The 57,671-nt window shown below is 56.3% G+C and carries 45 protein-coding genes and 1 riboswitch (1 of these 46 running past the window's edge); of the genes, 20 read left to right on the top strand and 25 right to left on the bottom strand.

The window, feature by feature from the left end; translation table 11 throughout:
* Nucleotides 1–113 precede the first annotated feature (113 nt).
* Complete coding sequence (gene metG, locus FHC52_RS05170) at nucleotides 114–2,147, bottom strand: methionine--tRNA ligase (protein WP_220419944.1); 2,034 nt, start codon at nucleotides 2,145–2,147, stop codon at nucleotides 114–116.
* Nucleotides 2,148–2,284: 137 nt separating this feature from the next.
* On the opposite strand from metG, the gene apbC reads away from it, so the two are divergent.
* Entirely contained in the window at nucleotides 2,285–3,394 is a 1,110-nt protein-coding gene (apbC, locus tag FHC52_RS05175; RefSeq protein WP_008500889.1) for an iron-sulfur cluster carrier protein ApbC, read from the top strand.
* A gap of 95 nt (nucleotides 3,395–3,489) precedes the next feature.
* Here the strand turns inward: apbC and FHC52_RS05180 are convergent, their stop codons facing one another.
* On the bottom strand, nucleotides 3,490–3,975 hold the full coding sequence (locus FHC52_RS05180; protein WP_220419945.1) for a GNAT family N-acetyltransferase: 486 nt from the start codon (nucleotides 3,973–3,975) through the stop codon (nucleotides 3,490–3,492).
* Nucleotides 3,920–4,252, bottom strand: coding sequence for an RcnB family protein (locus tag FHC52_RS05185; protein ID WP_008500887.1), 333 nt, complete (start codon nucleotides 4,250–4,252; stop codon nucleotides 3,920–3,922). Before FHC52_RS05185 ends, FHC52_RS05180 begins: the two co-directional genes overlap by 56 nt.
* 488 nt (nucleotides 4,253–4,740) lie before the next feature.
* Between FHC52_RS05185 and FHC52_RS05190 the strand changes: the two genes are divergently transcribed.
* From FHC52_RS05190 to FHC52_RS05205, 4 genes are all read left to right on the top strand, one after another.
* Nucleotides 4,741–5,877: a polysaccharide export protein gene (locus tag FHC52_RS05190; protein WP_008500886.1), complete on the top strand. Its 1,137-nt coding sequence runs from the start codon at nucleotides 4,741–4,743 to the stop codon at nucleotides 5,875–5,877.
* Nucleotides 5,878–5,879: 2 nt separating this feature from the next.
* Nucleotides 5,880–6,311 carry a protein-tyrosine-phosphatase gene (locus FHC52_RS05195; protein WP_021241484.1) on the top strand — a complete coding sequence of 144 codons (432 nt, stop codon included), beginning with the start codon at nucleotides 5,880–5,882 and terminating at the stop codon, nucleotides 6,309–6,311.
* Between the two features lie 17 nt (nucleotides 6,312–6,328).
* A complete protein-coding gene (locus FHC52_RS05200) occupies nucleotides 6,329–8,509 on the top strand; it encodes a polysaccharide biosynthesis tyrosine autokinase (protein WP_220419946.1) in 2,181 nt (726 codons plus the stop codon).
* Between the two features lie 76 nt (nucleotides 8,510–8,585).
* Complete coding sequence (locus FHC52_RS05205; RefSeq protein WP_087449642.1) at nucleotides 8,586–9,101, top strand: protein disulfide oxidoreductase; 516 nt, start codon at nucleotides 8,586–8,588, stop codon at nucleotides 9,099–9,101.
* 36 nt (nucleotides 9,102–9,137) lie between these two features.
* Here the strand turns inward: FHC52_RS05205 and FHC52_RS05210 are convergent, their stop codons facing one another.
* The 3 genes from FHC52_RS05210 to FHC52_RS05220 all read right to left on the bottom strand — a co-directional run bounded on the left by FHC52_RS05210 (nucleotide 9,138) and on the right by FHC52_RS05220 (nucleotide 13,340).
* Nucleotides 9,138–10,604: an aspartate aminotransferase family protein gene (locus tag FHC52_RS05210; protein ID WP_220419947.1), complete on the bottom strand. Its 1,467-nt coding sequence runs from the start codon at nucleotides 10,602–10,604 to the stop codon at nucleotides 9,138–9,140.
* An 18-nt stretch (nucleotides 10,605–10,622) separates the two neighbouring features.
* Nucleotides 10,623–11,999 (bottom strand): diaminobutyrate--2-oxoglutarate transaminase, encoded by a 1,377-nt coding sequence (locus FHC52_RS05215; RefSeq protein WP_014884533.1) that lies wholly within the window; start codon nucleotides 11,997–11,999, stop codon nucleotides 10,623–10,625.
* Between the two features lie 333 nt (nucleotides 12,000–12,332).
* Nucleotides 12,333–13,340, bottom strand: a complete 1,008-nt coding sequence (locus FHC52_RS05220; RefSeq protein ID WP_220419948.1) for a LacI family DNA-binding transcriptional regulator — start codon at nucleotides 13,338–13,340, stop codon at nucleotides 12,333–12,335.
* Nucleotides 13,341–13,578: 238 nt separating this feature from the next.
* On the opposite strand from FHC52_RS05220, the gene FHC52_RS05225 reads away from it, so the two are divergent.
* Nucleotides 13,579–14,820: an MFS transporter gene (locus FHC52_RS05225; RefSeq protein ID WP_220419949.1), complete on the top strand. Its 1,242-nt coding sequence runs from the start codon at nucleotides 13,579–13,581 to the stop codon at nucleotides 14,818–14,820.
* A 15-nt stretch (nucleotides 14,821–14,835) separates the two neighbouring features.
* Nucleotides 14,836–16,269: a glycoside hydrolase family 32 protein gene (locus FHC52_RS05230; RefSeq protein WP_220419950.1), complete on the top strand. Its 1,434-nt coding sequence runs from the start codon at nucleotides 14,836–14,838 to the stop codon at nucleotides 16,267–16,269.
* A gap of 84 nt (nucleotides 16,270–16,353) precedes the next feature.
* On the opposite strand, the gene FHC52_RS05235 is transcribed toward FHC52_RS05230, so the two are convergent.
* From FHC52_RS05235 to FHC52_RS05255, 5 genes are all read right to left on the bottom strand, one after another.
* Nucleotides 16,354–16,815, bottom strand: a complete 462-nt coding sequence (locus FHC52_RS05235; protein WP_126289256.1) for a hypothetical protein — start codon at nucleotides 16,813–16,815, stop codon at nucleotides 16,354–16,356.
* A 212-nt stretch (nucleotides 16,816–17,027) separates the two neighbouring features.
* Nucleotides 17,028–18,035, bottom strand: a complete 1,008-nt coding sequence (locus tag FHC52_RS05240; protein WP_126289254.1) for a YadA C-terminal domain-containing protein — start codon at nucleotides 18,033–18,035, stop codon at nucleotides 17,028–17,030.
* Nucleotides 18,036–18,623: 588 nt separating this feature from the next.
* The gene (locus FHC52_RS05245) at nucleotides 18,624–19,109 is read right to left on the bottom strand and encodes a type VI secretion system tube protein TssD (protein WP_126289252.1); all 486 of its coding nucleotides are present in this window, start codon (nucleotides 19,107–19,109) and stop codon (nucleotides 18,624–18,626) included.
* An 18-nt stretch (nucleotides 19,110–19,127) separates the two neighbouring features.
* Nucleotides 19,128–19,454, bottom strand: coding sequence for a DUF1493 family protein (locus FHC52_RS05250; RefSeq protein WP_126289250.1), 327 nt, complete (start codon nucleotides 19,452–19,454; stop codon nucleotides 19,128–19,130).
* Nucleotides 19,448–19,897: an STM2901 family protein gene (locus FHC52_RS05255; RefSeq protein WP_072061315.1), complete on the bottom strand. Its 450-nt coding sequence runs from the start codon at nucleotides 19,895–19,897 to the stop codon at nucleotides 19,448–19,450. The genes FHC52_RS05250 and FHC52_RS05255 overlap by 7 nt, the downstream gene beginning before the upstream one ends.
* 344 nt (nucleotides 19,898–20,241) lie before the next feature.
* Nucleotides 20,242–20,338: riboswitch (TPP riboswitch) on the top strand.
* Nucleotides 20,339–20,373: 35 nt separating this feature from the next.
* Between FHC52_RS05255 and thiM the strand changes: the two genes are divergently transcribed.
* From thiM to FHC52_RS05270, 3 genes are read left to right on the top strand one after another with little or no spacing between them, the layout of a single operon-like run.
* Nucleotides 20,374–21,144, top strand: coding sequence for a hydroxyethylthiazole kinase (gene thiM, locus FHC52_RS05260; protein ID WP_126289248.1), 771 nt, complete (start codon nucleotides 20,374–20,376; stop codon nucleotides 21,142–21,144).
* Entirely contained in the window at nucleotides 21,141–21,941 is an 801-nt protein-coding gene (gene thiD, locus FHC52_RS05265) for a bifunctional hydroxymethylpyrimidine kinase/phosphomethylpyrimidine kinase (RefSeq protein WP_128302147.1), read from the top strand. The genes thiM and thiD overlap by 4 nt, the downstream gene beginning before the upstream one ends.
* A gap of 42 nt (nucleotides 21,942–21,983) precedes the next feature.
* Nucleotides 21,984–22,730 carry a GntR family transcriptional regulator gene (locus FHC52_RS05270; RefSeq protein ID WP_008500873.1) on the top strand — a complete coding sequence of 249 codons (747 nt, stop codon included), beginning with the start codon at nucleotides 21,984–21,986 and terminating at the stop codon, nucleotides 22,728–22,730.
* Here the strand turns inward: FHC52_RS05270 and FHC52_RS05275 are convergent.
* The 3 genes from FHC52_RS05275 to FHC52_RS05285 are packed head-to-tail and all read right to left on the bottom strand — an operon-like array spanning nucleotide 22,704 to nucleotide 25,932.
* The gene (locus FHC52_RS05275) at nucleotides 22,704–23,657 is read right to left on the bottom strand and encodes a PfkB family carbohydrate kinase (protein ID WP_128302148.1); all 954 of its coding nucleotides are present in this window, start codon (nucleotides 23,655–23,657) and stop codon (nucleotides 22,704–22,706) included. The two genes, FHC52_RS05270 and FHC52_RS05275, sit on opposite strands and share 27 nt — an antisense overlap.
* Nucleotides 23,654–24,658: an ADP-ribosylglycohydrolase family protein gene (locus tag FHC52_RS05280; RefSeq protein WP_128302149.1), complete on the bottom strand. Its 1,005-nt coding sequence runs from the start codon at nucleotides 24,656–24,658 to the stop codon at nucleotides 23,654–23,656. The genes FHC52_RS05275 and FHC52_RS05280 overlap by 4 nt, the downstream gene beginning before the upstream one ends.
* The gene (locus FHC52_RS05285) at nucleotides 24,655–25,932 is read right to left on the bottom strand and encodes a nucleoside permease (RefSeq protein ID WP_032675182.1); all 1,278 of its coding nucleotides are present in this window, start codon (nucleotides 25,930–25,932) and stop codon (nucleotides 24,655–24,657) included. Before FHC52_RS05285 ends, FHC52_RS05280 begins: the two co-directional genes overlap by 4 nt.
* Before the next feature lie 250 nt (nucleotides 25,933–26,182).
* Between FHC52_RS05285 and fbaB the strand changes: the two genes are divergently transcribed.
* Entirely contained in the window at nucleotides 26,183–27,235 is a 1,053-nt protein-coding gene (gene fbaB, locus FHC52_RS05290) for a class I fructose-bisphosphate aldolase (RefSeq protein ID WP_032675181.1), read from the top strand.
* Between the two features lie 53 nt (nucleotides 27,236–27,288).
* Here fbaB and yegS read toward each other — a convergent pair whose 3' ends face one another.
* Nucleotides 27,289–28,188, bottom strand: a complete 900-nt coding sequence (yegS, locus tag FHC52_RS05295; RefSeq protein WP_021241471.1) for a lipid kinase YegS — start codon at nucleotides 28,186–28,188, stop codon at nucleotides 27,289–27,291.
* A gap of 141 nt (nucleotides 28,189–28,329) precedes the next feature.
* Between yegS and FHC52_RS05300 the strand changes: the two genes are divergently transcribed.
* Nucleotides 28,330–28,830 (top strand): DUF523 domain-containing protein, encoded by a 501-nt coding sequence (locus tag FHC52_RS05300; protein ID WP_126289238.1) that lies wholly within the window; start codon nucleotides 28,330–28,332, stop codon nucleotides 28,828–28,830.
* Between the two features lie 161 nt (nucleotides 28,831–28,991).
* Here FHC52_RS05300 and yegQ read toward each other — a convergent pair whose 3' ends face one another.
* From yegQ to yegD, 8 genes are all read right to left on the bottom strand, one after another.
* Nucleotides 28,992–30,353 (bottom strand): tRNA 5-hydroxyuridine modification protein YegQ, encoded by a 1,362-nt coding sequence (gene yegQ, locus FHC52_RS05305; protein WP_008500866.1) that lies wholly within the window; start codon nucleotides 30,351–30,353, stop codon nucleotides 28,992–28,994.
* Nucleotides 30,354–30,521: 168 nt separating this feature from the next.
* Nucleotides 30,522–31,244 (bottom strand): two-component system response regulator BaeR, encoded by a 723-nt coding sequence (baeR, locus tag FHC52_RS05310; RefSeq protein ID WP_119312170.1) that lies wholly within the window; start codon nucleotides 31,242–31,244, stop codon nucleotides 30,522–30,524.
* Nucleotides 31,241–32,644 (bottom strand): two-component system sensor histidine kinase BaeS, encoded by a 1,404-nt coding sequence (gene baeS / locus FHC52_RS05315; protein WP_021241469.1) that lies wholly within the window; start codon nucleotides 32,642–32,644, stop codon nucleotides 31,241–31,243. Before baeS ends, baeR begins: the two co-directional genes overlap by 4 nt.
* Nucleotides 32,641–34,056, bottom strand: coding sequence for an MFS transporter (locus FHC52_RS05320; RefSeq protein WP_070533812.1), 1,416 nt, complete (start codon nucleotides 34,054–34,056; stop codon nucleotides 32,641–32,643). The genes baeS and FHC52_RS05320 overlap by 4 nt, the downstream gene beginning before the upstream one ends.
* Nucleotides 34,057–37,134, bottom strand: a complete 3,078-nt coding sequence (mdtC, locus tag FHC52_RS05325; protein WP_126289233.1) for a multidrug efflux RND transporter permease subunit MdtC — start codon at nucleotides 37,132–37,134, stop codon at nucleotides 34,057–34,059.
* Nucleotides 37,135–40,257 (bottom strand): MdtB/MuxB family multidrug efflux RND transporter permease subunit, encoded by a 3,123-nt coding sequence (locus FHC52_RS05330; RefSeq protein WP_220419951.1) that lies wholly within the window; start codon nucleotides 40,255–40,257, stop codon nucleotides 37,135–37,137.
* Nucleotides 40,257–41,459, bottom strand: coding sequence for an MdtA/MuxA family multidrug efflux RND transporter periplasmic adaptor subunit (locus FHC52_RS05335; protein WP_220419952.1), 1,203 nt, complete (start codon nucleotides 41,457–41,459; stop codon nucleotides 40,257–40,259). The genes FHC52_RS05330 and FHC52_RS05335 overlap by 1 nt, the downstream gene beginning before the upstream one ends.
* Before the next feature lie 268 nt (nucleotides 41,460–41,727).
* The gene (yegD, locus tag FHC52_RS05340) at nucleotides 41,728–43,080 is read right to left on the bottom strand and encodes a molecular chaperone (protein WP_220419953.1); all 1,353 of its coding nucleotides are present in this window, start codon (nucleotides 43,078–43,080) and stop codon (nucleotides 41,728–41,730) included.
* Between the two features lie 130 nt (nucleotides 43,081–43,210).
* On the opposite strand from yegD, the gene alkA reads away from it, so the two are divergent.
* A complete protein-coding gene (gene alkA / locus FHC52_RS05345; RefSeq protein ID WP_039025011.1) occupies nucleotides 43,211–44,089 on the top strand; it encodes a DNA-3-methyladenine glycosylase 2 in 879 nt (292 codons plus the stop codon).
* On the opposite strand, the gene FHC52_RS05350 is transcribed toward alkA, so the two are convergent.
* Nucleotides 44,048–47,377: a diguanylate cyclase gene (locus tag FHC52_RS05350; RefSeq protein WP_008500856.1), complete on the bottom strand. Its 3,330-nt coding sequence runs from the start codon at nucleotides 47,375–47,377 to the stop codon at nucleotides 44,048–44,050. The two genes, alkA and FHC52_RS05350, sit on opposite strands and share 42 nt — an antisense overlap.
* A gap of 346 nt (nucleotides 47,378–47,723) precedes the next feature.
* Between FHC52_RS05350 and udk the strand changes: the two genes are divergently transcribed.
* The 3 genes from udk (at nucleotide 47,724) to asmA (ending at nucleotide 50,911) form a co-directional block, all read left to right on the top strand.
* Entirely contained in the window at nucleotides 47,724–48,365 is a 642-nt protein-coding gene (udk, locus tag FHC52_RS05355) for a uridine kinase (RefSeq protein ID WP_008500855.1), read from the top strand.
* Between the two features lie 91 nt (nucleotides 48,366–48,456).
* Nucleotides 48,457–49,038, top strand: a complete 582-nt coding sequence (dcd, locus tag FHC52_RS05360; RefSeq protein WP_008500854.1) for a dCTP deaminase — start codon at nucleotides 48,457–48,459, stop codon at nucleotides 49,036–49,038.
* A 22-nt stretch (nucleotides 49,039–49,060) separates the two neighbouring features.
* Nucleotides 49,061–50,911, top strand: a complete 1,851-nt coding sequence (asmA, locus tag FHC52_RS05365; protein WP_126289227.1) for an outer membrane assembly protein AsmA — start codon at nucleotides 49,061–49,063, stop codon at nucleotides 50,909–50,911.
* A gap of 91 nt (nucleotides 50,912–51,002) precedes the next feature.
* Here asmA and FHC52_RS05370 read toward each other — a convergent pair whose 3' ends face one another.
* Complete coding sequence (locus tag FHC52_RS05370; RefSeq protein ID WP_220419954.1) at nucleotides 51,003–52,586, bottom strand: TerC family protein; 1,584 nt, start codon at nucleotides 52,584–52,586, stop codon at nucleotides 51,003–51,005.
* 683 nt (nucleotides 52,587–53,269) lie between these two features.
* Here FHC52_RS05370 and FHC52_RS05375 point away from each other — a divergent pair.
* From FHC52_RS05375 to wcaA, 4 genes are all read left to right on the top strand, one after another.
* Entirely contained in the window at nucleotides 53,270–54,409 is a 1,140-nt protein-coding gene (locus FHC52_RS05375) for a polysaccharide export protein (protein ID WP_008499413.1), read from the top strand.
* A 6-nt stretch (nucleotides 54,410–54,415) separates the two neighbouring features.
* Nucleotides 54,416–54,859 (top strand): low molecular weight protein-tyrosine-phosphatase Wzb, encoded by a 444-nt coding sequence (gene wzb, locus FHC52_RS05380; RefSeq protein ID WP_220419955.1) that lies wholly within the window; start codon nucleotides 54,416–54,418, stop codon nucleotides 54,857–54,859.
* Nucleotides 54,860–54,861: 2 nt separating this feature from the next.
* Nucleotides 54,862–57,024, top strand: a complete 2,163-nt coding sequence (gene wzc, locus FHC52_RS05385; protein ID WP_220419956.1) for a tyrosine-protein kinase Wzc — start codon at nucleotides 54,862–54,864, stop codon at nucleotides 57,022–57,024.
* 65 nt (nucleotides 57,025–57,089) lie between these two features.
* A protein-coding gene (wcaA, locus tag FHC52_RS05390; protein WP_021241458.1) for a colanic acid biosynthesis glycosyltransferase WcaA crosses the window boundary here: on the top strand, nucleotides 57,090–57,671 show its 5' portion. The gene runs 261 nt beyond the window's last position; only the first 582 of its 843 coding nucleotides appear in the window; its start codon is at nucleotides 57,090–57,092; the stop codon falls past the right edge of the window.

Raw genomic sequence — 57,671 nt, forward strand, 5'->3', positions numbered from 1 at the left:
GAACAAACGCACGAACAGCAGATGGAATTGCTAGAGTAGAAACAGGAAGGAAACAATAGCCCCCCTTACAGGGGGCATTCTAGAAAGCCACCTTCTAAGAAGGTGGTCTTTTACTATTTCACCTGCTGGCCCGGCTTCGCGCCTTCGTCAGGGCTTAACAGGAAGATATCTTTCCCGCCAGGGCCTGCGGCCATCACCATCCCCTCAGAGATGCCGAAGCGCATTTTGCGCGGCGCCAGGTTCGCCACCATCACGGTCTGACGGCCGATCAGCACCTGCGGATCCGGATAGGCAGAGCGGATCCCGGAGAAGACGTTGCGCTTCTCGCCGCCCAGATCCAGCGTCAGGCGCAGCAGCTTGTCAGAGCCGTCCACGAACTCCGCGTTCTCGATCAGCGCCACGCGCAGGTCGACTTTGGCGAAATCGTCAAAGGTAATGGTTTCCTGAATCGGATCGTCCGCCAGCGGGCCGGTGACCGGTGCCGCAGCTGCCTTCACCTCTTCTTTAGAGGCTTCCACCAGCGCTTCAACCTGCTTCATCTCGATGCGGTTGTACAGCGCTTTGAAGGTGTTGACCTTGTGACCGAGCAGCGGCTGCTGAATAGCATCCCAGGTCAGTTCGGTGTTCAGGAACGCTTCAGCACGGGCTGCCAGCTGTGGCAGAACCGGCTTCAGCCAGGTCATCAGCACGCGGAACATGTTCAGACCCATGGTGCAGATCGCCTGCAGGTCGGCGTCACGGCCTTCCTGTTTCGCGACCACCCACGGGGCCTGCTCGTCCACATAGCGGTTGGCAACATCGGCCAGCGCCATGATTTCGCGGATCGCTTTACCGAATTCACGGCTTTCCCAGGCTTCGCCAACCGCAGCGGCGGCATCGGTGAAGGTTTTATACAGCGCCGGATCGGCCAGTTCGGCAGAAAGCACGCCGTCAAAACGCTTGGCGATGAAGCCCGCGTTACGTGACGCCAGGTTCACCACCTTGTTGACGATGTCCGCATTCACGCGCTGCACGAAATCTTCCAGGTTCAGGTCGATATCGTCGATGCGGGAAGAGAGCTTCGCGGTGTAGTAGTAGCGCAGGCTGTCCGCGTCGAAGTGGTTCAGCCAGGTGCTGGCCTTGATGAACGTCCCGCGGGACTTGGACATCTTGGCGCCGTTAACCGTCACGTAGCCATGAACAAACAGGTTGGTTGGCTTGCGGAAGTTGCTGCCTTCCAGCATGGCCGGCCAGAACAGGCTGTGGAAGTAAACGATGTCTTTACCGATGAAGTGGTACAGCTCGGCAGTGGAGTCTTTCTTCCAGTAATCGTCGAAGCTTACGGTATCGCCACGCTTGTCGCACAGGTTCTTAAAGGAGCCCATGTAGCCGATTGGCGCGTCCAGCCAGACGTAGAAGTATTTGCCCGGCGCGTTCGGGATTTCGAAGCCAAAGTACGGCGCATCGCGGGAGATATCCCACTGCTGCAGGCCGGATTCGAACCACTCCTGCATCTTGTTCGCTACCTGCTCCTGCAGCGCGCCGCTGCGGGTCCATGCCTGCAGCATTTCGCTGAAGGACGGCAGGTCGAAGAAGAAGTGCTCGGAGTCACGCATCACAGGCGTGGCGCCGGAAACCACGGATTTCGGCTCGATAAGCTCGGTCGGGCTGTAGGTCGCGCCGCACACTTCGCAGTTATCGCCGTACTGGTCCGGGGATTTACATTTCGGACAGGTGCCTTTGACGAAGCGGTCCGGCAGGAACATGCCTTTTTCCGGATCGTACAGCTGAGAGATGGTGCGGTTTTTGATAAAACCGTTCTCTTTCAGACGGGTGTAGATCAGCTCCGACAGCTCGCGGTTTTCGTCGCTGTGCGTGGAGTGATAGTTGTCATAGCTGATGTCAAAGCCAGCAAAATCGGTCTGATGCTCATGACTCATTTCGGCAATCATCTGCTCCGGGGAGATCCCCAGCTGCTGCGCTTTCAGCATGATCGGCGTGCCGTGGGCATCGTCCGCACAGATGAAGTTAACCTCGTGGCCGCGCATTCGCTGGTAACGGACCCAGACATCAGCCTGGATATGCTCCAGCATGTGGCCGAGGTGGATTGAGCCGTTGGCGTACGGCAGTGCGCACGTTACCAGAATTTTTTTCGCGACTTGAGTCATAGTAGGCATTACTTCTTTTAACTGTGAAAAGGGTTTTTGATATTACCAAAAGGGGCATTATTAAGTAAGCACAAACCACGGCCTTTCAGGTAAACTTGTTCATCTAAGGTCTTATTCACAAGAACAAAGGAGTCGGGATGAGTTCTCAATCCCAGGCCAAATCACCGGAAGCCTTACGAGCAATGGTCGCCGGGACGCTGGCTAACTTTCAGCATCCAACCCTGAAGCACAATCTCACTACGCTGAAAGCGTTACACCACGTTGCCTGGCTGGACGACACGCTGCACGTTGAGCTGCAGATGCCGTTCGTCTGGACCAGCGCCTTTGACGCGCTGAAAGAGCAGACCAGCGCCGAGCTGCTGCGCATTACCGGCGCGAAGGCGATCGACTGGAAGCTGAGCCACAGCATCGCCACGCTGAAGCGCGTGAAAAACCAGCCTGGCGTCAACGGCGTGAAAAACATCATTGCCGTCAGCTCGGGCAAGGGCGGGGTGGGGAAATCCTCTACCGCCGTAAACCTGGCGCTGGCGCTGGCAGCGGAAGGGGCAAAGGTCGGTATTCTTGATGCCGACATCTACGGCCCGTCTATTCCAAACATGCTGGGCGCGGAAAACCAGCGTCCAACCTCGCCCGATGGGACCCACATGGCGCCGATCATGGCGCACGGTCTGGCGACCAACTCCATCGGTTACCTGGTGACTGATGATAACGCCATGGTCTGGCGCGGCCCGATGGCCAGCAAAGCGCTGCTGCAGATGCTGCAGGAGACGATGTGGCCGGATCTGGATTATCTGGTGCTGGACATGCCGCCGGGGACCGGTGACATCCAGCTCACGCTGGCGCAAAACATTCCGGTGACGGGAGCCGTTGTGGTGACCACGCCGCAGGATATCGCGCTGATCGACGCCAAAAAAGGCATCGTAATGTTCGAGAAGGTGGAAGTGCCGGTGCTCGGTATCGTAGAGAACATGAGCATGCACATCTGCAGCAACTGCGGTCACCACGAACCTATCTTCGGTACGGGTGGCGCAGAAAAACTGGCCGCGAAGTATCACACCCAACTGCTGGGACAGATGCCGCTGCACATTACCCTGCGCGAAGATCTGGATAGCGGCAAGCCGACGGTGGTCAGCCGTCCGGACAGCGAATTTGCAGAGATGTATCGTCAGCTGGCCGGTCGCGTTGCGGCGCAGCTTTACTGGCAGGGCGAAGTGATCCCGGGCGAAATCGCGTTCCGCGCGGTGTAACGCCTTCGCGTTGAATTGCCGGGTGGCGCTTCGCTTACCCGGCCTACAACTGGCACTATCACGTAGGTCGGGTAAGGCGAAGCCGCCACCCGACTTTAACCCAACCGATAGTGCATCAAATAATACTCTCCCTCCGGAGACTCCCCCGTCGCCTCAATGTGCCAGCCGTGCCGCTGGTAAAACGCGACAGCACGCGCATTCTTCACCAGACACTTAAGCGAACCCGTACTGGTAAATGTCTTCTGCACCTGTTCCAGGAGCATTTTCCCGACGCCGTGGCTTTGATACTGCGGGTCAACAAAGAGGTTGTGCAGAAAATTATCGTTCGTCCAGACGGAGGCAAAACCCAGGCGATGGCCGTTCTGCGTGGCAACCCAAATCACTTCGTCACGAGTGGCCGCGTCAAAGTCTTCAAGCTGCCAGTCTGAACTGTCCAGCCATGGCCAGGCTTCACGCCGGGCGTGGAGGAAGAGCGTGCGCAGGAAAGGGCGATCGCTTTCCTGCCAGGGGCGGATCAGGATGGTATTAGCGGTGATAGAAAATATCTCCGTTATAGGCTTTGTAGATTTTGCCGTCCGCATCGCCGATCAGCACGTAGTTCTCACCCATGTAGGTCCAGTGGGTTCCGGCATCCGGAGCCGGCAGGTTACGCAGCTGGTACTGTTTGATGGTGTACTCCGGCGTTTGATACTGCGCCGGCGCCGTGTCGCCAATCTTGAATTTCGTGAAGTCAGCGATGAACTCTTGTTCTTCATAGGCCTTGATGCCGGAGGGTGCAGCGGCCGTTTGCGGGGCAGAGAATGCGGATCCTGCCAGAGACAGTAATACACCCAGAAGCAGCAGTTTACGCTTAGCCATTTTTTCTCCAGTGATATCGTTACAGATACTTTTCGTCTGCGGGACGTCGAAAGCGAAGCAGACAGTCCATTTTAAGTATCAACGCAGGGTATGTTTGAAAAAAAATGTAACAAAAGTGGACGGTTTTGTGTAGCCCAATTGCGTGATGTTTATCAGTATCGGGAATATTGTCGATGCATTATATTTTTAATATTTATCATTTCATTAATTAATTCTGAAAATAACTTTCCATATCAAAGTTAGAAAGCGAGGCGAATGCTTTCTCTCTGAAGAGCATTTAATATTGCCTCCGGATGAAGCGTGCTGACATCCGTTTTTTTAACCAGGTCGAGTATAGGATCTGTTTTTTAAAGCGCGGGTGAGGTGTGTTTTATAAGGACAGGAAGTTCATCTCTCATAAGCATAATTGATTACATTTCATGGGGTTGGATTGGGTCTTTTTACAGGCTTAACGATAAACGCAACGTTAAAAAGAAATATTTATATTAATGAAAAGTACAACTGCATTTTCGCTGTTATTTCTCAGTATTAGTCAGTTAACAGGGTGTGTTTTTTCACCTGGTCAGAACTTAAGTGTGTCAGGTAAGAAAGTTATTTCGGCGGAAGAGGCAAATTATCAGCTTGATAAGCGCGTGGAAATTTTTCCGCTGACCCCGGAGTGGATTGAAAAACTGCGCCCGCCCGTGTCGAAATCTCAGGCAAATCCTAATCTGGACAAGCAGATCAAAAACTGGGAATACCGTATTGGTGCAGGCGACATCCTGACGGTCACCGTCTGGGATCACCCTGAATTAACAACGCCCGCAGGACAATATCGTAGCGCGAGCGATACAGGCAACTGGGTCAACGCTGACGGTACGCTCTTTTATCCCTATGTCGGTAAACTGCGGGTGGCAGGAAAAACGGTTTCACAGGTACGTGAAGAGATTACGGCTCGACTGGATAGCGTCATTGAGAGCCCGCAGGTGGACGTCAGCGTAGCCTCCTTCCGTTCACAAAAAGCCTACGTCACCGGAGAGGTGGAAAAATCGGGTCAACAGCCGATAACCAATATTCCGCTGACGGTGATGGATGCGATTAACGCCGCAGGTGGGCTCTCGGCGGATGCCGACTGGCGTAACGTCGTGCTCACACACAATGGACAGGACGCCCACCTCTCACTCTATGCCCTGATGCAGCATGGCGATTTGACCCAAAATAAGCTGCTTTATCCTGGCGATATCCTGTTTGTTCCCCGGAACGACGCGCTGAAAGTGTTCGTAATGGGCGAGGTGGTGAAACAGAGCACCCTTAAGATGGATCGTAGCGGCATGACGTTGGCCGAGGCCCTGGGCAATGCCGGGGGGCTTAACCAAAATATGGCCGATGCAACCGGCATTTTTGTTATTCGCCAGGTATCGAAAAAAGGTGACACCGACAAAATCGCCAATATCTATCAGCTGAATGCGGAAGATGCTTCAGCCATGGTGCTGGGTACGGAATTCCAGCTTGAGCCGTATGACATTGTCTACGTCACCACGGCACCGCTATCGCGCTGGAATCGCGTGATCTCCCAACTGGTGCCCACCATCAGCGGCGTACATGACCTGACCGAAACCGTTCGTAACATCAGATCGTGGCCGTAGTCATGTTCCATTCAATCTTAGTGGTCTGCACCGGCAATATTTGCCGCTCACCCATTGGTGAGCGGCTATTGCGTCAGCAATTACCCGGCAGGCAGGTTACCTCTGCAGGTATTTTCGGACTAGAAGGACGCCCGGCGGATGCGAGTGCGCAGGCTGTGGCCTTGCGTCACGGCCTTTCGCTGGAGGGGCACGTTGCCCGCAGGGTGACGTGCAGTCTGTTGCAACAGTCCGACTTGATTCTGGTGATGGAGCCGGAACACCTTCGTTTTATTGCCACAATGGCCCCGGAGAACCGGGGAAAATCGCTGCTATTTGGACAATGGCTGGAAACCCAGGACATTCCCGACCCGTATCGCAAAAGCCGTGAAGCCTTTGAATATGTTTTCGGGCAATTGGGGAAAGCCAGTCAGGAATGGGCTCGTCGTTTGAGTTAACAAGGAATGAAGCCGTAATGTCGTCTTCTAAATCAGACAAATATAGTGCTGCGACACCGCAGAATAACGAAATGGATCTCATTCAGTTGCTTGCTGAGATGTTCGATCACCGGGTAATGATCGCGTGTGTTACGCTTCTGTTCACGGTATGTGCGGGGATCTACGCCTTCAGCGTCACCCCGGTTTATCAGGCTGATGCCCTGGTGCAGGTCGAAGCGAAGCAGGGCAACGCGCTGCTCAAGAACCTGACCTCGCTCAGATCCGATCTCTCACCCGATGTCGCTCCAGAACTTTTACTCCTTAAATCACGGATGGTCCTCGGACAGACCGTTGATCGGTTAGGGCTGACCTACGAGGTTAATAGGCGCTTGTTCCCCGTCATTGGGGCTTTCTGGGAGCACGTTCACGGGCGCAACCCCGCTGAAATCACGATTGGCTCGCTGAATATTCCGTCTGTGGAGGGGGATCCACAAACGCTTTTACTCACTGTTCTCGAGCAAGGGCGATATCGTCTTGAGGGACAAACGCTTGAGGCAGAAGGCATTGTTGGAAAAGCGCTACTTAAAGAGGGCGTCTCTCTTCTGGTGACCTCCCTCAATGCGGCACCGGGAACCCAGTTTACCCTCAACATCGTTACCAGGCTTGAGGCGATCAACGCCATTCAGAGCAGACTGACGGTTGTGGAGTCGTCGAAACAGAGTGGAATGATCGCCTTAACGTTAACGGGTGACGATCCCGGCAAGACCGCTACGGTACTTAATACGATTGCCGAAAATTTTCTCAGCCAGAACATTGCGCGCCAGGAAGCTAAAGATTCCCGTAGCCTCACGTTCTTACAGGATCAGTTACCTAAAATCAGTCGCGAACTGGATGAAGCCGAGGCGCGACTGAATGCTTATCGAGAGCAAAGCGATTCGGTCGATTTATCTCTTGAGGCAAAGTCGGTTCTTGATCAGGTGGTTAACGTGGAAAATCAGCTTAACGAGCTGACGTTTCGCGAGGCAGAGGTCTCTCAGCTGTTCAAAAAGGACCATCCCACCTACCGTGCTTTACTGGAGAAAAAACAAACGCTTGAGCGGGAACGCGCGCGCCTGTATAGCCGCGTCTCCTCCATGCCATCCACGCAGCAGGAAATATTACGCCTGAGTCGTGATGTTGAATCCGGGCGCGCCGTATACATGCAGTTACTGACGCGTCAGCAAGAGCTGAGCATCTCGCGCTCCAGCGCTATCGGGAATGTGCGGATCATAGACCCGGCGGTGACGCAGCCTGCCCCAGTCAAACCGCGCAAAGCCCTCATCATTCTGTTTGGTATGATGATAGGGCTGCTCCTCTCTGCCGGAACGGTTTTAGTGCGTTCCGCCTTCAAGCGGGGCATTACCTCGTCAGAACAACTGGAAGAGTTCGGGATGCCGCTGCTGGTAACGCTTCCGCGCTCGGTATGGTTATGGAAAAAAACGCACCTGCGCAGGAGAAACCTGTTTACTTCCCACTGGAAGCACAGGATATCCAACGTGCCTTTCCTGCCCATTGACCGCCCGGCTGATACGTTTGTCGAGGCGATGCGTGGGCTGCGCACCAGTTTGCATTTTACCATGATGGATACCGCAAACCGGGTTGTCGTGGTGTCTGGCCCCACGCAGGACTGCGGAAAGACGCTGGTCAGTACTTCACTGGCGTCGATTGTGGCACAGGCCGGACAGCGGGTGCTGTTTATTGATGCGGATATGCGTAAAGGGTATGTCCACAATGTGTTCAGGCTGAACAATCATCGGGGGTTGTCCTGCGTGCTCGACGGAACCGTTGGGTGGCAGGAGGCGGTTCAACGCTTTGAGAAAGGCGGTTTTGATGTACTGACCTGCGGACCTCAACCTACGCATCCCGTTGACCTGCTCATGAGTGAACGCTTCCAGGATGTGATGGCGCAGATTGAAAAGCGGTATGACATCGTGATTATCGACACTCCACCTGTGCTTGCCGTGACGGATGCTTTGCTGATCGCCAGAGCAGCAGCCACTACGCTGCTGGTCGCCCGCTTTGGTAAAACCAGCGTGAAAGAGATCGAGACCAGCCTTAAGCGTATGGAACGGATGAACGTGAAGGTGAATGGCGTGATCCTTAATGACATTGTGAAATCGGCGGCGCTCTATTACAACTCGGGGTATAGCGCTTACGACTATGGCTATACCCGGGAGTAACCCTGACGCGACATTTCTTTACAGCGTGATGGTGTATTGCCCGTTAAGATGACCTTCGTTAAAACACGAGGTCACAATGGATAACCGCAAATCCAATCGACTGCGCCGCTGGGCGCGGGAAGGGGTAATACTCGTTCTGCTGACGCTGGCCGTGGCGTGGGGAGTTGATCAATACCGAAAACCGACACTCCCCGCCAGTTTTAGTGCAACGCCGATGACGAGCATCGACGGAAAAATGCATGATATTGCGGCGCTCAGCCAGGAGCGTCCGCTGCTGATCTACGTCTGGGCGACCTGGTGCAGCATTTGCCGTTACACCACGCCTGCGGTTAATCAGCTGGCAGAAGAGGGCGGGAACGTGGTGAGTATCGCCATGCGCTCTGGTGATAACGCAAAGCTTGCACGCTGGGTTGACAAGAAACAGCTTAAAATGCCGGTGATAAACGATGAAAACGGTGCGCTGTCGCAGGCGTGGCAGGTGAGCGTGACGCCGACGTTAGTCATTGTATCGAAGGGGAACGTGGTCAGTACCACAACGGGCTGGACGAGCTACTGGGGATTAAAAATCAGGATGTGGTGGGCGGGCTTATAAGAATAACCCCTCTCCCGGCGGAAGAGGGGTTTTGTATTACTTAGCCAGAACTTCCTGCGCGGTGCGCTCAACCAGAGACAGCAGGATTTTGATATCTTCCAGCGTCACGGTTGGGTTCAGCAGCGTCAGCTTCAGGCAGGTCACGCCGTTATGCTCGGTCACGCCGACGTTTGCACGGCCGGATTCCAGCAGCGCATCACCAATTTTCTGGTTCAGCAGGGCGATACCGGCATCATCTGCCTGCACCTCGCCACGGAAGCGGAACAGCACGCTTGCCAGCTGCGGCTGCATAACCAGTTCCAGCGCAGGCTGCGCTTTCACGTACGCCGCAACCTGCTGTGCCAGGGTCACGCCGTGATCGATGATCGCCGCGTATTGCTCCTGACCCAGCGCTTCCAGGCTCATCCACAGCTTCAGCGCGTCGAAACGACGGGTGGTCTGCAGCGATTTGGACACCAGGTTCGGCACGCCGGCTTCTTCGTCGAACTCAGAGTTCAGGTAAGCCGCCTGATAGCGCATCAGCTCATAGTGGCGCGCCTCTTTCAGCAGGAACGCGCCGCAGCTGATGGTCTGGAAGAACTGCTTGTGGAAGTCCAGGGTGACGGAATCCACCAGCTCAATGCCGTCCAGGTAGTGACGATACTGCTCAGACATCAGCAGCGCGCCGCCCCAGGCCGCATCAACGTGTACCCAGATGTTCTGCTTCGCCGCCAGTTCAGCAATGGCGCGCAGCGGATCGATAGCACCGGCATCGGTGGTACCTGCCGTCGCGACGATCGCCAGAATCTGCTCGCCGTTCGCATTGCAATGCTCAATTTTCGCTGCCAGATCGGTCAGATCCATGCGGGAGAATTCGTCCGTTTTCACCTGCACTACGGATTGGTAGCCCAGGCCCATCAGCGCCATGTTTTTCTGCACGGAGAAGTGCGCATTTTCGGAGCACAGTACGCGGATCTTACGCAGATCGCCTACCAGGCCGTCCTGCTGAACGGAGTGACCCTGACGCGCAAAGAACGCATCGCGCGCCAGCATCAGGCCCATCAGGTTGCTCTGGGTTCCGCCGCTGGTGAAGACACCGGCGTCGCCAGCCTGATAACCCACGCGGGTACGCAGCCACTCGATCAGTTTGATCTCAATGATGGTTGCGGACGGGCTTTGATCCCAGGAGTCCATACTCTGGTTAGTGGCGTTGATCAGCACTTCCGCCGCCTGGCTTACAACCAGGCTTGGGCAGTGCAGGTGCGCCACACACTGCGGGTGATGAACGGACAGGCTGTCTTTCAGGAAGAACTCGACGGCGCGTTCAATCGCCGCTTCGTTGCCCAGCCCTTTCGGGGTGAAATCCAGCTTAATACGGTCGCGCAGTTCCGCGACCGTTTTGCCCTGGTACATCTCAGGCTGTTTCAGCCACTGCATCACAGCCTGAGTGCTTTGTTCAATCGCCTGCTGGTAAGCTTCAATGCTCTGCGCAGAGGAGAACAAAATTGGGTTTGAATCAGACATCGTAATCAACAACTCCGGTTACGCCGGGCGAACGCCCGCAGCAAGCAGTGCCTGCTCGAATTTATCCAGGAAGATCTTCAGCTCTTCATCGCTGATCAGCAGTGAAGGCAGCAGACGCAGAACGATACCGTTACGACCACCGCGCTCCAGAATCAGACCGGCTTCGAAGCACTTCTTCTGAATCAGTGCAGACAGCTCGCCGTCGCCCGGGAAGCAGCCCATGTGGTCAGCGGCTTCGTGTGGCTTAACGATCTCAATACCGATCATCATGCCCAGACCGCGAACGTGACCAATCACCGGGTAGCGCTTCGCCATCTCTTTCAGCTGGCCTTTCAGCCATTCGCCCTGTGCAGCCACTTTGCCTGCGATGTTCTGGTCTTTCAGGATTTTCAGCGTCGTCAGACCGGTTGCCATCGCCAGCTGGTTGCCGCGGAAGGTACCGGTGTGGTGACCTGGCGCCCACGCATCAAACTGTTTTTTGATACCGAGCACGGCCAGCGGCAGACCGCCACCGACGGCTTTAGACATCACGATGATGTCTGGCTCAATGCCTGCGTGTTCGAAGGCGAAGAATTTACCGGTACGGGCAAAGCCAGCCTGAACTTCGTCGAGGATCAGCAGAATGCCGTGTTCCTGAGTGACTTTACGGATGCGCTGCAGCCACTCAGCCGGAGCCGGGTTCACGCCACCTTCGCCCTGAACCGCTTCCAGGATCACCGCAGCAGGCTTACGCACGCCGCTTTCAACGTCGTTGATCAGGTTATCGAAGTAGTAAGTCAGCGCTTTCACGCCCGCTTCACCACCGATACCCAGCGGGCAGCGGTATTCGTGCGGGTAAGGCATGAACTGGACTTCTGGCATCATACCGTCAACCGCTTCTTTCGGAGACAGGTTGCCGGTCACGGACAGTGCGCCGTGGGTCATGCCGTGGTAACCACCAGAGAAGCTGATGATACCGCTACGGCCGGTCACTTTTTTCGCCAGCTTCAGCGCCGCTTCAACGGCGTCAGCACCGGATGGACCGGTGAACTGCAGGCAGTACTCTTTGCCCTGACCAGGCAGCAGAGAGAGCAGGTATTCGGAAAACGCGTCTTTCAGAGGCGTCGTCAGATCCAGAGTATGTAACGGCAAGCCGCTGGTAATGACATTTTGGATGCTTTTCAGCACATCAGGATGGTTATGGCCAAGCGCAAGGGTCCCTGCGCCTGCTAAACAGTCAAGGTATTCTTTATTATCTGCATCGGTGATCCACACGCCTTCTGCTTTAGTGATGGCTAAAGGCAGTTTACGCGGATAACTCCTGACGTTAGATTCAAACTCGGCCTGACGGGCCAGATAGGTTTCGTTGCTTTTGTGGGCATCTACGGTGTCAATACGGACTTTATCCGTCATCATATCACTCCTACAACCGCCGCTTCGTTATGAGCCACGATTGAATAAAAAGTTAAAAAACAGATGGGGGCCTGAAAAAAACGCCGCCAATATAGAGCCTTTTGCCACGGGGCTCAATGGTTAATTTGTTTACTGTTTTGTGACACGGGGCTGTAACGAGGAAATATCCCCATTTTTAAAATGAAAATTGCATTTTATGCCAAATAAAAACAGCGCGTTACAGGCCGTTTACCCGGTGTGTAAAGTCACAGAAAAGAGTGTGACAAATCGTGCCATCGAACGGCATAAAAGGAGGGTGACGCTTCCTGTTTCTGCGTCCTGGGCAAAAAACGGCGGTTACGTTGCATGCGCAACGGAATCACGCGGTAAAAAAGGACTTTCTACGCGCGTGGTTTCCTGATGTTCTTCACCGTTAATAATATGCAGGGCGCTCAGGCGACCAATTTCATAGTGCGGCAGTTGAACCGTCGAGAGAGGCGGCAGGAACAACTCCCCAATGCCCACCATATTGTCATAGCCGATAACGGCGACATCTTCCGGTATGCGAAGTCCTTGTGCCAGTAGCGTCTGATAGACCATAAACGCGATACGATCGTTGCCGCAGATAACCGCGTCGAACCGGGGAATACCATTCTGCATGTGCGCCAGCAACACGGCCGGAATGTCACGATAGTGCTCATCGCCGAGTGCCATATAGCTGTGCGCCAGGCCGTCCGGATCGAGCCCCGCTTCACGGCATGCACGTTCCAGCCCCTGACGACGTCGGGTTGTGGCCAGATGCCCCTTAGGCAAATGCAGGCAGAGAGGGCGTCGATAACCCTCCGCGAGTAACGCTTGCACGGCGGTATATTGCCCCTGTTCATCATCGGGAATATAGCTGGCGACCTTTTCGCCGTCACTTTCGCAGTTGGCCAGCACGCAGGGAAGAGTGAGTAATTTGGCCGGGAGAGGAACCTGACGTAACCCCATGGTGGTGTAGATAATTCCGTCAGGCCGATGAGAAAGGAGAAGGTCGACAATGGCGTCCGGGTTGTCATCGGTAAACATATTCATCACGAAGCTGTTCCAGCCGTGCATTCTGGCCGTCTCTTCAATCGACAGCGTGATCTCCACCGAGAAAGGCGTCGTCACCGTATCGAGCGCCAGTACGCCTATGGTTTTAGGCGAGGCATGCGCGCCGCGAATTTTCTTGGCGGACAGATCGGGCACGTAGCTGGTTTGCTCGATAGCCAGCTGAACGCGCGCCAGCGTTTCCGGCTTAAGGCGCTCCGGGCTGTTCAGCGCACGGGAGACCGTCATCAGCGATACGTTAGCCAGCTTTGCGACGTCCTTCAGGGAAGCCATTTTCTTACTCCGTTAATGCTCTGTGTGAAAGGGTATACAACTAAGTCGCTGATGTAAAAGGAAGGCTGATGCACAGACCAGGTCAGGCTTACCTCCGTGATGAATATTTGATCGCGATCTCACTCTCTTAATGTTAACGTTAACTTTCGTGATTAACATCTTATATTTTTACCAAACAGCATGAGAAAGGATAAATGTTAACGTTACCATTGCGTCATTACTCCAACATGAGAATGTCATGATGAAAACGCATCACTCTCACAGCTACCCTTTATTAAGCGCACTACTCTTTTTCTTTTTTGTCACATGGTCATCTTCCGGCTCGTTGCTCTCTATCTGGCTCCATCAGGAGGTGGGGTTAAAGGCAGGGGATACGGGAGTCATCTATGCCGTGCTGTCCGTCTCCGCGCTGTGTGCGCAAATCTGCTACGGCTTCATTCAGGACAAGCTCGGCCTGCGAAAAAACCTGCTCTGGTTTCTGACCTGTCTGCTCATTCTTTCCGGTCCGGCCTTCCTGCTGTTTGGTTATCTGCTGCAAATTAACGTGTTACTCGGCAGTATTTTCGGCGGGGTTTATATCGGGCTGACGTTTAACGGCGGAATAGGGGTCCTGGAGTCCTATACCGAGCGCGTGGCCCGCCAGAGCCAGTTTGAGTTTGGCAAGGCGAGGATGTGGGGATCGCTGGGCTGGGCGGTGGCAACCTTTTTTGCAGGACTCCTGTTCAACATTAATCCGAAGCTGAACTTCGCGGTGGCGAGCTGCGCCGGGCTGGTGTTTTTTATGTTGCTGGCACGCCTCCGGGTCTCTTCCGCGCCGCATGCCATGCAGGAGGCGGTATCCGGCGGTAAGGTCACGCTGGAGGATGCATTGCGCCTGCTGACGCTGCCGCGCTTCTGGGCGCTGGTATTTTTTGTTATCGGCACCTGTATTTATGGCGTCTATGACCAGCAGTTCCCGGTCTATTTCTCCTCACAGTTCCCGACGCTGCAGGAAGGAAACGCCATGTATGGCTATCTCAACTCCTTCCAGGTTTTCCTGGAGGCGGCGGGCATGTTTTGCGCCCCGTGGCTGGTGAATCGCCTCGGTGCGAAAAACGGCCTGATTTTCGCCGGAATGGTGATGGCGATGCGTATGGTGGCATCAGGTCTGGTTGAGGGTCCGGTATTGATCTCCATTACCAAGCTATTGCACGCGGTTGAGCTGCCCGTTTTGCTGGTCTCCATCTTCAAATACAACAGCCTGCATTTTGATAAGCGACTCTCTTCCACCCTCTATCTGGTGGGCTTTGCCTGTACAAGCTCGGTGATTGCCTCGGTGCTGTCGCCGCTGGCAGGTTACAGCTATGAGAAATACGGCTTTGCCCAGTCCTATCTCATCATGGGGCTACTGGTCTTCAGCACCACGTTTATCTCCATCTTCCTGTTGCGCTCGAGTAAGTCCTCTTCTGACCCGCTCATGCCGCAACCTTCCACCATCTGAGCAAAGAGTAGAGAAATGACGTATTCCATTACGAAAGCAGAACAGGAAATTCAGTCCAGACGCGAAGGGCTCAACCTGCGCTGGTATCCCCGTTACCACCTCGCCGCGCGTGCCGGCTGGATGAACGACCCGAATGGACTGGTCTGGTTTGACGGCTGGTATCACGCCTTTTATCAACATCATCCCTATTCGACCCAATGGGGTCCGATGCACTGGGGCCATGCGCGCAGCAAAGATTTAGTTCACTGGGAGCACCTCCCGGTTGCGCTGGCCCCGGAAGGGCCAGACGACAAGGACGGCTGTTTTTCTGGCTCAGCCGTGGTGGATGGCGACATGCTGGCGCTGATCTACACCGGCCACAAATTCCACGGCGATCCCGGCGATGAGGCTAATCTCTACCAGGTTCAGTGCCTGGCAACCAGCCGTGACGGCATCCACTTTGTACGGCACGGGACCGTCATTGACACACCACCTGGACTGCATCACTTCCGCGATCCGAAGGTATGGCGTGAAGGGGAGTGGTGGTACATGGTCGTTGGCGCGCGGGAGGGTGATACGGGCCAGGTGCGTGCGTACCGGTCTGCCGATTTGCGCGAGTGGCAGGACAGGGGCGTGCTCGCGGTGGCTGAAAAAGAGATGGGTTATATGTGGGAATGCCCGGACTTCTTCACTCTCGGTGGGAAACGCGTGCTGATGTTTTCGCCTCAGGGACTCACCGCAGACGGCTTTAAACATCGCAATCTTTTCCAGAGCGGCTATCTGCTAGGTGAATGGCAGCCTGGTCAGCCCTTTGTGCGTGAAGGAGAATTTGTGGAGATGGATTACGGGCATGATTTCTATGCGCCGCAAAGTTTCCTGACGCCGGATGGCCGACGCATCGTCATCGGCTGGCTGGACATGTGGGAATCACCTCTGCCGGAACAGGAGGATGGCTGGGCGGGTATGCTTTCTTTACCGCGCGAGCTGACGCTGAGTGCGGATAACCATCTGCAAATGCGGCCGGCCAGAGAAGTTGAAACCCTGCGCGGGGCGTGGTTCCCCTGGCCAATAAGTACGCTTAATAACCAGCAGATGACGCTAGTGGAACACTGCGATGCGATGGAGGTCATTCTGCAATGGGATTGCACGAACAGCAGCGCGGAGCAATACGGCATTCGTCTCGGCGACGGGCTGCGCCTCTATGTTGATACCCAGATGCAGCGCCTGGTGCTGGAGCGACACTATCCAGAGTATGGCCTGTGCGGGACCCGAAGCGTCGCGGTTGACCTGAACGACGCGCTCTGCCTGCGCCTGTTCTTTGACTGCTCTTCCGTGGAGGTGTTTGTTAACGAGGGGGAAGCGTGCCTCAGCAGCCGTATCTATCCGGATGCCGACTGCCGCGAGCTGGCGTTATTTGCCTGGGCGGGGGGAGCGTCGCTTATTCATGGCGGGGCGTGGCAGTTAGAGTAAATGTGTATTTAGTCACGAGCTAAAATAAAGCCCCATACAAATGGGGCTATGTAAATTTTATGAGGTGGGAGCGTAATGCTAAGATCACATTTTTGATAATTGTGCGTTTACAACTCTCTCTTTTTCGACATCCAGCTGCATAATATAGCTACCCTTGTGCCATGAACCCTTATTTGGCTTCCAGCCTTTCGAAAGCAGATATTCAGCAGCTTCAGAGATTGGCTTATTCATAACGCGATCCGCTTCACCTGAGAATTTTTTTAAATCACCGCTTACTGTGGCCGGCTTGCTATCACAACGACCCGCAGCATCCATCACCTGAGTGCAGCCTTCAGGAAGGTGCCTGCGCGCTGACTGTGCAAGTTGAGCAGCATTCTCCAAAGCCTGTTTTTCAGCAGCAGCGTTAATGGCTGTAGTGCGGTTTTGCTCTGCAATATAACAAGCATCTTTACTCACTCCTTTGCTTTGACAATCCGCCATCCGTTGGGCGGGTGAGGAACACGCAGCAAGAGATAATACAGCCGCTATCATCATTAACTTTTTCATTATTGCCTCAGTAATTACAATTATAAATATAGGTGCCTAACATCAAGCCGATCCATATCCCTAATAAAATAAAAATGAGATACAAAACAGCGGAGATAAAAATGTACTTTGTCATTTTTTTGCGAGCAGCAATGTATTGAGTTATAGCCAGCTGATTAAAACGCATGGGCGAGTTTTTTAGCTCACTGGCATTTTATTTTAATACTCTAGCATCACCATCCGTAAGATGCGGACGCCGCAACAATTTCATCACCGTTGGATGTACCTGATGTAGAGAGGGTAGCGGCTACATTCTCAGCGAACTTATGACGGTAGCCGATAGCATAACCTTGCGCATCTTTAAAGTTGGCAGCACCGACGGCAACCGCGTTATCTGTATCAACGTAATGCAAACCAGCAAGAGAAGCAGCGCCAGCGATACCAGCACGATATTCCTTGCGATCCTCACTCTGCTGATTCTCCAGAGAAGAGAACTTAGCGTTATTTTGACTCTCTAACGCAGTAATACGTGATTCATGATTCGCTAATTGTGCGCTGTGATTCTGAATCGTCGCTTCCTGCGTTTGCTGGCGTGACTGAGCGTTAGCAACAGCAGCTTTATTCGCTGCGGCTACCGTTTGTGCATCTACAGCTAAAGATTGCGCATAAGTGCCCGTATTAAATGCCTGAGTCGCTTTGTCAGAGGCATCCTGAAGGGCTTGATCTTGTCTATTCTGATCGGCGTTGAAAATGCTTTTATCTACCTTACTTGCCAGCGCTTGTGTATTAGCATCTGCTTTGTTGTTCGCATTAATGGCGGTGATTTCGGCATGATCAGCAGCGGCTTTAGCGCCAGTAGCATCAGTAAGCGCTGTATCAGCTTTTGCACCAGCAAGCACAGCATCAGATTCAGCTTTATCTACTCTCGTGTTTGTATCAATGATTGCTTGTCCGTTAGTCATAACGCCTTGTAAAGCTGCGTCAGCTTTATCAGTTGCGCTTTTAATCGCATCATCACGCAATAAATTTTCATCTCGCATGTTGATAATATCAGTGCGATTTTTACCAATATCAACACGATTTGCCTCTTCACGATCTGCATTTTGTTGATTGATTTGGGTTTGAGTCCAGCCCAAAGAATCTACAACATCATCAGTGCTGATCGTTGCCGCGAATGTTGTACCAGAAAACACAATACCAAATACAAAAACAGCGGTAGCTGATGTATTTAAACATTTCATATTAAAGCTCTCATCATCAATACAAGAAAAAATTAGGGCGCTATCCTGGCGGGAAGATACAACGTCTTGTTATATCTGTATTAATTCACGATTAACGTTGAAAATTTAAGTTTGATAACTTATTTCGTAACGTGCAGCAACTATCTATGAATGTGTAATTATGGTTATTGATCTAAATCATAAATCGCATTAATAGCTAATTTAGTTCGTTGTAATAGAAAAGATATTACCTGTTAAATATCAATGACATAAGTTTTTAGTTGGTTTGATTTTATGATGTGTATGAAATAAAAACTCATTAATATTATTTAAGATTCTTGGCGAGGAAAGATGAAAAATAGGCGGAATAGTTAATGTCATTTAATGGATCTCTCTCTGTGTTTTATTATTGAATCCTTCTTATGTTTTGAATGAAAGCAATGCTGAGCCTAACAGTAATCCTGCAGTTTTTTGCTAAAAATATTGTTGTTGAAAACTCAAGCGAAATGTATCTGGATATAAATTTATATGACTTAGTAACAGAATTGTTATACAAAATGGAGAGTCTGAAGGAGGGGCAGGATAGCCCCATGTTTAAAGCTTTTTTTGCTATGCTTGTTTCTTTTCGTTCCACGCATCGGAATGCAAGATATTGCCATCTTTATAAAGGTGAGTGATTTTCTCGTAGGCTAAAGAAATATCTTCCATATGGCCTGTACCCGTAGCCGTTCGGGTATCGTGCATCACAGGGCTAAAGCTAACTACTTTCACACGTTCTAATGTAATGGTGTAGTAAATTTCCTCTTGCCCGCTGTAGTTGATACGATAGAAATTAAACTCAGCGCTTTTAAGAGTCTGCCCCGTTGCAACAGCTTTAAACAGATAGGATGATGAACTGTCAATCTCTTTAGTGAAGTTGAATGAGCAATGTTGTCGGCTTCCTGTCACTTTACCTGTTAAATTGTCTGTAGGAATGATCACGCTATGCTGTAAGCTACGTAGTTCTATGCTTCCATCACGTCCATGAACGTCACAAGATCCCATGATCTGAGATCCACCATCATCTTTTAAAATCAAATGTACTGGTACAGCCATTTTTAACGCTCCTTGCTGTTAGTCGTATAACCATCTTCCTGCTTTAGCCGATTCTGCAAACATCCTTACAGTAAGAGGTTTTGAGATTTGCTTTACTGGTTTATCAGTAAACCATCTTCTAAAGAACCACGTTCTAAACCACGGATAATATTTCTGATAATTCATTGATGACATGTCAATATTAAAAAAACTGTCGTATTTATTAATGCAATAAATTAAATCATCATCGTCTGCATAATCTTGAAGAATATCATCAAGCTCTAACGGTATCAGCTTTCCTGTGAATGTACCTGACACAGGTAACTCTTTACGGAATAGCTCTAAAACTTCCTGATCTGTTACCATATGCGATCTTTCTCGTGTGCGATGGTGTTGTAGTCACGAACGGTTTTATAAACGATTTGACTAATATCGCTCGCTACTATAGCCCAACCAACAACAGGTAATCCACGCCCCACAAAAGCGCCCAGGTTAGTAACATATTTAGGCTTAAGTGTTGTTATGCTCGCTTCTGTAAGAGTTGGAAGTCTTACAGGTAATTCAGTGTTAAGAAGTTGGCGAAGGTATTTTGATGCTATTGACGTACCCGCTGTGGTTCCGTAAGGTTTACCTCTTGTTTTTAATAATGGCAGACCCAGAATAATACAGCTCATTGAAATAACATCTTTAATTCCGCCAAATTGATCATTAACTCTATCCAGTAAAATCCAAAAAAATAACTCTCCTGCAGTGATATTGCATACGCCACGATAGAAATATGTTCCATTTAATTCTTCTACTGTATCCATCAGTAACCCTTTAGTTTCAGGCAACATGTTTATTAATCGTACTGCGTGCAAGTACAAAGGGGAAGCTGTTTTTATGAAAAAGCACTTAAAATCAAAGTGCTGTTGGCTAAATAATTCATTAGCTACTGCTCAATACCATCTCTTACAATGTTAATTATTTTCTTTTCTGGGAAGGACCTTTTAGTTGTTTAACTAAAAAGACAGTGTGTAATAGAATGTCGTTGTTCTTTTTGAGCACTCGAAGTCTTTCGCTCCTGCCTTGAGTGAAGAATCATTATCCGAAAGAGTGGGCTTGCTTGAGCCAGCAACTTCCCCTAATCTGGCAAAAAGTAAGCTAATGCTTACCAAATGACTCGGGGTGCCCTTCTTTGTGAAGGCTGAGAAATACCCGTATTACCTGATCTGGATAATGCCAGCGTAGGGAAGTCAGATGCCTTCCCGGTCATCGCTTCTTCACGCAAGGCAGGAGCGAACCCATGCAGCCTGACCTGCTCGATTTACACGTTTTACACCACTTCCGAACCCGTTCTCCACTGACCCATTGTATGACTAACGATGTCGTACAGACCTTTACGGCCAACGTTTTGCTGGCGCTTGGCGCATCCCCGGCGATGGTGATCGAGGCCGAAGAGGCCGAGCAGTTTGCCGCGATAGCCGATGCGCTGCTGGTTAACGTTGGCACGCTGACCGCGCCGCGCGCCCAGTCGATGCGTCGGGCAATTGAAAGCGCGGTGGCGGCAGGCAAGCCCTGGACGCTGGACCCGGTTGCCGTGGGCGCCCTGGCGTTCCGCACCCGCTTTTGCCATCAAATTCTTGCCCTGAAACCGGCGGCCATTCGCGGCAATGCCTCTGAAATCCTTGCTCTTGCCGGGATGAGCGCCGGCGGGCGCGGCGTCGATACGACCGATACCGCCGCCAGCGCGGTGCCTGCGGCCCAGGCGTTGGCCCGGCAGATCAATACGATTGTGGTGGTCACCGGCGCGGTGGACTACATCACGGACGGGCAACGTACCCGAACGGTTACGGGAGGCGATCCGCTGATGACGCGCGTGGTGGGCACCGGATGCGCGCTTTCTGCCGTTGTGGCGGCGAGCTGCTCGCTGCCGGGTGACCGGCTGGATAACATCGCTGCCGCCTGCGGATGGATGAAACGAGCCGGAACGGTCGCCGTTGCGCAGTCGCGTGGCCCGGGCAGTTTTGCCAGCGCGTTCCTGGATGCGCTCTACACGCTGGAGGAGCAGGCATGAAGCGAATTAACGCCCTGACCATTGCCGGCACCGATCCCAGCGGCGGCGCGGGTATCCAGGCTGACCTGAAAACTTTCTCAGCCCTTGGCGCGTACGGCTGCTCGGTCATCACCGCGCTGGTGGCGCAAAACACCCGCGGCGTACAGTCGGTCTACCGGATTGAGCCGGATTTTGTTGCCGCGCAGCTGGATTCGGTGTTCAGCGACGTGCGTATTGATACCACCAAGATCGGCATGCTGGCCGAAACGGATATCGTTGAAGCGGTGGCCGAGCGGCTTAAACGCTATCAGGTGCAAAACGTGGTGCTGGATACGGTGATGCTGGCGAAAAGCGGCGATCCGCTGCTCTCCGCCTCCGCCGTCGAGACGCTGCGCAATAAGCTGCTGCCGCAGGTAGCGCTCATCACGCCTAATCTTCCGGAAGCTGCCGCGCTGCTGGGCGCGCCGCACGCGCAAACTGAACGGGAAATGAAAGAGCAGGGCAATGCGCTGCTGGCGATGGGCTGCGGGGCGGTTCTGATGAAGGGCGGGCATCTTGATGACCCGGAAAGTCCGGACTGGCTCTTCACCCGCGACGGCGAAGTACGCTTTACCGCGCCGCGCGTGCAGACCAAAAATACCCACGGCACGGGCTGTACGCTCTCGGCCGCGCTGGCGGCGCTGCGCCCACGTCATGAAAGCTGGGCCGATACGGTTAGCGAAGCAAAAGCCTGGCTCTCGGCGGCGCTGGCAAAAGCCGATACTCTGGAAGTCGGTCACGGTATTGGGCCGGTACACCATTTTCATGCATGGTGGTAAGCCAGTATACTGGCAGAATACATCACGCCTGAGAAAACACAGATGGAACAAGCGCATACCCGGTTAATCGCTCAACTGAATGAACGGATCGCCGCGCCCGATAACACGCCGCTGTACCTGAAGTTTGCCGAAACGGTAAAAAACGCGGTGCGCAGCGGGGTGCTGGAGCACGGGAATATTTTGCCCGGCGAGCGCGATCTGAGCCAGTTGACCGGGGTGTCGCGCATTACCGTGCGTAAAGCGATGCAGGCGCTGGAAGAAGAGGGCGTGGTGACGCGCGCCCGTGGCTATGGCACGCAAATCAACAATATCTTCGAATATTCGCTTAAAGAGGCGCGCGGTTTTTCCCAGCAGGTGGTGCTGCGCGGCAAGAAGCCGAATACGCTCTGGGTCAACAAGCGGGTGGTGAAGTGTCCGGAAGAGGTGGCCAACCACCTGTCGATCTCCCCGGACAGCGAGGTCTTTTTGCTCAAGCGCATTCGCTATGTCGATGACGATGCGGTGTCGATTGAAGAGTCCTGGGTCCCCGTCGGGTTAATTCCCGACCCGGATGCGATTGGCATTTCGCTCTATGACTACTTCCGCAGTCAGAATATCTTCCCGCAGCGCACCCGCTCAAGGGTGAGCGCCCGCATGCCCGACAGCGAGTTTCAGGCGCACATTAAGATGGACGAAAAAATACCGGTGCTGGTGATCAAGCAGGTCGCGCTTGACCAGCAGCACCGGCCGATTGAGTACAGCATCAGCTACTGTCGCAGCGATCTATACGTCTTTGTGTGCGAGGAGTAGTGCCTCGCGCGTCGGGGCGCAATCCCCGCCTCGGTGGCTGACCACCCATGACGCCACGGCATTCCCCAGCAGAACGGCATCTGCCAGTGACCATCCCGCAGCCAGCCCGGCCAGCGTGCCGCCCGCGTGGCTGTCGCCTGCACCAATGGTATCCACAACCGTCGCCGGAAACGCCGGAACAACGCCCGAGACGTCACCGTCATACCATGCGGCACCGTCTTTATCATGGCGCACAATCAGCGCGGCGCCGAAGCGCTGCTGCCACACTTCACCCAGGTTTTCAGCCTCCACACCCAGTCTTTCAGCCGCGAGCCCCGCTTCCTGACGATTGAGCGACACGATTGGCCTGCAGGCCATGATTCTCTCCATCAGCGCATCAGGAACATCCGCGATGCGTGGGCCGAAATCGATAAAGGCCGTCACGTCCTGTAATCCCTCCAGCCAGCCTGTCAGCAGTTCGCCGCACGGCGAGGCCAGCTGGTAGCCGGAGAGATAAACCAGGCTGTTTTGCGGAACGTGAAGCGCATCCAGCCAGCGCAGCTGCCACTGGTTTTCCACGCCGCTAAAGGACATAAAGGTGCGCTCGCCGTCAGGCTCCACCAGCGCCAGACACCAGCCGTTGTCGCCGGTTTCAGCCTCTACGGCGCTGTGCAGATCCTGCTTCGCCATGGCGTTGCGGATAATATCCGCCCACACGCCATGGCCGACGGGAAGGGCATTTTGCGCGGCGATCCCGAGGCGTTTCAGGGCGATGGCAATGTTCAGCGCGCAGCCGCCAATATTCACGCCCTGCTGCTTAAGTTCGATATCGCACCCGCGCCAGGGCAGGACGTAGGCGTCGGCGATGACGTCAATCACCGCGGCGCCCAGCACCGTCACCGGGCGCGTGGCGTGCAGATTTTCGAGACGTTGGGCAAATGCCTTCATACGCCCTCCCTTTGCTCCCTGAAGTGCAGCAGTTTCTCGCAATAATGGCCGAAGTTGAGCTGGTTGACGGCGTCGAGTTCGGCTTTGAGCGCCGGATCAATCGCCTGCACGCCGTGGAGCGCGCCGCAGATGGCCGTCGCCATGGCGCCAATAGTGTCCGTATCACCGCCCAGATTGGCGCATAAGATGGCGCAGCGGTTCGGGTCGGTTCCTGCCAGTTCCACCATCGCAATGGCCGCCGGAACGGACTCAATGGTGCTGGTTCCCGCGCCAATCAGCTGATAAACCTGCTCGCTGGCGGACTCAATACCGTTGGCTTCCCGTACGGTCTTAAGCGCCAGCTCAATACGCGCCGCCAGCGACGCGCTGAAGGTGGTGGTTTTCATCTCCTGCGCATAGCGGGCGATCCCCGGCAGGGCATCAACGATGTTCTGCCAGCTTTCGCCGTCGATGGCGCGGGAAACCGCCCAGGCCATCACCACCGCGCCGGCAATGGCGAGGTCCGATTTATGGGTCGGGCTCGAGGCCAGCGCTACTTGCTCAACAAAGTGTTCCAGCCGCGTCGCCGGGAGCAGGCAGCCCAGCGGGGAGGCGCGCATCGCCGCCCCGTTGGTTACGCCGTTGTTTTCCAGCGCGCTGACCGGCTTCCCGTCACGAATCGCATTCAGCGCGATTTTGGAAGTGGGGCCAAGCACGTTCTTGTTGAACGCGTCGAAATCGAGCGCCCAGTTCAGGATATGCCTGCCGATAACGTCTGCGTTAATCTCCCCGTCGCACTCGATGATCGCATCGGCCAGGCACAGCGCCATTGAGGTATCGTCGGTGAACTCTGCCTGCCCGAAATAGCAGGCCGCATTATTTTCTGCCGGGCCGGGTAAAAAGCGGTCGATCCAGCCAAAGTGCGCCTTGACGCGCTTTCTCGGCCACAGTTCCGACGGCATGCCCATCGCATCCCCTAACGCCTGCCCGTAAAGGGCACCGAGAATACGTTCTTGTTTCATTTAACTTCCCCTTGTGTCAGCGCGGCATCGCCATCAACCACCGCAATTGCAGCGATCTCTTTGTCCGATTCGCGGAAAAACAGCATAAACAGCACGGCAATCACGGCAATCATGATCGCGCCAAATGTCCACATTCCGGCCCAGTTAAAGGTCAGCCCCTTCACCGGCTCTTTGTAGGCGAACATTTTTTCCATCATCACGCCGCCCAGGCGGTAACCCAGCAGGCTACCAAAGCCCTGACAGCAGAGCGTAATCAGGCCCTGCGCGGCGGTGCGCATATGCACCGGCGCTTTTTTATCCACGTAGATATACGCGGTGACGTAGTAGAAGTCGTAGCTCACGCCGTGCAGCAGAATGCCGAGGAACAGCAGGGCGTAGGTGAAGTACTGTTCCGCACCGCCGTAAACGAAGAACCCGTAGCGGATGGCGGCGGTAATCAGACCCAGCAGTAAGACCTTCTTAATACCAAAGCGTTTGGTAAAGAACGGCAGCGCCAGCATAAAGAAGATTTCAGAGAACTGGCCGAGCGTCATCCAGCCGGTGGCGTTTTTCATCCCCACTTCAGTGAGATAGCCGTTGGCGAAAATGTAGTAGAAGGCCAGCGGCATGGCGAACAGAAACGAGCAGAAGAAGAACACGAGGAAGTTTCTGTCGCGCAGCAGGATCAGCGCGTCCAGCCCCAGCATCACTTTGAAGTCCAGCTTGCCGGTGCTCTTCGGCGGTGTGTTCGGCAGGAAGAGGGCAAAGACGCCGAGCAGCGCGGAGCTGGCGGCGGTCATCAGCAGGGGAATATTGGTATCGGAGATATCGCTATAGCCCAGCATCTGCGGCAGGAATCCGCACGCCAGCCCGGAGGCGATCCAGCCGATCGTACCCATCACGCGGATGCGCGGAAAATCGGCCTCGACGTCGTCCACGTTGGCGAAGGCAATACTGTTGGTCAGCGCGATGGTGGGCATATAGGTCAGGGAGTAAACCAGCAGCAGCGGGAAGAAGGTGCTGAACTGGGTTTGCTGTGCCGCGAAGTACATCAGAATCGCGCCGGCAAACATCAGCACCGCCAGTACTTTCTGTGCGGCGAAGAAGCGGTCCGTCAGCGAGCCGACCAGAATTGGGGAGAGGATGGCGGCAATGGCGGTACAGGCATAAGACCAGCCGATTTCCCCGGCGGTAAAACCGCTTTTACTCAGCCACAGCCACAGCGGCACAAACCACGCGCCCCAGATAAACCATTCAACAAACATCATGAATGACAGTTGGACTTTCGTTTTCATTTTTGAATCCTGCATGTCAGAGAGGGTACGCCTTTAACATACCATTCAATAATACCTTTTAAATACCTTTGTGGCGATTGTTTGATCAATGTAACAGTTTTGTTGTACACGAATCGAGCCAGCAGATTGTGCTGAAAAAAATTGCAAAGGGTGGAAAATCTGTTAAGTCGGTACCAGGCTTAGTCTGCCCATAAAAGATGGGACTGGATAAACGCACACCGACATGACGTCGAATTTACGGGAGTATCACATGACTGATATTGCGCATTTGCTTGGCAAAGACGCCGACAGCCTTTTACAGCATCGTTGTATGACCATTCCAGCCGACCAGCTTTACCTGCCTGGTCATGACTACGTTGACCGCGTGATGGTCGATAACAACCGTCCGCCTGCCGTGCTAAGAAATATGCAGACGCTCTATAACACCGGGCGGCTCGGTGGCACCGGATATCTCTCTATTCTGCCGGTAGACCAGGGCGTTGAGCACTCGGCGGGCGCCTCCTTCGCGGCGAATCCGCTCTATTTCGATCCGAAGAACATTGTTGAGCTGGCGATTGAAGCGGGCTGTAACTGCGTGGCGTCCACCTACGGCGTGCTGGCCTCCGTCTCGCGTCGCTATGCCCACCGCATTCCGTTCCTCGTGAAGCTGAACCACAATGAAACCCTGAGCTACCCCACCGAATATGACCAGACGCTCTATGCCAGCGTCGAGCAGGCGTTCAATATGGGGGCGGTTGCCGTTGGGGCGACCATCTATTTTGGCTCAGAACAGTCTCGTCGTCAGATTGAAGAGATCTCTGCGGCGTTTGAGCGCGCGCACGAGCTGGGTATGGTGACCGTGCTGTGGGCGTACCTGCGCAACTCGGCGTTCAAAAAAGACGGTGTGGATTATCACGTGTCGGCTGACCTGACCGGCCAGGCGAACCACCTGGCGGCGACCATCGGCGCGGATATAGTGAAGCAGAAAATGGCCGAGAATAATGGCGGATATAAAGCAGTGAACTTTGGTTACACCGATGACCGCGTTTACAGCAAGCTGACCAGCGATAACCCGATCGACCTGGTGCGCTACCAGCTGGCGAACTGCTACATGGGCCGCGCAGGGCTGATTAACTCCGGCGGCGCGGCGGGCGGCGATACTGACCTGTCAGACGCGGTGCGTACTGCGGTTATCAACAAGCGCGCGGGCGGCATGGGGCTGATCCTGGGCCGTAAGGCGTTTAAGAAATCGATGGCTGACGGCGTGAAGCTGATCAATGCGGTTCAGGACGTCTATCTGGACAGCAAAGTCACGATTGCCTGACCTGAGGGCGAAGCGTAGGCCGGGTAAGGCGTAGCCGCCACCCGGCAATACCATCAGCGCAAAAGCACACAGTCTGGCGGCAACCGACACTGCAGCGCGCCGGGCAACACCTCAATGCGGAACTGCGTCCCGCTGAGCGGTTCCCCGTCGAGGTTAAAGGTCATCCCGTGCGGGGCATTTACCTCAAACCATGCGGATTTCCCGTCAATGATATTCGGACTCTCTTCCGGCTGCGTCAGCGTGGTAAACAGCGCGGGCAGCAGGCCGTCACCCGTGAAAATCCGCAGCTGTAGCTGACCGTCATTGATCAGCGCCTCCGGGCACAGCTGCTGCCCGCCGCCGGCCTGACGACCATTACCGATGCCAATCACCAGCGCGTCGCCCTGCCACTGAAAATCCTCGCCGCGAATTTCGCAGCGGTCAGGCTTGAGGGTATCCATGCGCATCAGACCGTGGATCAGATACGACACGCCGCCCAGCGCCGCCTTGAGTTTTTCCGGCGTTTCGCTGGTGATGCGCGTGCCGAACCCGCCGGTGGCCATATTGATAAAGCAGGTTTTGTCATTCACCTGCGCAATATCTACCGCGGTCGCTTTACCGAGGATCGCCAGCTGAAGCGCTTTCTCTAACGCCTCCGGGATCCCGGCGCTGGTGGCAAAATCATTGGCGGTGCCGAGCGGTAAAATACCCATCACCGGGCGGTCTGCCGGGGGCAGGTCGATCAGCGCTGACGCGATCTCATTGATGGTGCCATCGCCGCCGCCGGAAATGATGGTCTCAACGCCAAGCCCGAGGGCTTCATTGATATAGCGTGCCGCGTCGCCTTTTTCCCATGTTACTCTTACGTGGATGCGCGCGCCGTCGTCACGCAAACCCTGAATGGCCTGACGCAGCAGATCGTTGCCCGCACTTTTGCCGTTGAGAATCAATAAACTGTCTGGATAGGTTGCCATCCGCGCTGCTCCCTTTTTTAGCGTTAGTAAGAGTGTATAGCAGAGAGGGAAAAAGCGGGTAAGAACAGGATGAAAGGAACAAAACAGGCACAAAAGCGCGTTACACTTCAGCGATGAGATTAATGTAATCACAGGAAAGTGATGATGAATAAAATTTTGGTAAGCGCTTGCCTGATGGGCTTTAGGGTCCGTTATAACGGAAGTGAAAAAGCGCGAATGAACGAGCAACTCGCTCGCTGGCAACAGGAACAACGTCTGGTTATCCACTGCCCTGAATTGGCTGCCGGGCTGCCTGTGCCTCGTCCTCCGGCAGAGATTATATTCGGTGATGGCAAAGACGTGATGCACGGGCAAGCCAGAATTATGGAAAATACCGGGCAGGATGTGACCGCACATTATCAGCTTGCAGCCTGGCTCGCGCTACGCGCTGCTCAGGCGTCGGGGTGTAGCGCTGCATTGTTAACCGATGGCAGCCCAACGTGCGGCAGTGAGTTTATTTATGACGGATCTTTTCGCGGTATACAGAAAGCGGGGAGGGGGGTTGCGGCATCGTTGCTCGCAGAGCATGGGATCGCCGTGTTCTCAGAGAAGCAAATCGACGAACTCATTGCCTGGATTGAGAAGAGAGAAGGCAAAAAATAAGCCCGCGTAAGGGAGATTACGCAGGCTAAGGAGGTGGTTCCTGGTACAGCTAGCATTTATGGGTTATGTTTTTCAGCGGGGGGATAATACCCGTATTGAACGAAGCGGTATGTGATCCGATTCTAAGAATTATCCCAGCGCGAAAAAATTTCCCTGATTGACTATTTGCCGTGTGGGTTTCGGGTGCTTTCACCGTTGAAGTTACGCATCAGCAGCGCGAACTTCAGCTCCACCTCTTCCGGAACCGGCAGCCAGACGGTGTGCCCGTCGCCCGGCGCGACCTCAATCGCTTCGCCTTTGCCGTTTTCCAGATGCTCCAGCGTGAAGTTCATGTTGCCCTGCGGGGTCATCAGCTCCAGGCTGTCGCCTTTGGTAAACTTGTTTTTCACCGCCACGGCCGCCAGCGCGCCTTTGCGCTCGCCGGTGAAGTCACCGACAAACTGCTGGCGCTCGGAAACGGAGTAGCCGTGTTCGTAGTTCTGGTAGTCGTCGTGGGTATGACGGCGCAGGAAGCCTTCGGTATAGCCGCGGTGCGCCAGGCCTTCCAGCGTTTCCAGCAGGCTGGTATCGAACGGTTTACCGGCAGCCGCATCGTCGATGGCTTTACGGTACACCTGCGCGGTACGCGCGCAGTAGTAATAGGATTTGGTGCGCCCTTCAATCTTCAGGGAGTGCACGCCCATCTGGGTCAGGCGCTCGACGTGGGCGATGGCGCGCAGATCTTTCGAGTTCATGATGTAGGTGCCGTGCTCGTCTTCAAAGGCGGTCATGTACTCGCCCGGACGTTTGGCTTCTTCAATCATAAACACGCTGTCGGTTGGCGCGCCGATGCCCAGCGTAGGCTCAACGTTGGTCACCGGGATCGGCTCGTGCTTGTGGACGATGTTGCCGATGTCATCCTCTTTGCCTTCCTGGACGTTATATTCCCAGCGGCAGGCGTTGGTGCAGGTGCCCTGGTTCGGGTCGCGCTTGTTGATATAGCCGGAGAGCAGGCAGCGGCCGGAGTAGGCCATGCACAGCGCGCCGTGAACGAAGATTTCGATTTCCATATCCGGCACCTGGGTGCGGATCTCTTCGATCTCTTCCAGCGAAAGCTCGCGGGACAGGATGACGCGGGTCAGCCCCATCTGCTTCCAGAATTTAACCGTTGCCCAGTTGACGGCGTTAGCCTGTACGGAGAGGTGAATATCCATCTCCGGGAAGTTCTCCCGAACCAGCATGATTAAACCCGGGTCCGACATGATCAGCGCGTCCGGCCCCATATCCACCACCGGCTTCAGGTCACGGATGAACGTTTTCAGCTTGGCGTTGTGCGGCGCGATGTTGACCACCACGTAGAATTTTTTACCCAGAGCGTGCGCCTCGTTGATGCCGAGCTGCAGGTTCTCGTGGTTGAATTCGTTGTTACGCACGCGCAGCGAGTAGCGCGGCTGGCCCGCATACACGGCGTCGGCGCCATAGGCGAAAGCGTAACGCATATTTTGCAGCGTTCCCGCCGGGGAAAGGAGTTCCGGTTTAAACATGTTTGTTCTCGTTCTGATGACAGGTCAGATCCGCATGCACCAGGTGCAGCGGTAAGGGGAGATCCCCCACATTAAGGGCGGGCATTGTAGCGCTGCGGGGCAGGGAGGTAAAGTTATTGTGCCGGGTGGCGGTTTCGCCTTACCCGGCCTGGATTGACCAGCGGCTCACTAGGCAATCCTGCACGCATCCGCTTCCCAGCGATACCCCACGCCATACACCGCGCGAATAAACGACTGTTCGGCGTCCAGCGCCTCCAGCTTGCGGCGCAGGTTTTTGATGTGGCTGTCGATGGTGCGGTCGGTCACCACGCGGTAATCGTCATACAGATGGTTCAGCAGCTGTTCGCGGGAGAAGACTTTTCCCGGCTCGTGGGAGAGGGTTTTCAGCAGGCGGAACTCCGCAGGCGTCAGGTCCAGCAGCTTGCCGCGCCAGCTCGCCTGGAAGCGGCTTTCATCCACAATCAGCGGGCTTTCGGCGTCCAGCACCTGAAGCTCGCGCTGCGGCCTGCAGCGGCGCAGAATGGTTTTCACGCGGGCCACCACCTCACGCGGGCTGTAGGGCTTGCAGATGTAGTCGTCCGCGCCGATTTCGAGCCCCAGCAGGCGGTCAATCTCTTCAATTTTGGCGGTGACCATGACGATCGGCACGTCGGAGAAGCGACGAATTTCCCGGCACAGGGTCAACCCATCAATCCCTGGCAGCATTAAATCCAGCAGGATCAGGTCCGGCGGGGTCTGGCGCACGTAGGGCAGCACCTGGTCGCCGTGGCCGATCAGTGACGGGGCATAGCTAGCCGCGCGTAAATAGTCGATCAGCAGCTGTCCCAGCTTGGGTTCGTCTTCGACGATCAAAATGCGCGGCGTGTTTTCGTCAATCGGTAACTCGGTCATACTTCTCTCGATAAATCCCGTTCCAGAGGTAACTCTACTGTAATGCTAACCCCGCCAAAAGGCGAATGGGCGGCGCGGATCGTGCCATTATGCGCCTCGACGATGTTAACGCAAATCGCCAGCCCCAGGCCGGATCCGCCGCTGGCGCGATTGCGGGAGCCTTCGGTACGGTAAAAACGTTCAAACAGTTTTTCCAGCTGCGCGTCCTGAACGCCGGGAGCGGAATCCGCGAAGGTGAGGGCAAAGCGCCCGTTGTCCTGCCTGCCGGAGATATGCAGCCCGCCGCCGCTGTCGGTGTAGCGCAGGCTGTTTTCCAGCAGGTTGTTGAACAGCTGCATCAGCCGATCTTTGTCGCCAAACACCACCGCGCTGTCCGGCAGGGAGAGGTCGATTTTCAGGTTGCGACTGGCAAAGCGCTCGCGGAAGGCGCCGCTCGCCACTTCCAGCACGTTAATGACGTCTACGGGCGCCTTCTGGTAGGCCAGCGCGCCTTCGTCGGACATGGAGAGCTGGTGGAGATCGTCCACCAGCTTGGTGAGCGTGCCCACCTCCGCCTGCAGGGAAGCCACCGATTCCGGCGTAAACTGGCGCACGCCGTCCTGAATGGCCTCCAGTTCGCCGCGCAGCACCGCCAGCGGGGTGCGCAGCTCGTGAGAAATATCGGCCATAAAGTCGCGGCGCATCTGCTGGTTCTTCTCCAGGGTGCTGGCGAGCTGGTTAAAGTCCTGCGCCAGCTTGCCCAGTTCGTCCTGGCTGCGGGTATCGACGCGGGTGGTGAAATCCCCGGCGGCCAGCTTGTGCGTGCCTTCCACCAGCCGTTTTACCGGGGCGAGCAGGCCGCGCGCCAGCGGGAAGGTGGCGAGCGCGGCGAGCAGCGTGGAGAGGGCGACAATCAGCCAGCTTGTGCGACGCTGCTGGCGGTCAAAGTTGATGTCGGTGTTGCGCGTCAGGCGCTCCACCGGCGAGGCGATCACCCAGCCGACGGTGGCGTTATTCACTTTAATCGCCCGCCGGGTGCCGTCCGGCGGTATCGGCGCGCGCGGGCCAACCAGGGGGCGCATGTCCTGGTCGATCACCCAGAACTGGGTGCGCCAGCCGTGCGGCGGCATGCCCGGGCCCGGACGGTCGTCACCGGTATCGTGCTCCAGCGAGCGCAGGATCTGGAAAATAAAGCGGTCGTTATTGCGCAGAAAACGCCAGTTGCCGTGCTGGGCGTACTGTTCACTCAGCGCATCGCTTAAGCCCTGCAAACGCTGCTCATTGCCATGCTTGATGTAATCAATAAAGCCGCGCTCAAAGCTGACCCGCACCGCCCAGTGCATGGTGATCAGCAAAACAATACAGGTGGCAAAAATCGCCAGAAAGAGCTTGCCGGTAATACCCGGACGCCAGAATTTCATGAGCCACTCCTTTTGCCGCGCCTAATCACGACGTTCTTGCTGGTATCATCCGGCACGCGGGCGAAGATGAACGCGGGCAGGGCGATGATGACCGCCATGCTGAGGTAGGTATACATAAAGACCTGATGCGCCACCGGCGTGTCGACGCTGAGATGGTGCTGGCCGTACATGCCGAGCAGCAACCCCGCGATCGTCACGCCCACGCTCATGGAGAGCTGCATAATCATCGACAGCAGGCTGTTGCCGCTGCTCGCCAGATCGTCCGGCAGGTCCTTCAGCGTCAGGGTATTCATCGACGAGAAGCGCATGGAGTTGATGATCCCCTGGCAGAACAGCACCAGCGGCAGGACGTAGTACCAGCCCATCAGCGCCACGGCCATAAACAGCAGGCTGACCAGCGCCAGCCCCAGCGTGGCGGTCACCAGCACGTGACGGTAGCCAAAGCGGTTCACCACCTGCACCACCATGCGCTTCATCCCCATGCTGCCGAGCACCATTGGGATCATCATCAGGCCCGCGTGGAATGGCGAAAAGCCCATGCCAATTTGCAGAAACACGGGCGTCATAAACGGCAGCATGCCGCTGCCGACGCGTCCGGCAAAGCTGCCGAACAGCCCGAGACGGTAGGTAGGGTTTTTAAACAAGTTCAGGCTGAACAGCGCCTGGTCATTGCCGCGAGCATGCCACAAATACCCTGCAATGGTGGAAATGCCGATAACCACCAGCAACCCGAGCATCAGGGTCGAAATCCCCAGCCCCTTTTGCCCGTCGAGTGCCAGGGTAAGCGTGGCCATGCCCGCCGCCAGCAGAATAAAGCCGAAGAAATCAAAGCGCCGGGTCTGCATTTTGTAGTTCGGCATCAGCGTCAGGGTGGCGATGGCGCCGATGATGCCCACCGGCAGATTGATTAAGAAAATCCAGTGCCAGGAGGCGTACTCCACCAGCATACCGCCCAGCGCAGGCCCAAGCAGCGGCCCCACCTGGCCGGGCAGGGTGACAAAGGTCATCGCCGCCATGTACTGCTCGCGCGGTACAATCTTCATCACCGTTAGTCGCCCGACGGGCACCATCATCGCCCCACCTACGCCCTGCAGCACGCGCGCCATGACCAGCTGGTCGAGGGTGTTGGCCTGCGCGCAAAACAGCGAGCCGGTGGTAAACAGCACGATGGCGGTGAAGAAGATATTCCGCACGCCGACCTTATCGGCCAGCCAGCCGCTGGCGGGCAGCATCACGGCAACCGTCAGCACGTAGGAGACAATCACCATGTGCATATGCAGCGGGCTCTCCCCGAGGCTTTTCGCCATCGAGGGGAGGGCGGTGTTGACGATGGTCGTATCCAGCGACTGCATAAAGAAGCCGAAGGCGACTATCCATAATTGCCAGCGAACGTTGCTGGGAAGCTCTGTCATTTATCCGGTCACCGTAGTTCTGTTTTTACGCGAAAAGCGCAGCCGCAGGCGGTCAAAGAACAGATAGACCACCGGCGTGGTGTACAGCGTCAGCAGCTGGCTCATCACCAGGCCGCCGACAATGGTGATCCCCAGCGGCTGGCGCAGCTCTGAGCCGTCGCCGCCCGAGATCACCAGCGGCAGCGCGCCAAACAGCGCCGCCAGTGTGGTCATCATGATCGGACGGAAGCGCAGCAGGCAGGCCTGGAAGATGGCCTCTTGCGGCGAGAGGTTGCCGTTGCGCTGGGCGTCCAGCGCGAAGTCCACCATCATGATGGCGTTTTTCTTCACGATGCCGATCAGCAGCATGATCCCGATGAGCGCGATAAGGCTGAACGGCGCGCCGAACAGCTCCAGCGCCAGCAGTGCCCCCACGCCCGCCGACGGCAGCGTCGAAAGGATGGTCAGCGGGTGCACGTAGCTTTCATACAGCACGCCCAGCACAATATAGACCGTAGCGATGGCGGCCAGAATTAAAATCACCTGCGAGTTCATCGTCTCCTGGAATACTTGCGCGGTCCCGGCAAAGCTGCCGCGCACGGTGGACGGTACGCCAAGCTGCGTCATCGCGCGGTTGATTGCGTCGCTGGCCTCGGAAAGTGACGAACCGGCGGGCAGGTTAAAGGAGATGGTCGACGCCGCCGACAGCCCCTGATGGTTCACCGATAGCGGCGCGTTGGCAGGCTGCCAGCTGGCGAAGTAGGAGAGCGGAATCGCCTTGCCGTCGTTGTTAATCACAAACATTTTGTCCAGGGCGCTGATGTCCTGGGTGTAGCGCGGGTCGACCTCCATCACCACCTTGTACTGGTTCATCGGCTGGTAGATGGTGGAGATCTCGCGCTGGCCGAAGGCGTTGTTCAGCAGGCTGTTGGCGGCTTCAACGTTAATGTCCAGCCGCGACATGGTTTCGCGGTCGTAGGTCAGGGCCATCTCGGCACCGTTGTCCTGCTGATCGGAGTTCACGTCCGCCAGCTCCGGCAGGGCGGCCAGCGCCTTGCGGATCTTCGGCTCCCACTCGCGCAGGGCGGCCAAATCGTCCGAGAGCAACGTGTACTGATAGCTGGCGTTCGCCTGTCGCCCGCCGACGCGGATATCCTGAACGGCCATCAAAAACAGGTTGGCTCCGGGCTCTTTGGCGAGCTTCACCCGCAGGCGGTCAATCACCTGCTGGGCGGTTTCGTTGCGCTCGCCGCGCGGTTTCAGGGTAATAAACATCATCCCGCTGTTGACGCGCGACCCGCCGGTAAAGCCAGTGACGTTATCCACGGCTTTGTCTTCCCGAATGATCTTCATAAAGTCCTGCAGCTTGCCGCGCATCGCCTGGAAGGAAATGCTCTGGTCCGCCTGAATGCCGCCCATCAGCACGCCGGTATCCTGCTCCGGGAAAAAGGTTTTCGGGATGGAAATATACAGCCACACGTTGAGCACGATGGTGCCGATCAGCACCAGGCCGACCAGCCTTGTGTGGTTCAGCACCCACTTCAGCGATTTGCCGTAGCCTTCCTGCATCGCCATCAGCACGCGGCCAAAGCCTTTGCGGCGCGGCTGCGAGTGCGGCTTGCTGCGCTTGAGCATCCAGCCGCACATCATTGGCGTCAGCGTCAGCGAGATAATCAGCGAAATGCCGATGGCAACCGACAGGGTGACGGCAAACTCGCGCAGCAGCCTGCCCGGCAGCCCGCCCATCAGCAGCAGCGGCAGAAAGACCGCCACCAGCGACAGGCTCATGGAGAGTACCGTAAAGCCCACCTCGCGCGTGCCCTGCAGCGCGGCCTGCAGCGGTTTCACGCCCGCTTCCAGATGGCGGGAAATGTTTTCCAGCACCACGATGGCGTCATCCACCACGAAGCCGGTGGCAATCGTCAGGGCCATCAGCGACAGGTTGTTGAGGCTAAACCCGCACAGATACATGGCGGCAAAGGTGCCGATCAGCGAGACCGGCACGGCCACCGCCGGGATCAGCGTCGCGCGGCCGGATCGCAGGAACAGGAAGACCACCAGGATCACCAGCGCGACGGAAATCACCAGCGTTTGCTCCACCTCTTCCAGCGAGGCGCGAATGGTCGGGGAGCGATCCTGGGCAATTTGCAGATCGATTGCTGCCGGGATGGTCTTCTGCAGCTCCGGGAGACGGGCGCGAATGCTGTTCACTGTCTCGATAATGTTCGCTTCCGGCAGCTTGCGGATCATCAGCAGAATCGCCGGCTTGGCGTTGGTCATCCCGGCGTTGCGTACGTCCTGCACCGAGTCGGTAACGCTGGCCACGTCGCTTAAGCGCACCGCCGCGCCGTTGTTATAGTGGATGATGAGCGGCTGATATTCCGCCGCGGTTTTCAGCTCGTCGTTGGTCTGGATCTGCCAGCGGTGGCTGTTGTCCTCTATCGCCCCCTGCGGTTTGCGCACGTTGGCGTTGCTGATGGCGGAGCGCACGTCATCCAGCGACACGCCCTGGTTAAACAGCGCCTGCGGGTTTAACCCCACGCGCACCGCGGGCAGGGAACTCCCGCCGACGCTCACGTCCCCGACGCCGTTAATTTGAGAGATGGTCTGCGCCAGCTGGGTGGACGCAAAATCGTACAGCTGCCCCTGCGAGTAGGTATCCGAGGTCAGCGTCAGGATCATGATCGGCGCGTCGGACGGGTTGGCCTTGCGGTAGGTCGGGCGGCTCGGCATCCCGCTCGGCAGCAGGCTTTGTGCGGCGTTGATGGCCGCCTGCACGTCGCGCGCCGCGCCGTTGATATCCCGGTCGAAGCTGAATTCCAGAATAATGCGCGTGCTGCCCAGCGAGCTGCTGGAGGTCATCTCGTTGACCCCCGCAATCCGCCCGAGCGAACGCTCCAGCGGCGTGGCAACGGACGAGGCCATGGTTTCCGGCGAGGCGCCCGGCAGCGAGGCGCTGACCATGATCACCGGGAAGTCCACCTGCGGCAGGGGGGCCACCGGCAGCAGCCGGAAGCCCAGCACGCCGCAGAGGGTAATGGCGAGCGAGATTAAAATCGTCGCCACCGGGCGATAAATGAAGAGGGCGAAAAACTTCACTTATGCCTCCTCTTCACGTTTCGGGAAGCGGCTTTTGGTCCACAGCGCCAGGCGATCAAACAGCAGGTAGATCACCGGCGTGGTGAACAGCGTCAGCACCTGGCTCACCAGCAGACCGCCGACCATGCCGATACCCAGCGGACGGCGCAGCTCCGCGCCGACGCCCGTGCTGAGCATCAGCGGCAGCGCGCCCAGCAGGGCGGCCAGCGTGGTCATCAGGATGGGGCGAAAACGCAGCAGGCAGGCCTGGAAAATCGCATCGCGCGGCGACATGCCCTGCTCGCGCTCGGCGGCCAGGGCGAAGTCGATCATCATGATGGCGTTTTTCTTCACGATCCCGATGAGCAGGATGATACCGATGATGGCAATCACGTCCAGCTCGCTGCCCGCCAGCATTAATGCCAGCAGTGCCCCCACGCCCGCCGTCGGCAGGGTAGAGAGGATGGTGATCGGGTGGATAAAGCTTTCGTACAGCACGCCGAGCACGATGTACATCGCCACGACCGCCGCCACGATCAGCCAGATGGTGTTACCCAGCGCGGCCTGGAACGCCAGGGTGCTGCCCTGGAACTGGGTCTGAATGTCGGACGGGAAGCTGAGATCTTTCTCAGCCGCCTGAATGGCCTCCACCGCTTCGCCCAGAGAATAGTTGTCCGGCACGTTAAAGGAGATGGTGGTGGACGGGAACTGATCCAGATGGTTAATCGACAGCGGGGTATAGCGTTCTTCCACCGTGGCGATAGCGCTCAGCGGCACAATGCCGCCGTCTTTGCTGGTCAGGCGCACCGAGTCCAGCCCCGCCAGGCCGGGCGTGTTGTCGGTGTTGTGCTCCAGCACCACGCGATACTGGTTCGCCTGGGTGTAGATGGTGGAGATCAGACGCTGACCGAAGGCGTTGTACAGGGCGTTATCCACGTCCGCCATGGTGATGCCCAGACGGCTGGCGGCGTCGCGGTTGACGTTCACGTACGCGGCCAGCCCTTTGTCCTGCCAGTCGCTGCTGACGTCGGCGAGCTGCGGCAGGGTTTTGAGTTTATCCACCAGCTGCGGCACCCAGGTGCTGAGCGCGTCCAGCGAGGTGGCCTGCAGCGTGAACTGGTACTGCGTGCGGCTGACCTGGGTATCGATGGTCAAATCCTGAATCGGCTGCAGGTAAAGCTCAACGCCCGGCACGCGGGCCACGGCGTTTTGCAGCCGCTCAATGACGGCGTTGACGCGATCGTCACGCTCATCCAGCGGCTTGAGGTTGATCTGCAGACGCGCGCTGTTGAGCGACGGGTTGGTGCCGTCCACGCCGACGTAAGCGGTCAGGCTCTCTACCGCCGGATCCTTCATGATGATGTCAGATACCTGCTGCTGGCGCTGCGCCATATTGGCGAAGGAGACCGACTGTGGGGCCTGAAGCGTGCCCTGAATAATGCCGTTGTCCTGGATCGGGAAGAAGCCTTTCGGAATGAAAATCCACAGCATCACGCTGAGCGCCAGCGTGCCGAGCGCTACGCCGAGCGTGGCCCACGGGTGGTTGAGGACTTTCGCCAGCACGCGACCGTAGGCGGCAATAATGCGCTCAAACATGCGCTCGGAGGCGCGCGAGAAGCGGTTTTGCTTGCGCAGCGACGCGTGGCTCAGCATCCGGGCGCACATCATCGGCGTCAGGGTCAGCGACACCACGGCGGAGATCAGAATGGCGACCGCCAGCGTCACGGCAAACTCGCGGAACAGACGCCCGACGATATCGCCCATAAACAGCAGCGGGATCAGCACCGCAATCAGCGAGAAGGTCAGCGAGATAATGGTAAAGCCGATTTCCCCTGCGCCTTTCAGCGCGGCGGCCAGCGGTTTCTCACCTTTCTCGATATAGCGCGAGATGTTCTCGATGACGACGATGGCATCATCCACCACGAACCCGGTGGCGATGGTGAGCGCCATCAGCGTCAGGTTGTTAATCGAAAAATCGAGGAACACCATCACCGCAAAGGTGCCGACCAGCGAGAGCGGTACGGCGACGGCGGGAATAATGGTCGCCGGGACGTTACGCAGGAACAGGTAAATGATCATCACCACCAGCGCAATCGCCAGCATCAGCTCGAACTGGGTGTCGGTGACCGACGCGCGAATGTTGGTGGTACGGTCGGAAAGCACCTTCACGCTGACCGACTTCGGCAGGCTTTCGATCAGCTGCGGCAGCATGGTGCGGATGCTGTCGGCGGTTTCGATGATGTTTGCGCCCGGCTGGCGCTGCACGTTCATCACGATCGCCTGCTGCCTGTTGGCCCAGGCCCCCAGCCAGCTGTTTTCCGCGCCTTGTTCTACGGTCGCCACGTCGCCCAGACGCACCGGCGCGCCGTTCTGGTAGGCGATAATCAGCTGACGATATTCGTCGGCGGACTGCATCTGGTCGTTCGCCGAGAGCGTCACGGCGCGGGTTGGGCCGTCCAGCGAGCCCTTCGCCGAGTTGACGTTGGCATTGCTGATGGCGCTGCGGATGGTTTCGCTGGTGAGCCCCAGCGCGGCGATGGCCTGCGCGTTCAGCTTAACGCGCACCGCCGGACGCTGTCCGCCCGCCAGGGTGACGAGGCCGACGCCGGAGACCTGAGAAATTTTCTGCGCCACGCGCGTTTCGACCATGTCTTCGACCTGGGTCATCGGCATGGCGGAGGAGGTGACGGCCAGCGTCATGATCGGCGGATCCGCCGGGTTCACCTTGCTGTAGACCGGCGGGTTAGGCAGGTCTGAAGGCAGCAGGTTGGTGGCGGCGTTGATGGCGGCCTGCACCTCCTGCTCGGCGACGTCCAGCGAGAGCGTCAGCTGGAACTGCAGCGTCACCACGGATGCCCCGCCGGAGCTCTGGGAGGACATCTGTTTTAGCCCCGACATCTGGCCGAACTGGCGCTCCAGCGGGGCGGTGATGGCGGACGTCACGACATCCGGGCTGGCGCCGGGATAGAGCGTCACCACCTGAATGGTGGGATAGTCCACCTCCGGCAGCGCCGAGACCGGCAGGAAGCGATAGCCGATAATCCCGGCGAGCAGGATCGCCACCATCAGCAGCGTGGTGGCGACAGGACGGAGGATAAACAGGCGTGACGGCCCACCTGTGGAGCCCGGCGGCAGCACCTGCATCAGGAGGTCGCTCCCTGTTTCGCCGGTTCCACCACTTCCACTTTGGCCCCTTCGGTCAGACGGTCAATGCCGTCGGTGACCACGCGGTCGCCTGCGGAAAGCCCGGCGCTGATGACCACCGTCTGGCTGTCCTGGATACCGGTTTTCACCAGGTGCTTGCTGACCTTATTGTCGCTGTTAAGCACCCAGACAAAGTTACCTTCGTTACCCATCTGCAGCGCAGCGGTGGGGATCACCACCGCGTTCTCTTCGGTCGCGACCAGCATGCGCGCATTGACGAACTGGTTCGGGAAGAGGGCATCGTCCTGGTTATTAAAGCGCGCCTTCAGCTTGATGGTGCCGGTGGTGGTGTCGATCTGGTTATCCAGACTGAGCAGAGACCCTTCACTCAGCTTCTGCTTGTTGGTGCGGTCCCAGGCTTCCACCACCAGGCCTTTACCGGCTTTTTGCGCCCGCATGACGGTCGCGATATCGCTTTCCGGCAGGGTAAAGACTAAATCAATCGGGTGGGTCTGGGTGATCACCACGATGCCCGTGGTGTCGCCGCTGGAGATTTGGTTGCCTATATCGACCTGCTTCAGGCCGACGCGTCCGTCAATCGGCGCGGTGATGCGGCTCCAGTCCAGCTGCAGCTGGGCGCTGGCCACCGCGGCTTCGTCCGCTTTGATCGTGCCCTGCGTTTCACTGACCAGCGACTGCTGGGTATCCAGCTCCTGACGGGACACCAGGTTTGTTTTCACCAGCTGCTGGTAGCGGGCTAAATCGCGCCGGGCGTTGGCGAGGGTCGCGTTGTCTTTCGCGAGCTGTCCCTGCGCCTGGGCAAGGGCGACCTTAAACTGGCTCGGGTCGATTTCCGCCAGCAGATCGCCCGCTTTGACCTGCTGACCTTCCTGGAAGTGGATCGCGATGAGCTGGCCGTCGACGCGGCTGCGCACCGTGGCGGTGTTGGCAGCGGTAATGGTCCCGAGACCGGTGAGATAGCGAGGAACGGCTCTATTCACCGCCGTCGCCGCCTGAACCGGCGCCAGCGCGCCACCGCGCATGCCGTGACGACCTCCACCCGTTGGGCGCTGGGTCTGGCTGGTGGCGCCGGCCGGTGCGGCGGAGTTCGCGGATTGACTGTGCCAGTACCAGGCGGCGGCAAGGGCCACCACAATGATGCCAGCGGCGATTGCCCAGCGGGATTTGTTACTGCCTTTCATCGTTATACGTTCTCATCCTGAATACTTCGGGGAATGATACTAGTTTAGTCAGGCAACACAGCGGAAAAATGGAGGAAATATGGAAGACTGTCGGGAATTGTCTGAGTGTTGCCGGGTGACGCTTCGCTTACCCGGCCTACAAGGTAAATGCGAACGGCAACGGATGTTGCCGTTTTTGGTGTTTTGTGGGAGAGGGCACCAGACCGCACTACAACAACACACGTTTTGTAGGCCGGGTAAGGCGAAGCCGCCACCCGGCACAACCGCACTAGCTAAACATCACCTGCGCCCAGCGCGCCAGCCCTGCGGTAACGGAGCCAAAGTCATCGCCACCCGCGATAGGTATTCCCGGCAGCTGTTCGGCCAGCGCTTTCTTGATCAGCGGTGAACGAGCGCTACCGCCGGTCAGGTAAATCACGTCCGGCTTCTCTTTGCCGTTCTCCAGCGCGAGCTGCACCTGTTCCAGAATGCGCTGTAGCGGCTGTGCGAGCGCCGTCTCCAGCCCGTCCTGCGAAATGGCAGTGGCCAGTTCGTCACTGATAAACGGCAGGGAGACCGCATGTTCAGCGCGGTCGGACAGGGCGATTTTGCTCTCTTCCGCCGTACGCACCACGCGGTAGCTCAGACGCTGACGCCACACTTTATAGAGCAGGGCGACCTTTTCGCCGTCCTGGGCATCGCGCACCAGATCGTTAAGGAAGCGGCCGTTGGCGGTGCTGTAAAAATCACTCTGCGCAGGCACGTCGTTGATGGCAATCGCGTTCCACCACGGCAGGATCGGCAGGGCGATGCCTTTTTCGGTTTGCCCCCCCATGCCGAGCAGCGGCATCAGGCTCTTGAAGGCCAGGGCGATATCCAGATCGTTACCGCCCACGCGGCAGCCGCTGTGCCCGAGCAGGCTGTTTTCACGATCGCGACGGCGATGCCACTGCGGCCCCATCAGCAGCAGCGAGCAGTCCGTCGTGCCCCCGCCGATATCCACGACCAGCACGCGCTTCTCTTCCGTCAGTGTGGCTTCGAAGTCCAGCCCTGCGGCAACCGGTTCATACTGGAATACCACGTCGCGGAAGCCGGCGCGGTGCGCCGCGCGCTCCAGGATCCCCTGCGCCTGCTGGTTGGCCTCGTCGCCGCCCAGCCCCTGGAAGTTGATCGGGCGGCCAATCACCGCCTGGGTAATCGCATCGGAGACCTGCGTCTGCGCCTGCTGGCGAATATGCAGCATCATCGCGCACACCAGGTCTTCGAACAGCGCGACCTGCTGTGGCTTCAGGCCGCTGGCGCCGAGGAAGGATTTTGGCGACTTAACGAAATAGACCTCTTCGGGGTCTTCAATGTAGTGCCCGAGCGAGGAGAGGCCGAACTGCACGCTGGAGGGCGTAACGTCGATATCTTCCTCGCGGTTAAAGCTGACCGCCCGGCGCAGCAGCGCCTGGGTCTCCGCCGCCGTGGCCGGAACCTGATGGTGGCGGAACAGCCATTCGCTCACGGCTTCACGCGTCGGCGCGCAGAGCATAGACGGCAGCAGCGTGCCCTCTTTTTCCATTTTCAGGAGCCGTGGCTGCCCGTCTTGCATAATCGCAACCGAGCAGTTTGCCGTACCGTAGTCAAATCCAATAAACACGATGAATCCCCATGCCGGTGAGAAGGGGCGAGACTTTAACGAAATGTCTGCATGGCGACAACAGGAATATGAAAGCAAGGCAAAACAGGGTCTTTACGTTTATGCTGATAACACTAAAAAAGGAGCAACGATGTATACCCTCACCTGGCTTCCCCCTTATGACTGGCAGTGGATGTTTGGTTTTCTTGGCGCGCGCGCGGTAACGGGCATTGAAACCGTCACCAACGATTACTATGAGCGCAGTTTTGCCTGCGAGGGGCATCAGGGGATTTTCCGCGTGACGCCGGATATTGCCAGCCATACGCTGAGCGTGACGCTCAGCCAGGGGTTAATTCCGGTTGCGCAGGCGTGTCTTGAACGCATCGAACGCCTGTTCGATCTCCGCTGTAACCCGCAGCAAATAGCAGAAACGCTGGGCGAACTCGGTGCTGCAAGGCCAGGCTTGCGTTTACCGGGGGCGATGGATGCGTACGAGCAGGGCGTCCGGGCGATCCTCGGGCAGCTGGTGAGCGTGGCGATGGCGGCGAAGCTGGCGTCACGCGTGGTGGCGCTCTGTGGCGAACCGGTGGCGGACTGTCCGGGCTATCTCTGCTTCCCCACGCCCCAGGCGCTGGCGGCAGCGGACCCGCTGGCGCTGAAGGCGTTGGGTATGCCGCTAAAGCGCGCGGAGTCGCTGATTCATCTGGCGCAGTCGGTTATCGACGGAACGTTTCCGCTTTCCCCGCCCGCGAATACAGAAGAGGGGATGAAGGCGTTACAGCAGCGGCCGGGGATAGGGCGCTGGACGGCAAATTATCTGGCCCTGCGCGGCTGGCAGGCGAAAGATGTGTTTCTGCCGGATGATTACCTGATTAAACAGCGCTTCGCCGGAATGACGCCCGCGCAAATTCGTCGTTATGCCGAACGCTGGAAGCCGTGGCGCTCCTACGCGCTGCTGCACATCTGGTATACCGACGGCTGGGCACCGTCAGTTGATGGCGAAATAGCTGGTGTTGAGCAGAAGATCTAATGGCTGCGGCTCGGCGATGGTGTCACCAAAGATAAAATCGATGCCGATGCCGGAGAGCGTATCCATCATGATGGGCTGGTTACAGGGGCCCGCGATAGTTTTCATTCCCACACGCTGGGCGTGGCCCTGAACAATGGTCACCATCATCTCATCCATCAGATTGCCATACACGTTGGTTACCACCTCTGCATCCAGCATCAGATAGTCGGCCATATTCGCGGTCAGGTGGGTAAAGACGTTCATGTCGCGTCCCACCTGGCTGAAGATCACGCGGCAGCCCGCCTGGCGAAGCTTTTGCAGACCCCTGTGCAGGTTCTTATCCGGGTTGCACACCACATCGGCAGAGATAACCAGATGCAGCAGACGGCCCGGCATCGGGCTTTTATCCAGCAGATCGAGCAGTTCATCGACCAGCGTCACGCTGGCTAAACCGGCCTCCGAGAGCGGCAGCGCCACGCCCATGCCTTTACTGGCGATCTGGGTGGCATAGGTGCGGAAAAATTCGCTAAAGATCCGTCTGTCGAGGGCGTGCAGAAGCTCAGGCTCGGCCAGACCCGAGCGGAAGGCATGCTCTTCCTGAACTTCGCCCTGGCTGGTCCACAGGCGTAACGACAGCAGCCAGAAATTACTGCTCTCCGGGATGCGCGGGGAGGCGACGCTGCGGGCAATCATCATCAGATGATTGTCTTTAATCATGTGCCACTGTTCATCAAGCGACATCATGCTGCGCGTGTGGTGATCCCGCTCCTGCTGGGGTTCATACACCGTCACCATGCCGCGCCCGCTGTTTTTTGAGGCGTAACAGGCAATGTCCGCCTGCGACATGATCTCCGATGCCTGATGGTTATTTTCATCAATCAGCGTGATGCCGGCGCTGGCGCCGATCCGGTGCAGGCGGCCTTCCCACATAAAGTGATAGTCGTTGATGGCATGAATCAGGCGACCGGCGATATAGCGCGCGCTTTCCAGGTTGCAGTCCGGTAACAGTAACCCGAACTCGTCCCCGCCCAGACGCGCCAGCACGTCGCTGGAGCGGAGCATGGTCAACATCAGGGAAGCCAGTTCCCGCAGCAGGGCATCACCCGCGGCGTGGCCAGCCGTGTCGTTGACGGCTTTGAAGCGATCGAGGTCGATAAACACCAGGGCATGGCGCTGGCGCGTTTCGCGAACGGTCTGCAAGAGCCGTTTGAGATGGTTTTCGAAGCTGACCCGGTTTGCCAGATGGGTCAGGGCATCGTGGGAGGCGCTGTAGCTTAGCTGGCGCAGCATTTTGCGCGACTCGGTGACGTCCTGAATGACGATCACCGAGCCAATATTCTGTCCATCCAGCGTGCTGAGCGGCGTAATGCTGTAGTGGATATCATAATTGCCGCCAGTACGGCAGTTCAGCACCACGTCCTGATCGATATCGGAACGGGACATATCGCCGCTGTGAATATTCTCCATCAGCGGCCCTTTTTCACCGAAGGTAATGTGTAACACCTTCAGGATCGGCTGGCCGATAGCCTCGGTCTGGAGCCAGCCGCTCATTTTCTCCGCGACCGGGTTCATAAAGGTGACGTTCATGTTGATATCGGTGCACAGCACCGCTTCACCGATGGAGTCGAGGGTAATGTGCAGACGCTCTTTTTCCTGGAAGAGGGCCTCGTTAAGCTGCTTAACCTCGGTCATGTCCATGTTGATGCCGAGCAGCCGTTCAACTTCCCCCTGCTTATTGAGCACCCGGTTCGCCAGGGAGCGAATATGACGCACGCCTTCCTTCACGCGGATGCGGAATTCCAGCTTAAACGGCAGGCGGGAAATCAGGGAGTCCCGCAGCACCTGCTCAGCGTGGACGCGATCCTCCGGCAGCATCGTGTCGTGCCAGAGCTGCCAGGTGGGCTTGATGTGCGGCGGTATTTCATAGAGCTCAAACATCCGCTTATCCCAGCTGATAATGTCGGGTTCCAGATCCCACTCCCAGATGCCGATGCCCCCGGCTTCGTTAGCCAGCGTAATGCGCTCCATCAGGCGCTTATTGACCCATTCGGTCTGCTTCAGATCGTTAATGTCTTCAATCTGGGCAATAAAATAGAGCGGCGAGCCGTCGGCATGGCGCACCACGGAGACGGCAAGAAGCGCCCAGACCACTTCCCCGTCGCGGGTGTAATAGCGCTTTTCGAGGGAGTAGGTATTGATCTCGCCGTTGACCAGCTGTTCGAGCTGCTCGAGGTCGGTATTCAGATCTTCTGGCCAGGTGAGCTGCTGGAAGGTCAGCGACTGAAGCTCCGTCTGGCTGTAGCCGAGGAAATTGCACAGCGCCTTGTTAGCCTGAAGCCATTTGCCTTCAATGCTGACCAGCGCCATGCCGATGGCGGAATATTCCATCGCGTTACGAAAGCGCTCTTCGCTTTCGGTGATATGTTTGCGTTCGGCGCGGAAGGCGTACATCACCATGGTCATCACGTTAGCGGGCAGGAGCAGCATCAGGAACGGCAGCCAGGGGGCGTTCAGCATCGGCCCGGCGTGCTGGGTGGTCAGCGCCAGAGGATTGCGGGCAATCATCAGCGACACCACCATCACGGTGACCAGAAACACCATGAACGCTTCCATCCGCGGCAGGCGCACGGCGCTCCACATCAGCAGAACGATCACGCAGGTGAAGGGCCACGGCAGCCAGGTGATGGCTGCCCAACTGAGGGCTAACGTCACGGCCAGCGTGGTCAGCGTTTCCAGCAGCAATCGCGGGTCACGGTGGCGCAGCAGATAATGCGGCTTAAATAACAGCCCCAGTGGCACCAGTGCCAGTGCGCCAATGGCTTCTGACAACACCCAGACGAAGAAATTACGCAGGGGCTCAGAGCCGGGTGCCAGCAGAGACACCAGAATGCCGCCCATCAGTGGCGGCACCAGCGCGCTGCCGATGGCCACGCGGATCCAGTCGTTCAGATTCTGCAGCGGGTTGTACCACGGGAGCCATTTACGCAGGAACAGCGCGCCGATAACGGCCTCAATGACGTTGACCGCAGGGTAGATGAGACTGACCGACCCCCAGGAGAACAGCATCCATGAGGCCAGAATATTGCCGAATGAACAGGCCAGGGCAATGCCCGGCCACATTTTTCCGGCATGGCGGTAAAACGCCACCATCATAATGGCGGTGGGAAACCAGAGCGGGGCCAGCAGGGTGCCGAAGCGGGTGAGCTCCAGCGAAAATAAGGTAAAGATAAAGGTGACCAGGCCCAGACAGACAAGTCGTAATAAAGGATGTGGGGTGGTCACCAAAACCCGCTGGTATTGTTTATTCATTACCGCTTTATCCAGAGACGCCATGCCGTCAGGGAAGAAGATGTCCGAACGCGTGAATTTGATAATTTGGTTTATGCTAGTACAAACAATTTACAATTCATATGGTGACCGCTCAGAATTTGACAACACAGACTTATTAAATACTTACTCCGTGAAAAAAAACGGGTAAGCGGCGAAAAAATGCGCATTTAAATTTCATTCAGGGAATAACTCGTCACTTTTCGGTCAGTCTCGCAGAACCTGAGTATTCGACTGGTATCACGCCCGCGAAATCCCTATAATTGCCGCGTTTGACGCTCCGGCGTCGTCCTTCCTTTACATCCAGGTTAATCAGGTCGCTAAATTTATGACTGATAAGTCTCATCAGTGCGTCATTATAGGCATCGCCGGCGCATCGGCTTCAGGTAAAAGTCTAATTGCCAGTACGCTTTATCGCGAACTGCGTGAACAAGTAGGTGATGAGCATATCGGCGTCATTCCCGAAGACAGCTATTACAAAGATCAATCCCATCTGTCGATGGAAGAGCGCGTTAAAACGAACTATGACCACCCTAATGCGATGGATCACAGCCTGCTGTTCCAGCATTTAGAAGCGCTTAAGAGCGGCCAGGCGATCGAACTGCCCGTTTACAGTTACGTAGAACATACCCGCACCCAGGAAACGATCCGCATCGAGCCGAAAAAGGTCATTATCCTTGAAGGCATCCTGCTGCTGACCGACGCCCGCCTGCGTGAATCCATGAACTTCTCGATTTTCGTCGATACCCCGCTGGATATTTGCCTGATGCGCCGCATCAAGCGTGACGTTAATGAACGTGGCCGCTCAATGGACTCCGTGATGGCGCAATACCAGAAAACGGTCCGCCCGATGTTCCTGCAGTTTATTGAGCCCTCCAAACAATACGCCGATATCATCGTGCCGCGCGGGGGTAAAAACCGCATCGCGATCGATATCTTAAAAGCGAAAATCAGCCAGTTTTTTGAATAAGCCGCGTGAATTGTGTACCGTTCAGAGATAACCTGGTTTTACCCTGAGCGCTTACCGGCTCAGGGTACGATGCATGAAAGGAGAAAAAGGCATGCGTCTTTGTGATCGCGATATTGAAGCCTGGCTGGATGAAGGCCGTTTGTCTATTACCCCACGTCCACCTGTTGAGCGTATCAATGGGGTGACCGTCGATGTCCGGTTGGGGAATAAATTCCGCACCTTTAGCGGCCATACCGCACCGTTCATTGACCTCAGCGGACCGAAGGACGAAGTCAGCGCCGCGCTCGATCGCGTGATGAGTGACGAAATCGTAATCGAAGATGGCGAAGCCTTTTATCTGCATCCGGGTGAACTGGCGCTGGCGGTAACGTTTGAATCCGTCACCCTGCCTGCGGACCTCGTCGGCTGGCTTGACGGCCGTTCTTCGCTGGCCCGACTGGGACTGATGGTACACGTGACCGCGCACCGTATCGATCCAGGCTGGTCGGGCCGTATTGTGCTGGAATTCTTCAATGCCGGTAAATTGCCGCTGGCGCTTCGTCCGGGGATGATGATCGGCGCGTTAAGTTTTGAACCGCTGTCAGGCCCGGCAGACAGGCCGTATAACCGCCGTCAGGACGCAAAATATCGCGACCAGCAGGGTGCGGTTGCCAGCCGTATTGATAAAGACTGATCGTTAGTCCATTGAGGATGCCATGAGAAGAGTTCTGACAACGCTGATGATTTTGCTGGTGGTGCTGGTGGCTGGCCTTTCGGCGTTGGTTCTGCTGGTTAACCCTAACGACTTCCGCGCGTATATGGTGCGGCAGGTTGAGGCACGCAGTGGTTATCAACTGAAGCTGGACGGGCCGCTGCGCTGGCACGTCTGGCCGCAGCTCAGCATTCTCTCTGGCCGCATGTCGCTCACGGCGCCGGGGGCGTCCCAGCCGCTGGTGTCCGCAGACAACATGCGCCTTGATGTGGCGCTGATCCCGCTCATTTCCCATCAGCTGCAGGTGAATCAGGTGATGCTGAAAGGCGCGGTGATTCAGCTCACCCCACAAACTGAAGCTGTCCGTGATGCCAACGCGCCGGTGGCACCGCGTGAAAATACCCTGCCTGATGAACCGTCTGATACTGGCTGGTCCTTTGATATTGGCAAACTGAAAGTGGCCGATAGCGTGCTGGTTTTCCAGCATGAGCACGAAGAGCTGGTCACCGTTCGCAACATTAATCTGCAGATGGAACAGGATGAGCACCATCTTGCATCGGTGGAATTTAGCGGGCGCGTGAACCGCGATCAGCGGGATCTGACGCTGTCGTTGAATGCTAATGTGAATGCGTCAGACTATCCGCATCAGCTCACGGCGAACATCCAGCAGCTTAACTGGCAGCTGACGGGGGCCAATCTGCCCACCCAGGGGATCGCCGGTCAGGGGACGCTGCAGGCCGTGTGGCGTGAGGAACAAAAACAGCTGGAGCTGGATAATCTCAACCTGCAGGCAAATGACAGTAGTCTGAAGGGGCAGGCGAGCGTCACCTTTGAAGAGAAGCCGAAGTGGGTGCTGAATCTGCAATTTGACAAGCTCAACCTGGAAAACCTGTTGCCACCTCTGCCAGCCAGCGCCACGGACAGCGAGGCGACGCAGACGGGGCAAAGCCAGGCACCAGTATCACGTCCGGTTATTTCGTCGAATCTCGATCAACCTGACTATAACGCTCTGCGCGGATTCACGGCGGATATTCTGCTGAAAGCCACCAGCCTGCGCTGGCGCGGCATGGACTTTACCGACGTGAGCAGCCAGATGTTTAACCATAACGGTTTGCTGGTGATCTCCGAACTGAGCGGCAAGATGGGCGCAGGACACCTCTCACTGCCCGGCACGCTGGATGTCCGTAAAGACGTTGCCAGCGCCGAATTCCAGCCGCGTCTCGATAACGTTGAGATAGGCACCATCCTGACCGCGTTTAACTACCCGATCTCTCTGACGGGGCAGCTGACGCTGGCGGGGGACTTCTCCGGCACGAAAATTGATGCCGATGCTTTCCGCCGCGAGTGGCAAGGGCAGGCGCATCTTGATCTGAAAAACTCCCGTATGGAAGGGCTTAACTTCCAGCAACTGGTGCAGCAGGCGGTGGAGCGCAGCAGCGATGTGAAAGCCCAGGAGAGCTACGACAGTGCCACGCGCCTCGACAGCTTCACCACGGACCTGACGCTGAACAACGGACAACTCTCTCTCGACGGAATGCAGGGTACCTCTTCACTCTTATCAGTAACGGGCGAGGGTAAGCTGGATCTGGTCAAAGAGACGGCGGACACGCGCTTTAACGTGCGGGTACTTTCCGGCTGGCAGGGGGAAAGCAAGCTCATCGACTTCCTGAAACAGACGCCGGTCCCATTGAGCGTATACGGCAAATGGCAGGCCCTGAATTACAGTCTGCAGGTGGATCAGATCCTGCGTAAGCATCTGCAGGATGAAGCGAAACGTCGACTCAGCGGCTGGGCGGATCGTAATAAAGATTCACAGGACGGCAAGGATGTGAAGAAGCTGCTGGATAAGCTGTGATGCCTGTTGCGCCGGGGGGGGGGCTTCGCCTTACCCGGCCTACAAAAACCGAACACCGCAGGCCGGGTGAGCGAAACGCCACCCGGCTTTTTTACACCTCAAAATCCAGTTCTTCCTCTTCCCGCAGCGGTATCAGCTGAACCTTCTGCACGCGATGGTTTTCAATCTGGAGCGTTTTAAGCCGATAGTCGCCGACCTGAACCTCTTCCCCCGGCTGTGGGATACGCTGCAAATACTCCATCAGCAGACCGGCAATGGTGTGGTATTCCCGTTTATCATCCAGCGGCAGCGGCACATACTGCACCAGGTCTTCCAGCGGCATATGGCCGTTAGCCGTCCACGAGCCGTCGGCGTTTTTCTGAATGTCGTGGCGGGCGTCTATCTCATCCACCTCGTTTGGCAGATTACCGGCAATGGTTTCCATCACGTCGCTGAGCGTGACCAGCCCTTCCACCGAACCAAACTCATCCACCACAAAGGCAAAGTGGGTGCGCGCGTTACGGAATTGCTCAAGGGCGGAAAGCAACGGCAGCCCCTCCGGGAAGACCAGCGGCTGGCGAACCAGAGCGCGGAGATTGAGCGGCCCACCGTGGAGCTGCTGCTGGAGCAGATCAATGACGTGTACCACGCCCAATAGCTCCTCTTCCACTTCCCCGCCGGTCACCACCACGCGGGTGTGCTGGTTTTTATCCAGCAGGGCGCGAATGTGCGCTTCCGGGGCCGTCAGGTCAATATGCTCAATGTCATGCCGCGACGTCATAATGCTGCTGACCGTACGCTGGTTCAGATTGAGCACTCGCTCAATCATCCGTCGTTCCTGCGGGTCAAAGATCTGCCCGTCGCTGTGGTCGGCCAGCATGGCGGAGGATTCGGCGTCCAGCTCCGCATCCTCTTTCTTGCCGCTTAACAGACGCATGACCGTGTCGGCTGTGCGCTGACGCAGAGTCTGATTGGCGGAAAGGAAGCGACGGCGGTTGAATATCGCCAGCTGGTTAAGCGCTTCAATCATGACGGAGAACCCGATGGCGGCATACAGGTAGCCTTTCGGAATATGGAAGCCAAAACCGTCTGCCACCAGGCTGAAGCCAATCATCAGCAGGAAGCTCAGGCAAAGGATAACGATGGTCGGGTGACTGTTCACGAAGCGGGTCAGTGCCTTGCTGGCCATGACCATCAGCGTGATGGCAATAATGACCGCGGCCATCATCACCGCAAGGAGGTCCACCATCCCGACGGCGGTGATCACCGAGTCCAGGGAGAAGACCGCATCCAGCACCACGATTTGCGCGACCACCGGCCAGAATTTTGCTCCGCGGCGCTGGGTCGGGTTCTCGCTGTCTTTGCCTTCCAGCCGCTCGTTGAGCTCCACGGTGGCTTTGAACAGCAGGAATAGCCCGCCGAAGAGCATGATCAGATCGCGGGCGCTAAAGCTCAGACCGTGAATGGAGAACAGAGGCTGAGTGAGCGTGACCAGCCAGGAAATAGAGGCCAGCAGCAGTAAGCGCATCACCATCGCCAGCAGCAGCCCCGTTACGCGCGCGCGATCGCGCTGGGAAGGAGGCAGTTTTTCAGCGAGGATGGCGATAAAAACCAGATTATCAATCCCGAGCACCAGCTCGATGACAACCAGCGTAACCAGCCCGGCCCAGATTGAGGGATCGGCAATCCATTCCATAGTAGTAGCAATACCTTCTGTAATATGACTAATGACACAATTCGATCATGGATAAAGCTGTGGGAAAATGCAATGTCAGTATGAGATTTCTCTCAATAATCATTAAATTAAAACTGGCGGGTATAATAGTTTTAATATATCCAGAAAATCTGTATTTATCCGAAATAACAAAATTAAGAAATATCGCATTAAAAGATGTTCAATCATAACGCTGTCAACATAAAGAAATTCTTAAAAATAAAGTGCATTTCTAAATAAATTCTTAAAAGTTGACGTTAGGACCCCGTTTTCTTGCCTGTTTTGGGATTAACTGTTACAAGATTATTAGCCTAAAAAGGATATCTCCCGTTAAGGATTGATGTTTTTTTTGGGCGATTAACGAAATAGTGCCTGCGTATTTTGAATGCTTCATTTATTTCACCAGCAAAAAATTCTTGCGGTTTTTTGCTTGTAATTCATTGTGTTATAGCGTATTGGTAGCTGGAAGCCAAGGGCGGTAGCGTGCCTGAATGTGTGTGGGTGGGCCATGATTACGTTGTCAACAGTGACTGGCCAAATAGCGTTTTTTTTAGGAATGATGCCACTTATATTTTTATTTAATTAGCTACATTCTTAATGCATTTTAGATTCACACGTATTTAAATTGCACAGGATAATTACTCTGCCAAAGTGATAAATAATCAATGATGAACTCCAAAATGAAATTGATGCCATTATTGGTGTCTGTGACCTTGATGAGCGGTTGCACGGTCTTTCCCGGAAGCAATATGTCTACAATGGGCAAGGATGTGATCAAGCAACAGGATGCCGATTTTGATCTCGACAAAATGGTGAATGTTTATCCACTTACGCCTCGTCTGGTCGAACAATTACGCCCACGTCCAAACGTTGCCCAGCCAAATATGTCACTGGACCAGGAAATTGCTTCCTACCAGTATCGCGTAGGGCCTGGAGACGTCATTAACGTGACCGTCTGGGATCACCCCGAACTGACCACGCCAGCGGGCCAGTACCGCAGCTCAAGCGACACCGGTAACTGGGTGCAGTCAGATGGCACCATGTTCTATCCCTACATTGGTAAAGTCCATGTAGCAGGGAAAACGCTTGCCGAGATCCGCAGTGATATTACCGGCCGCTTAGCGCAGTACATCGCCGATCCGCAGGTGGACGTTAATATCGCCGCATTCCGCTCGCAAAAAGCCTATATCTCCGGCCAGGTGAACAAATCTGGTCAGCAGGCCATCACCAACGTTCCTCTGACCGTGCTGGACGCCATTAACGCCGCAGGCGGGTTAACCGACGGCGCCGACTGGCGCAACGTGGTACTGACCCACAACGGGAAAGAGCAGCGCATTTCGCTGCAGGCGCTGATGCAAAACGGCGATCTGACCCAGAACCGCCTGCTTTATCCGGGCGACATCCTCTATGTACCACGCAATGACGATCTTAAAGTCTTCGTGATGGGTGAAGTGAAGAAACAGAGCACCCTCAAGATGGACTTCAGCGGTATGACGCTGACCGAAGCGCTGGGCAATGCTGAGGGTATCGATCTGACGACCTCTAACGCGACCGGTATCTTCGTGATCCGTCCGCTGAAAGGTGAGGGCAGCGCGAAAGGCAAGATTGCCAACATCTACCAGCTGGATATGTCCGATGCGACCTCTCTGGTGATGGCGACGGAGTTCCGTCTCCAGCCATACGACGTGGTGTATGTCACTACCGCACCGGTTGCCCGCTGGAACCGTCTGATCAACCAGTTGCTGCCAACCATCAGTGGCGTTCGCTACATGACGGATACGGCGCGCGACATTCATACCTGGTAATCCGCGATGTTTAACAAAATTCTGGTGGTATGCGTGGGGAACATTTGCCGTTCCCCTACGGCTGAACGGTTGTTGAAACACTACCAGCCCGAACTGACCGTTGATTCGGCAGGGCTGGGTGCACTGGTCGGTAAAGGTGCCGATGAGCGCGCAATGAGCGTGGCGGGGGACCATCACCTCTCCCTCGACGGGCATGTTGCCCGCCAGGTCACTGGCCGCATGTGCCGTGAGTATGACCTGATTCTGGCGATGGAAAAACGCCATATTCAAGCGCTGTGCGATATCGCTCCGGAGATGCGCGGTAAGGTGATGCTGTTTGGACACTGGGACAATGAGCGTGAAATTCCCGATCCATATCGCAAAAGCCATGAGGCTTTCGAGGCGGTTTACACCTTACTTGACCAGTCTGCCCAACAGTGGGCGCAGGCACTGAAAGCTCAGCAGGGATAACAATGACAGAAAAAACAAAACCTTCTGCCGCCCCGACTTCGGGCAGTGATGAAATTGATATTGGGCGCCTGGTTGGCACGGTTATCGAGGCAAAGTGGTGGGTGCTGGGCATTACCGCCGTGTTTGCCGCGGCGGCCGTCGTCTATACGCTGTTCGCCACCCCTATCTACAGCGCCGATGCGCTGGTGCAGATCGAGCAGAATACCGGTAATTCGCTGGTGCAGGACATTGGCTCTGCGCTGGCGAACAAGCCGCCGGCCTCTGACGCTGAAATCCAGCTCATCCAGTCACGTCTGGTGCTGGGTAAAACGGTTCACGACCTTGGGCTCGATATCTCCGTCACCAAAAATACCTTCCCAATCTTTGGTGCGGGCTGGGATCGGCTGATGGGCAGAAGCAACGACACGGTGAAGGTCACTGACTTCGTGCTGCCAAAAGGGGCAGCCGATCAGACCTTTACCCTGACGGTGCTTGGCCCGAAACAGTATCAGTTGACCAGCGACGCGGGCTTTAGCGCGCGCGGTGAAGTCGGACAGATGCTGAGCAAAGACGGCGTCAGCATGATGGTCAGTGCGATCAACGCCCAGGAGGGCGGGGAGTTTACCGTCACCAAATTCTCCACGCTGGGGATGATCAACAACCTGCAAAACAACCTGACCGTCACCGAAAACGGTAAGGACACCGGCGTGCTGAGCATGACCTTTACCGGGGAAGATAAGGATCAGATCCGCGACATCCTGAACAGCATTACCCGCAACTACCTTGAGCAGAACGTTGAGCGTAAGTCGGCTGAAGCGGCGAAAAGCCTGGCGTTCCTGTCGAAACAGCTCCCGGAAGTGCGCGCCCGCCTGGATGATGCCGAGAACAAGCTGAACGCCTACCGCCAGGATAAAGACTCTGTCGACCTGCCGCTGGAGGCGAAATCGGTCCTCGATTCGATGGTCAACATTGACGCTCAGCTCAACGAGCTGACCTTCAAAGAGGCGGAGATCTCCAAGCTTTACACCAAACGTCACCCGGCTTACCGCACGCTGCTGGAGAAACGCCGCACGCTGGAAGAGGAGAAGGCGAAGCTCAATGACCGTGTGACCGCGATGCCGAAAACGCAGCAGGAGATCGTGCGTCTGACCCGCGACGTGGAGTCAGGACAGCAGGTTTACATGCAGCTGCTGAACAAGCAGCAGGAGCTGAAAATCACCGAGGCAAGCACCGTGGGTGACGTGCGCATCGTCGACCCGGCGATTACCCAGCCTGGCGTGCTGAAGCCGAAGAAAGCGCTGATCATTCTCGGCAGCATTATTCTCGGCCTGATGCTCTCCATCGTTGGCGTGCTGCTGCGTTCGCTGTTCAACCGCGGTATCGAAAGCCCGCAGGTGCTGGAAGAGAACGGTATCAACGTCTATGCCAGCATTCCGCTGTCTGAGTGGCAAAAATCCCGTGACAGCGTGAAAACCATCAAAGGCGTTAAGCGTTACAAACAGAGCCAGCTGCTGGCGGTGGGTAACCCAACCGACCTGGCGATTGAAGCGATACGCAGCCTGCGTACCAGTCTGCACTTCGCCATGATGCAGGCTAAAAACAACGTCCTGATGCTGACCGGTGTTAGCCCGTCAATCGGTAAAACCTTCGTCTGCGCCAACCTGGCGGCGGTCGTTAGCCAGACCAACAAGCGCGTGCTGCTGATCGACTGCGATATGCGTAAGGGCTACATCCACGAGCTGCTGGGCACCAACAACGTCAACGGTCTGTCGGAGATCCTGCTTGGCAAAGGTGACATCAGCCAGAGCGCAAAACCGACTACCGTGCCGAAATTTGACCTGATCCCACGTGGGCAGGTACCGCCTAACCCGTCCGAGCTACTTATGAGCGAACGCTTTACCGAGCTGGTGGAGTGGGCGAGCAAAAACTACGACCTGGTGCTGATAGATACGCCGCCGATTCTCGCCGTGACCGACGCTGCCGTTGTGGGTCGCCATGCGGGTACGACGCTGATGGTGGCGCGTTACGCGGTGAATACCCTGAAAGAGGTGGAAACCAGCCTGAGCCGCTTCGAGCAGAACGGGATTGAGGTGAAAGGGGTGATCCTGAACTCCATCTTCCGCCGCGCGACCGGGTACCAGGATTACGGGTATTACGAGTACGAATATAAGTCAGACAGCAAATAACAATCCCCCTCACCCTAACCCTCTCCCGAGGGGGGAGGGGCGGGGTGAGGGATCAGGGGAAGATCATGACCACACAACGCCCTTTAGTTTCAATCTATATGCCGACATGGAATCGTCAGCAGCTGGCGATCCGCGCAATCAAGTCGGTGTTACGTCAGGATTACGATAACTGGGAGCTGATCATCGTTGATGACTGCTCTTCCTCGTATGAACAGCTGCAAAAATTCGTGACTGACCTCAACGACCCGCGGGTGGTCTATACCCACAACGAGATTAACTCTGGCGCCTGTGCTGTACGTAATCAGGCGATTATGCAGGCCAAAGGGCAGTATCTGACCGGCATCGACGACGATGACGAATGGACGCCGAACCGCCTGTCTATTTTCCTGTCGCATAAAGAGCAGCTGGTCACGCACGCGTTCCTGTATGCCAACGACTATGTCTGTCAGGGCGAGGTGTACTCGCAGCCTGCCAGCCTGCCGCTCTATCCGAAATCACCGTACTCTCGACGCCTGTTCTACAAGCGCAACATCATTGGTAACCAGGTCTTCACCTGGGCGTGGCGCTTCAAGGAGTGCCTGTTCGATACCGAACTGAAGGCCGCGCAGGATTACGACATCTTCCTGCGGATGGTGGTGGAGTATGGC

The organism is Enterobacter sp. EC_64 (assembly GCF_019584165.1).
GTDB classification, from domain to species: domain Bacteria; phylum Pseudomonadota; class Gammaproteobacteria; order Enterobacterales; family Enterobacteriaceae; genus Enterobacter; species Enterobacter roggenkampii.

Coding starts and splice junctions, on each gene's coding strand:
- metG (WP_220419944.1), bottom strand. CDS start 2,147: ATGACTCAAGTCGCGAAAAAAATTCTGGTAACGTGCGCACTGCCGTAC.
- apbC (WP_008500889.1), top strand. CDS start 2,285: ATGAGTTCTCAATCCCAGGCCAAATCACCGGAAGCCTTACGAGCAATG.
- FHC52_RS05180 (WP_220419945.1), bottom strand. CDS start 3,975: ATGCGGACGGCAAAATCTACAAAGCCTATAACGGAGATATTTTCTATC.
- FHC52_RS05185 (WP_008500887.1), bottom strand. CDS start 4,252: ATGGCTAAGCGTAAACTGCTGCTTCTGGGTGTATTACTGTCTCTGGCA.
- FHC52_RS05190 (WP_008500886.1), top strand. CDS start 4,741: ATGAAAAGTACAACTGCATTTTCGCTGTTATTTCTCAGTATTAGTCAG.
- FHC52_RS05195 (WP_021241484.1), top strand. CDS start 5,880: ATGTTCCATTCAATCTTAGTGGTCTGCACCGGCAATATTTGCCGCTCA.
- FHC52_RS05200 (WP_220419946.1), top strand. CDS start 6,329: ATGTCGTCTTCTAAATCAGACAAATATAGTGCTGCGACACCGCAGAAT.
- FHC52_RS05205 (WP_087449642.1), top strand. CDS start 8,586: ATGGATAACCGCAAATCCAATCGACTGCGCCGCTGGGCGCGGGAAGGG.
- FHC52_RS05210 (WP_220419947.1), bottom strand. CDS start 10,604: ATGTCTGATTCAAACCCAATTTTGTTCTCCTCTGCGCAGAGCATTGAA.
- FHC52_RS05215 (WP_014884533.1), bottom strand. CDS start 11,999: ATGATGACGGATAAAGTCCGTATTGACACCGTAGATGCCCACAAAAGC.
- FHC52_RS05220 (WP_220419948.1), bottom strand. CDS start 13,340: ATGGCTTCCCTGAAGGACGTCGCAAAGCTGGCTAACGTATCGCTGATG.
- FHC52_RS05225 (WP_220419949.1), top strand. CDS start 13,579: ATGATGAAAACGCATCACTCTCACAGCTACCCTTTATTAAGCGCACTA.
- FHC52_RS05230 (WP_220419950.1), top strand. CDS start 14,836: ATGACGTATTCCATTACGAAAGCAGAACAGGAAATTCAGTCCAGACGC.
- FHC52_RS05235 (WP_126289256.1), bottom strand. CDS start 16,815: ATGAAAAAGTTAATGATGATAGCGGCTGTATTATCTCTTGCTGCGTGT.
- FHC52_RS05240 (WP_126289254.1), bottom strand. CDS start 18,035: ATGAAATGTTTAAATACATCAGCTACCGCTGTTTTTGTATTTGGTATT.
- FHC52_RS05245 (WP_126289252.1), bottom strand. CDS start 19,109: ATGGCTGTACCAGTACATTTGATTTTAAAAGATGATGGTGGATCTCAG.
- FHC52_RS05250 (WP_126289250.1), bottom strand. CDS start 19,454: ATGGTAACAGATCAGGAAGTTTTAGAGCTATTCCGTAAAGAGTTACCT.
- FHC52_RS05255 (WP_072061315.1), bottom strand. CDS start 19,897: ATGGATACAGTAGAAGAATTAAATGGAACATATTTCTATCGTGGCGTA.
- thiM (WP_126289248.1), top strand. CDS start 20,374: ATGCAGCCTGACCTGCTCGATTTACACGTTTTACACCACTTCCGAACC.
- thiD (WP_128302147.1), top strand. CDS start 21,141: ATGAAGCGAATTAACGCCCTGACCATTGCCGGCACCGATCCCAGCGGC.
- FHC52_RS05270 (WP_008500873.1), top strand. CDS start 21,984: ATGGAACAAGCGCATACCCGGTTAATCGCTCAACTGAATGAACGGATC.
- FHC52_RS05275 (WP_128302148.1), bottom strand. CDS start 23,657: ATGAAGGCATTTGCCCAACGTCTCGAAAATCTGCACGCCACGCGCCCG.
- FHC52_RS05280 (WP_128302149.1), bottom strand. CDS start 24,658: ATGAAACAAGAACGTATTCTCGGTGCCCTTTACGGGCAGGCGTTAGGG.
- FHC52_RS05285 (WP_032675182.1), bottom strand. CDS start 25,932: ATGAAAACGAAAGTCCAACTGTCATTCATGATGTTTGTTGAATGGTTT.
- fbaB (WP_032675181.1), top strand. CDS start 26,183: ATGACTGATATTGCGCATTTGCTTGGCAAAGACGCCGACAGCCTTTTA.
- yegS (WP_021241471.1), bottom strand. CDS start 28,188: ATGGCAACCTATCCAGACAGTTTATTGATTCTCAACGGCAAAAGTGCG.
- FHC52_RS05300 (WP_126289238.1), top strand. CDS start 28,330: ATGATGAATAAAATTTTGGTAAGCGCTTGCCTGATGGGCTTTAGGGTC.
- yegQ (WP_008500866.1), bottom strand. CDS start 30,353: ATGTTTAAACCGGAACTCCTTTCCCCGGCGGGAACGCTGCAAAATATG.
- baeR (WP_119312170.1), bottom strand. CDS start 31,244: ATGACCGAGTTACCGATTGACGAAAACACGCCGCGCATTTTGATCGTC.
- baeS (WP_021241469.1), bottom strand. CDS start 32,644: ATGAAATTCTGGCGTCCGGGTATTACCGGCAAGCTCTTTCTGGCGATT.
- FHC52_RS05320 (WP_070533812.1), bottom strand. CDS start 34,056: ATGACAGAGCTTCCCAGCAACGTTCGCTGGCAATTATGGATAGTCGCC.
- FHC52_RS05330 (WP_220419951.1), bottom strand. CDS start 40,257: ATGCAGGTGCTGCCGCCGGGCTCCACAGGTGGGCCGTCACGCCTGTTT.
- FHC52_RS05335 (WP_220419952.1), bottom strand. CDS start 41,459: ATGAAAGGCAGTAACAAATCCCGCTGGGCAATCGCCGCTGGCATCATT.
- alkA (WP_039025011.1), top strand. CDS start 43,211: ATGTATACCCTCACCTGGCTTCCCCCTTATGACTGGCAGTGGATGTTT.
- FHC52_RS05350 (WP_008500856.1), bottom strand. CDS start 47,377: ATGAATAAACAATACCAGCGGGTTTTGGTGACCACCCCACATCCTTTA.
- udk (WP_008500855.1), top strand. CDS start 47,724: ATGACTGATAAGTCTCATCAGTGCGTCATTATAGGCATCGCCGGCGCA.
- dcd (WP_008500854.1), top strand. CDS start 48,457: ATGCGTCTTTGTGATCGCGATATTGAAGCCTGGCTGGATGAAGGCCGT.
- asmA (WP_126289227.1), top strand. CDS start 49,061: ATGAGAAGAGTTCTGACAACGCTGATGATTTTGCTGGTGGTGCTGGTG.
- FHC52_RS05370 (WP_220419954.1), bottom strand. CDS start 52,586: ATGGAATGGATTGCCGATCCCTCAATCTGGGCCGGGCTGGTTACGCTG.
- FHC52_RS05375 (WP_008499413.1), top strand. CDS start 53,270: ATGATGAACTCCAAAATGAAATTGATGCCATTATTGGTGTCTGTGACC.
- wzb (WP_220419955.1), top strand. CDS start 54,416: ATGTTTAACAAAATTCTGGTGGTATGCGTGGGGAACATTTGCCGTTCC.
- wzc (WP_220419956.1), top strand. CDS start 54,862: ATGACAGAAAAAACAAAACCTTCTGCCGCCCCGACTTCGGGCAGTGAT.